This is a genomic window from Nocardia sp. NPDC051833 (assembly GCF_040681225.1).
In the GTDB taxonomy this organism is placed as follows: domain Bacteria; phylum Actinomycetota; class Actinomycetes; order Mycobacteriales; family Mycobacteriaceae; genus Nocardia.
Window position 1 is genome coordinate 686549 of sequence record NZ_JBFAYK010000003.1, and the last position, 57671, is coordinate 744219.

Consider the following 57671-nt stretch of genomic DNA (forward strand, 5'->3'; position numbering starts at 1 on the left):
GACGCGACGATAGCCGCCGCGGGTGACGTCTCAGGCGGGGCCGTAGGTGAGCACCGCGGTCACCACGAACCACAGCACCCACGCGATCGCCACGATCATGCCGATCGCCAGGGTGATCCGCAGGAACGCGCGACCGAAGTCCAGGTCGCCGTCGACCCGCGGGTAGAGCTTCCACGGGCTGTACCAGGGGGCCACCAGGCCGCGCGAGGCCAGTTCGCGCTCGAGCTGGGCCTGCTCCTCGGCGTACTGCTCGGCCTGGGCCTGGGTGGGGCCACCGTGCCACAGCGTCACATCGATCGGGCCGAGGAAACCCTCGTTGAGCAGGTCCTGCGGCGCGGGCAGGAAGGGCAGGATGCCCAGGCCGCGGAAGGCGATGGCGATGTCGTTGGCCGTCCAGAGGTTGTGTTCCTTGGCGGCCAGCATCTCGAAGTACTGCTCGAGCCGGTGCGGATCGTCGGTGACGATCACGTCGAAACTCGGATCGTTCCAGCCCTGGTGCACGTCGATCTGCGCGCCCGGCTGCGGCACGATGACGCCGAGCCCGTGCACGGCCCGCTGCCCGAGCCCGCGTGCGGCGAGATAGTCCTGCAGGGCGAAGGTGTGTTCCCGCGAGCGCTCCAGCGGTGTCGACTTCTCGCCGCCGGTGAACTGGGCGAGCTCGCCGGAGACCATCCACGGACCGTTGAGCGGGATCTCCAGCACCCCGTCCTGCGGCACCGCGAAGGTCTCGGCCTCGATGATCACGCAGCTGGTCGGTGTCCACACCACCGCGTCGAGCTGGTGCAGCCGGTCATTGTGGAACAGGCCGCAGTTGATCGTGGCGACGCCGTGCGGGCTCGACGGGTCCTTCCACGTGCGCAGCCAATCGATGAGTGCGAGCTCGGCATCGGTGCCTGCCGCATTCTGCACGCGCACGAGCATGGAGTCCGCCCTTCTGGGTCGTTGGCGCCGCGGGCCGAGAACCGTTGGCGTACATCGTAGCTCGACAACCGGTGGATGCCCGGCAGGACGCCGGGTGGTGTTCAGCTCGGTTCGGCGGCGATCTTGCCCGCCGCTACGGCGGCGACCAGTTCGGCGTGGTCGGCCTCGGTCCGATCGGCATAACGTACCGCGTAGGCGGCCACGGCCTCCTCGAACGCGTCGTCGTCGGCTTCGAGGTAGCCGGCCAGGGTGCGCGGGTCCAGCGAACGCGAGTGCGCCCGCGCCAGCAGCGCGCCCGCGAGCCTGCCGTAGTCGTCGAGGTCGTCGGCCGAGAGCCCGGCCGGGTCGATGCTGCCCTTGAGATTGCGGAACTGGCGCACCACGAACGGCAGCGGCTCGTCCAGGTCGACGGTGGTCCAGCCGAGCAGGATGTCGGTCTCGGACTGCACGCTGCGCGCGCCCGCCACGATGCGCTCGCCCTCGTGGCGCGGCGCGACCGGCGGCAGGAACGGGGCCAGCGCGGACGGCCTGGCCTGCTTGACCTGTAGCACCAGCGACTCGCCGTCGTTGCCGTGCAGCAGCGCCACATAGCTGTGCAGGCCGACGCTGCCGGTGCCGACGATCCGGAAGGCCACATCCGAGACCGCGAAGCGGGCGAGCAGGGCGCGACGGGACTCGCGGATGGTGCTCGCGTAGCGCTCGAGGCCGTCGATCACGGCGTCGGTGACCGGCGCGTCGACCGGGGTCAGGATCGGCGGGTCGCTGACGAAGCGGTGCTTGCGGATGCCGGTCTCGTGATCGTCGAGGTGCTCGGTCCACTTCGCCACGACCTTGGCGCTGGTGTTCTTGCGGGCCTTCTTGGCGGCCTTCTTGAAGTCGTCGATCAGGTCGTCGGCCTTGGCCGAGCCCAGGATCGACTCGTCGGGCAGCGCGGTCCAGGACTGCATGAACGGCATCTCGGCGAGCTCGCCCGCGGTCTGCCGGTAGAAGCGGGCGGCGTCGCGCGCGGCGCGCACGCAGTCGTCCTCGGCGGCGCCGCTCTCGCGCCCGGCCAGCACCAGGCTGGCGGCCAGCCGCCGCAGGTCCCATTCCCAGGGCCCGAGCACGGTCTCGTCGAAGTCGTTGATATCCATCACGATCTCGCCGCGCTGGGTGCCGTAGAGGCCGAAATTGGCGGCGTGCGCGTCGCCGCAGATCTGGGCGGGCAGCCCGCTGTCGGGGCCGGCGGCCAGGTCGGCCGCCATCAACCCGGCGGCGCCGCGGAAGAAGGTGAACGGCGACGCGGTCATCCGGCCGATCCGCAGCGGGATCAGCCGGTCGATCCGGCCCTCGTTGCTCGCCTCGACGAACTCGAGCACCGTCGGCCGGTTGGGGCTCTCGACGACCCGGTCGGCCGCGTCGAACGGCACGCGCTGCCGGGCGGCGCGGCCGCGCGCACGGGCGTCCTCGGCGGAAACGTAGGAGCGCAGATCTGGACCACTGTCGGACACAACCGCCCAGGCTAGCGGGTCGGGGGACGGTGGGCATCGCGACCGCGTGGCAACCGGACACGCCCGAAGGTTTTCGGCGTGGCCGGATGGCGCGAGCGGGGGTTCGTGCGGTATGCAGGGGCGTGGCAACCGAATCGGGACCGCCGGGCATCAACGACACCGAAACCGGTGGCGTGTTCAGCGACCGCATCCTGACCGTGCCCAATGTGCTGAGCCTGCTCCGGCTGATCGGTATCCCGATATTCCTGTGGTTGATGCTGGTCCGCCATGCCGACGGCTGGGCGTTCACCCTGCTGATCGCCAGCGGTGTCACCGATTTCCTCGACGGCAAACTCGCCCGCCTGCTCGACCAGTCCTCCCGGCTCGGCGCGCTGCTCGATCCACTGGTCGATCGGTTATACCTCGTGACGACGCTCGTGGCGTTCGTCGCACGCGGGCTGATCCCGTGGTGGATCGCCGTGATCCTGATCGGTCGCGATCTGGTACTCACCGTGACCCTGTCGGTATACAAGCGCCGTGACCTGCCCGCGCCCGAGGTGATCTACCTGGGCAAGGCGGCCACCTTCGCGCTGATGTCGGCCCTGCCGTGGCTGCTCACCGGGGAGATGGACTGGGCAGGGGCGGGTTTCGGGTGGGCCTTCGGCTGGGCACTGCTGATCTGGGGCACCGCGCTCTACGTCTGGACCGGGGTGCTCTACGCGGGGCTGGCGGTCGCGGTCGCGCGATCGATACCGCCTGTGCCGCACCGCGGGAGCTAGTCGATACTCTTGCGTGCAACGTTGACGACGAAAGGACGTCCAGTGACCCGGACCCCCGAGGATCTGCGCTACACCGAAGAGCACGAATGGGTGCGGCGGACCGGCCCCACGGCGGTTCGTGTCGGCATCACCGACTACGCCCAGTCACAGCTGGGTGACGTCGTGTTCGTCCAGCTGCCCGACGTCGACAAGGACGTGACCGCCGGCGAGAGCATCGCCGAGGTCGAGTCGACCAAGAGCGTGTCCGACATCTACGCCCCGCTGGGCGGCAAAGTCGTTGCGGTGAACGAGGATCTGGTCTCGGCACCGGAGACGCTGAACACCGATCCGTACGACGAGGGCTGGCTGTTCGAGCTCGCCTTCGACGACGCGGCAACGCTCGATTCCGCACTGGGTGAACTGCTGGATGCGGCGGGTTATCAAGGAGTTATCGGGGGCTGAGCAAGCCTTCACAGTTCTCCCTGCACGGGTACGCCCCGGCAGGGTACGGTCAAAGCCAAGCGGATACGTCGGGGAATCGACGCCGGGATCTTTTTCCTGGCGATGTGATCGCGCCGGTCGTGTCGCCGAATACAGCACCTGCTTGCATGGATAATCAGGTTCGAGGAGGAGAGAAACGGTGAGCGAGAACAGGGACCCGGGTTACGGGGAGACCGCGGCCGAGACGACGTCGGTCTTCCGCGCGGACTTCCTCAACGAGGTCGACGCGTCGCGCTCCGGAGAGCCGACCGGCGAACAGCCGGTGCAGGGCGTCGAGGGCCTGCCGGTCGGCGCGGCTCTCCTGGTGGTCAAGCGCGGCCCGAACGCGGGCTCGCGCTTCCTGCTGGATCAGCCGACCACCTCGGCCGGTCGCCATCCCGACAGTGACATCTTTCTCGACGACGTCACCGTCAGCCGCCGGCACGCGGAGTTCCGTCAGGACGACGACTCGTTCCAGGTCGTCGATGTGGGCAGCCTCAACGGCACCTACGTCAACCGGGAGCCGGTGGACTCCTCGGAGCTGCAGAACGGCGACGAGGTCCAGATCGGCAAGTTCCGGCTGGTCTTCCTGACCGGTCCGCGCGCGCAGGCGAACGAGTCGGCGTCGGGCGCGGGGTCGCGATGACCCCTACGGTGCTGGTGTCCGTGCTGGGCGCAGTGCTGTGACGGGGGCGGCGCAGTGGGCGCGCGGAGGAATGTCGATCGGCTCCGTGCTCGACCTGCTGCGACCAGATTTTCCTGACATCACCATCTCGAAGATCCGGTTCCTCGAATCCGAGGGCCTGATCCGGCCGGAACGAACGCCGTCGGGGTACCGGCGGTTCTCGGTGGCCGACTACGAGCGGCTGCGGTTCGTCCTGACCGCGCAACGCGATCAGTACCTGCCGCTGAAGGTGATCAAGGAGCAGCTCGAAGCGATCGACAGCGGTGCGGCGACCCTGGGCGTGCGTGAAGCGCGTGCCAGGGCGCACTCCCACCACAGTGCCGCGGAGGCCGGGCAGTCGCGGTCCGGCGCCGCGCGCGCGGAGACCGACGGCGAGGCCAGTCCGGCCCCGCCCCGTCGGCTCGGCGTCGTCCCCGGCGAGATCACGCCGGACGAATTGCGCTTCGACGTCGGGGTCCGGCTCACCCGGGCCGATCTGCTCGCCAAGGCGGGCATCGACGACCGTTTCCTCGACGACCTGCTGCGCGCCGGACTCATCGTCCCCGGCGCGGGCGGCTTCTTCGAATCCGACGCGGTGACGCTGGCGCACGCGGCCAAATCGATGGCCGAATTCGGCCTGGAGGCCCGGCATCTGCGCGCGTTCAAGCTGGCCGCCGATCGGGAAGCGGCCCTCGTCGCCCAGATCGCCGCGCCGATCGCCAAGAGCCGTGACGCCGACGCGCGTGCCCGCGCCGAGGAGACCGTCCGCGAACTGGCGGCCCTGTCGCTGAACCTGCACGCGGCGCTGGTGAAGGCGGCCGTGCGGGCCGCGCTCGGCAACTGACACACCCGGCCACCGGATCGGGTATCACCCCGGCAACACGCCGATTTCGGCTCGGGCGTCCGCGTTGCACCGCCCGGAATTCGCCTAGACTCGTGGTTACGGCGAGCTGGGCAGCGGTCCTGCCGGCCGGCGGCGAGTATGGGAGGCAAGAACTCATGAGCGAGATGCGCGTCATCGGCATCCGTGTCGAGCAGCCACAGAACCAGCCCGTGCTGCTGCTGCGGGAAGCGGCGGGCGAGCGCTACCTGCCGATCTGGATCGGGCAGGCCGAGGCGACCGCGATCGTGCTCGAGCAGGAGGGGGTCACGCCGATCCGCCCGCTCACTCACGATTTGATCAAGATTCTGATCACCGAACTCGGGCACACCCTCAAGGAAGTGCGGATCGTCGATCTGCAGGAGGGCACCTTCTACGCCGATCTGGTCTTCGACGGCGACCTGCGGGTCTCGGCCCGGCCCTCGGACTCGGTGGCCATCGCGCTGCGCGTCGGCTGCCCGATCTTCGCCGAGGAGCCGGTCCTGGCCGAGGCCGGGCTGGTGATGCCCGACGAGCGCGAGGACGAGGTGGAGAAGTTCAAGGAGTTCCTCGAGTCCGTCTCGCCCGACGACTTCAAGGCCACGGACAGCTGATTCACATCACGATCTTCTAGACCTGAAGTAGAGGTCGAGGGAATCGCCGCGCGCGGTGCTTGGTGCGACAACAGTGCAGGTCCGACAATGGCAGGAGTAACCTCGAAAGTCGGGCAACATCCGTCGTGACTCCGGTACTCGAGAACGTCGGCAGAGCAAGGAGTGGTCAGTGGAAGAGCAATCGCAGGATGTGGTGCAGCCTGGCTTGTTCCCGGACGACTCGGTTCCGGATGATCTCGTCGGCTACCGGGTGCCGAGCGCGTGTCAGGTCGCGGGCATCACCTACCGGCAACTCGACTACTGGGCCCGCACCGGGCTGGTCGTACCGTCGATCCGTGGCGCCGCCGGGTCGGGCAGTCAGCGGCTGTACTCGTTCAAGGACATCCTGGTCCTCAAGATCGTGAAGCGACTGCTGGACGCGGGCGTCTCTTTACAGAACATCCGGATCGCCGTCGATCACCTGCGCAGCCGCGGCGTGCAGGATCTGGCCGGGATCACGCTGTTCTCCGACGGGACCACGGTGTACGAGTGCACCTCGCCCGAGGAGGTCGTCGATTTACTGCAGGGCGGGCAGGGTGTCTTCGGGATCGCGGTCAGCGGCGCCATGCGGGAACTGACCGGGGCGATCGCCGACTTCCCGGCCGAACGGGCCACCGAGATCACCGATCGACCCGAGGACGAACTGTCCTTCCGCCGCAAGGTGCGGGAGAACCGTAAGACCGGGTAGTGACGAGCACTACACCCCCGGCGTGCCCCAGGTGGCGCGGCCGGGGGTTTGCTGCATCTAGACTTGATGACGCGTCGCCGCCGTGCGGGAGAGTCCCGGAGTCGTGAGAGTCCGGGCGCCGAAGGAGCAGCACCTCCCCGTCAATCTCTCAGGCAACAGGGACCGCACGGTGATTCGACGCCTCTGGAAAGCGGTGGCTGCAGGCTGCCCGCCCACGGGGAAAGGGGCACGGCCGTCCGCGGTCGCGTCACCGAATCTCTCAGGCGCCACGACAGAGGGGGAGGGCTGGTACCCGTCGACCACCTGGTCGACCCGCCCGACCTTGGAGCTGCCGTGACCCGTTCGTTCGCCGACCGCCACATCGGACCCGATTCCGACGAACTCGCCCGGATCCTCGCGACCGTCGGCGTCGAGTCCCTCGACGCGCTCGCGACCACGGCGCTGCCCGCGACCATCCTCGACGAGTCCGGCCTCGGCGCGCTGCCCGCGCCCGCCACCGAGCACGAGGTCCTCGCCGAACTGGCCGCGCTGGCGCACTCCAACACCGTCGCCACCTCGATGATCGGCCTGGGCTACTACGACACGCTGACCCCGCCGGTGCTGGTGCGCAACCTGCTGGAGAACCCGGCCTGGTACACCGCCTACACCCCGTACCAGCCCGAGATCAGCCAGGGCAGGCTCGAGGCGCTGCTCAATTTCCAGACCATGGTGTCGGATCTGACCGGCATGGACGTCGCCAACGCCTCCATGCTCGACGAGGCCACGGCCGCCGCCGAGGCGATGACGCTGCTGCGCCGCGCGGGCAAGTCGAAGTCGAACCGGCTGCTGCTCGACGCCGATCTGTTCCCGCAGACCAAGACCATCATCGGGACCAGGGCCGAGCCGCTGGGCATCGAGCTCGTCGAGGCCGACCTGTCCACCGGCGTGCTGCCCGAGGGCGAGTTCTTCGGCGTCATCGTGCAGACTCCCGGCGCGTCCGGCCGGATCGTCGACTGGACCGCGCTGTGCGCCGCCGCCCACGAGCGCGGTGCGCTGGTCGCCGCGGGCGCCGACCTGCTCGCGCTGACGTTGATCACCCCGCCCGGTGAGCAGGGCGCCGACGTGTGCTTCGGCACCACCCAGCGCTTCGGCGTGCCGATGGGCTTCGGCGGCCCGCACGCCGGCTACCTCGCGGTGCGCACCGCCTTCGCCCGGCAGCTGCCGGGCCGGCTGGTCGGCGTGTCGGTCGACGCCGACGGCGCGCCCGCCTACCGCCTGGCCCTGCAGACGCGCGAGCAGCACATCCGCCGCGAGAAGGCCACCTCCAACATCTGTACCGCGCAGGTCCTGCTGGCCATCGTGGCCGCCATGTACGCCAGCTACCACGGTGCGAACGGGCTGCGCGCCATCGCCCGCCGGGTGCACGCGCACGCGGCGGCCGTGGCGTCGGGCATCGGTGCGGCGCTGGTGCACGACACCTTCTTCGACACCGTCCTGGCGCACGTCCCCGGTGGCGCGGAAGCCGTTGTCGCCAAGGCGAAGTCGCAGGGCATCAACCTGCGCCTGGTCGACGCCGACCATGTCGCGATCGCCTGCGACGAGGCCACCACCGACGCGCACGTGGCCGCCGTCGTCGAATCCTTCGGCACCGCACAGGCTCCCGACGCGAGCGCGGGCGCCGAGCCCGCTGCGATCGAGACCCGCACCTCGGACTACCTGACGCATCCGGCCTTCACCCGTCACCACACCGAGACCGCCATGCTGCGCTACCTGCGTTCGCTGTCGGACAAGGACATCGCGCTGGACCGCAGCATGATTCCGCTCGGTTCCTGCACCATGAAGCTCAACGCGACCGCCGAGATGGAAGCCATCACCTGGCCCGGCTTCGCCCGCTTGCACCCGTTCGCGCCCACCGAGGACGTGCCCGGCATCCTGAAGCTGATCGGCGACCTCGAGCAGTGGCTCGCGGAGATCACCGGCTACGACGCGGTGAGCCTGCAGCCCAACGCCGGCAGCCAGGGCGAGTACGCGGGCCTGCTCGCGATCCGCCGCTACCACCTCGATCGCGGCGACGACCACCGCGACACCTGCCTGATCCCGTCCAGCGCGCACGGCACCAACGCGGCCTCGGCGGCCATGGTCGGCATGCGGGTCGAGGTCGTGAAGTGCCGCGAGAACGGTGACGTCGACCTCGACGACCTGCGCGCCAAGATCGCCGACCACGCCGACCGGCTGGCCTGCATCATGATCACCTACCCGTCCACGCACGGCGTGTACGAGCACGAGGTGGCCGAGCTGTGCGCGCTCGTGCACGACGCGGGCGGTCAGGTCTACGTCGACGGCGCGAACCTCAACGCCCTGGTCGGCCTGGCGCGTCCGGGCCGCTTCGGTGGCGATGTCAGTCACCTGAACCTGCACAAGACCTTCTGCATTCCGCACGGTGGCGGCGGTCCCGGCGTCGGCCCGGTCGCGGTGCGCGCGCATCTGACCCGGTACCTGCCCGGTGACCCGCGCGAGACGGGCTCGCACGCGGTGTCGGCGGCGAACTACGGGTCGGCCTCGATCCTGCCGATCACCTGGGCCTACATCCGGATGATGGGCGCCGACGGCCTGCGCGCGGCGACGCTGACCGCGATCGCCTCGGCCAACTACATCGCCCGCCGTCTCGACGCCTACTTCCCGGTGCTCTACACCGGCGAGAACGGCATGGTCGCGCACGAGTGCATCCTCGACCTGCGCGAGATCACCAAGCAGACCGGCGTCACCGTCGACGACGTGGCCAAGCGCCTGGCCGACTACGGCTTCCACGCGCCCACCATGAGTTTCCCGGTGGCGGGCACCCTGATGGTGGAGCCCACCGAGAGCGAGAACCTCGAGGAACTCGACGAGTTCATCGCGGCCATGATCGCCATCCGCGGCGAGATCGACCAGGTCGGCGCCGGGGTGTGGCCGGTGACCGACAACCCGCTGCGCGGCGCACCGCACACCGCGGCGAGCCTGGTCGGCGAGTGGGACCACCCGTACAGCCGTGAGGTCGCGGTCTACCCGCGCGGCATCGGGCACACCCGCCCCAAGGTGTGGCCCCCGGTTCGTCGCATCGACGGTGCGTTCGGCGACCGCAACCTGGTCTGCTCCTGCCCGCCGCTGGACGCGTACGAGGACTGACGAACTCGACAGAGGGTCCCGCCGAAATCAGTTCGGCGGCGCCCTTTTTCGTCGTCAGCAGCCCGGCTACGGGATCAGGGTGCCTGCTCGCCGGTCAGCAATCCCGCGCGGGCGAGCGCGATCGCCGCATCGGCGGCCTGGTGCGCGTGCGCGGTCGTCACGGGCTCGTGGGTGACGAACAACCGGTGGAACAGCGGCGCCACCGCGAACCGGACGACCTCGGTTCCGGCTACCTCGGGGCCGAGTTCGCCGCGCGCGATCGCGCGGTCGACGATCACCGCGGCCTCGGCGTGCCGTGCCGCGTAGAAGGTCCGCAGGGCCTCGGCCGCCGCGGGATGTTGCAGGCCCGCGGTCACGAAAGCCGTTGCCACCGGACCTGATTCGGGGTCGGTGAACCCGGTGCGCACGAGCTCGGTGAGGGCGCGCAGATCGCCGGTGAGGGTGCCGGTGTCCGGGATGGCCCACGATCGGCCCGCGGCCAGGTCGAGCGCGTCGGCGACCAGTCCCTCGGGGCTGCGCCAGCGCCGGTAGACGGTGGTCTTGTGCACCCCGGCCCGCTGCGCGACGGCGTCGACGGTCAGGCCCTGGTAGCCGTGCTCGGCGAGCTCGGCTGTCGTCGCGTCGAGGACGGCCTCCCGTACTCGGGCGCTGCGCCCACCGGGGCGCCGTTGCGGTTCCAAAATCTACTCCTGTTGCGTTAGTGGTCGAGTATCCGTATGGTTAAAGCTACACAAGTTGCGATTGGAGCGCTGTTTGACCACTCAACTGACCTTGCGGGGCGTGTCGAAGTCCTATGCGGACCGGCCGGTACTCGACGCGGTGACGGCGACGATCCGGCCCGGCGAGCGGATCGGCATCGTCGGGGAGAACGGCTCGGGGAAGTCGACCCTGCTGCGGCTGCTGGCCGGAACCGAGCACGCCGATGCCGGATCGATCACCGTGACCGCCGAGGGCGGGCTCGGCCACCTCGCCCAGACGCTGTCCGGCGACACCGTGGAGGCGGCCGTCGAGCAGGCGCTGGCGGAGCTGCGCGGGCTCGAGCGCGCGATGCAGGCCGCCGCCGAGGCGCAGGACATGGATCGCTACGGGGCCCTGCTCACCCGGTTCGAGGCGCGCGACGGCTACGCGGTCGACGCCAGAGTGGCGGCGTCGCTGCACGGACTCGGGCTGGGTGGGATCGACCGGTCGCGACGGCTGGACAGTCTCTCCGGCGGCGAGCGGGCCCGGCTCGGCCTGGCCTGTCTGCTCGCCGCCTCGCCGGAGGTACTGCTGCTCGACGAGCCGACCAATCACCTCGACGAGAGCGCGCTGACCTGGCTCGAGGAGCGGCTGCGCGGCCATCGCGGCACGGTCGTCCTGGTCTCGCACGACCGGATCTTCCTCGACCGCGTCGTGACCGCGATCCTCGAGGTGACCGACCGCGGCCTGACCCGGTTCGGTGGCGGTTACAGCGGGTTCCTGACCGAGAAGGCGGCCGCGCGGGTGCGCTGGGAGCAGGACTATGCCCAGTGGCGCGCCGAGATCGGCCGGCTGGAGGAGTTCGCGACGACGACCGCCGTGCAGGTCGCGCACGGGCGGGCGATGACCGACAACAACAAGATGGCCTACGACCGCAACGCGGGCCGGGTGCAGAGCTCGGTCGCCTCCCGGGTGCGCCGGACCGCCGAACGCCTGCGCCGCCTGCGCGAGGATCCGGTGCCCCGTCCGCCCGAACCCCTGCGCTTCCGTGGGCGATTCGCGGCGGCCGGATCGGGCACCGAGTTCGCCATCGGTCCCGTGACGCTGGGCGCGCGGGGACGGCTGCTCATCCACGGACCCAACGGCGCGGGCAAGTCGACCCTGCTCGACGCGCTGCACGCGGCGGCGCCCGGTCGGGTCGGCTACCTGCGGCAGGAGGAGCGATTCGAGCCCGACCGCAGCGTCACCGACGCCTACGGGTTCGGCCGGGCCGCGCTCCTTGCGACCGGGCTGTTCGCGCCTGAGCTGCTGGATCGTCCCGTCGGTACCTTGTCGGAGGGCCAGCGACGCAGACTGTCCCTGGCGCGGGTGCTCGCGGGCGACCACGATCTGCTGCTGCTCGACGAACCGACCAACCACCTGTCGCTGACCCTGGTCGACGAGGTGGAACGCGCGCTGCACGACTATCGGGGCGCGGTCGTCGTCGTCTCGCATGACCGGGCGCTGCGCAGGCGATTCCGGGGAATACAGAAGGGAATCGAAGACTTTGGCTGACATCGTACAAGTGATCGACGTACCCGGCGCACCCTATGGGGTGACAGCCGGGCCGGACGGCGCCGTGTGGTTCACGCTGGTCGCGCAGGGCGCCCTCGGCCGTTACGCCGGCGGCGAGGTGGAGATCTTCCCGCTCGACCCGGCCGACGGGCAACCGACCGTGATCGTGACCGGACCGGACGCGGCACTGTGGTTCACCGAGTTCCGGGGCGGACGGCTCGGCCGCCGCACCCTCGACGGCGTCGTCACGAGCATCGCGATGGACGGGCCCTACGGCGTGTGCGCCGGCCCCGACGGGGCGCTGTGGTTCACCGCATTGCAGGCTGGCCGGGTCGGGCGGCTCGGTGCCGACAGCACGGTCGAGCACATCGACGTCGACGGGATGCCGTCGATGATCACCCCGGGAACCGATGGGGCACTGTGGTTCACGGTGAATCAGGGCAACGCGATCGGCCGGATCGACCGCGACCTCACGCTCACCCTGTTCCCGCTGCCCACACCCGCCGCCGCACCGGTCGGCATCGCCGCCGGACCCGACGGCGCGGTGTGGTTCACCGAGATCGGAGCGGGCGCGATCGGGCGCGTCGAGACCGACGGCACCGTCACCGAATTCGCGCTGCCCGACCCGGCCGCGCGCCCGCACGCGATCACCGCAGGCGCCGACGGCGCGCTGTGGTTCACCGAATGGGCGAGCGGCATGCTCGGCCGGATCACCACCGAGGGCGAGCTCGACCACCTGCCGCTCCCGGGGAAGGAACCGCACGGACTCACCGTCGACGCCGGCGGTCACCTCTGGATCGCGATGGAATCCGGTGCGCTGGTGGAGGTCTCACCCGGCTGAGGACCGCAATCGCTCGAGCAGCGCCCGCAACCCGGGCGCGGTCGGTGCCGTCGCGGCATCGATCGCGCCCAGCGGTATCTCGAGCATCCGCAGCGGATAGCCGTCGCCGGTCACCACGCCGGTGTCGGCGAAACCGAAAGCCGCGAGCAGTCGCGCGACGCCGGTTCCGGCGTGCTCGGTCTGCGCGTAGACCCGTGTGGTCGGCCGGGTGGGATCGGCGGCGTGGATGTCGAGCAGGACCTCGGCCAGATGGTCGATGTAGATCTGCGAGATGGTCAGCGGGCTGGCGCCGAGCCTGCCCCGGAACCCGCGCAGCAGCCCGACCGAGAACAGCACCACCGCATCCGACCACTCGCCGGGCCTGCTCAGGTGCAGACCGCGCAGCTGCGCGTCGGTCAGTCCGCCGGTGCGGCAGTAGGCGGCCTCACCGAGCCGGTTCAGCGGCAGGATACAGGAGAATCCGACCGGGACGAAGGTGCCGTCGACCTGGGCCTCGATCAGGCTGTACGCGAGCGGATTGACCTGGTGCACACTGAGATTGCGCTGCCTGATCACATCGAGCGGGGTGGCGAAGCCGGACCGGGCGAAGGCTTCCCGGTTGATCTGGCACAGCGTGTCCAGGTCGCGGTCGTCGAGATGGCGGACCCGGTAGTCGAGCTGCGGGGTCGCGTCGGTGTCGCCGGTCATCCGTCTCCCATAGTGCGAGGTGAGGTCGGGCAGCAGCCCGCTGTCGTCGATGATCCCGGCCAGCACGTCGATCGGTTCCCGGCCCGCGAGTCTGCCGACCGCCAGGGACAACCCGCGCAGCCCGGCCGCGATCACGACGGTGAACAGGACGAAGCCGAGCCAATCACTGTTGGTCACCACCGGCAGCGCGTCGATGCCCCGCTTCACGGGGTCGGCGATCTCGAGCGAACTGAACACGCCGGCGGTGGCCGTACTGGCGGTGAGGATGTAGTGGTTCGGCTTGCGCGCGGCCAGGATGACGGCGCGGTCGACGCGTTCGCGCCAGTGCCGGAACGCGACTCGCGCACCGTGGTTCGTCGCCATCACTCGTCTCCCCGCCGCGGATCGGACCGAACGCAGTGGGTTGCGAGTACCCGGCGGTGCGGTGGTTCACACCACCGATTCCGGCCGCGCGGGCGAATGACGTTGTCCGCGCGGCCGTTCGGGGAGTCAGGGTGTGGTCAGGGCCTTCACCACGGCGGTGCCGAAGCCGAGATCGTTGCTCGTCGGCAGCCGGGTATAGGTGCCGCCGGTCTGCTGCGCGAGGGTCTGCAGGGTCTGGGTACCCTGGCCGCCGACCACCACGACGTCGATCCGGACGGGCTTGCCCGCGGTCGTCGCGGCGGTGATCTCGCTGACCAGCGCGGGCCCGGTCAGCGTCGAGTCGTCGTCGGGACCGTCGGTGATGATCAGGATCGAGTTGGTCCGGCCGGGGGAGTAGGCGGTGACGGCGGCGCGGTAGGCGGCGAGCAGGCTCGGGTAGGCCTGATCGCTGGTGGTCTGGGTCGCCTTGGTGCTGGTGACCGCCGTTCCGACGGCATTGCGCTGCGCGTCGGTGAGCAGGCCGGTGGGGACCTGGACCTTGTAGGGCGTGGTGCCGTCGAGGTTCTTGCCGAAGGTCCACAGCCCGAGGCCGAAGTCCGGCGGCATCACGGTCAGCGTCGAGGCGAGTGCCGCGCTCGCGTTCGCGAGCCGGGTGGTCGATCCCTCGGCGGTGCCCATCGACGACGACACGTCGAGCAGCACCGTCGCGTTCACGCCGAGCACCGGGTTCGCCAGGGTGGACTGCACCTTCTGCAGTGCCGCCTTGTCCGGGTTCGGCGGGGCGGAGCCGATGGCCGGGCCGAACCCGTCGGTGGCCAGCGCGCCCGCCTGCTCCGGGGCTCGCAGGAAGTCGATGAACCGGGAGGCGATGAGGTTCTGGGTCTTGTCGACCCAGGGGCCCGACAGCAGCGCGGCGGGATAGTCCGCGAGCGGCGCGGTCCCGACCGGCCGGAACGCGGTCAGGCCGCCGGTGCCCAGCTGCTGGGCGGTCGCGGCGACGGCGTGCACCTCGTCGGCGGTGGGGTCGGTGGTGATCGCGGCCATCGCGGTCATCAGGTCGGCGGGCGTCTGCGCGCCCGCGGCCAGCCCGGAGATCGCGGCCACGACCTGCCCGGACCCGGCGGCCTGTTCGGTCAGCGGCTCGGTGCCCGAGACCGCGGCTCCGATCGAGGCGGCCGCCGCGGTGGTGGCGTCGCCTGTGGGCAGTGCCATCCGCAGGCCGCCCCAGCCGGCCAGGCCGACCTCGTCGAGCGAGCCCTGCTGCAGGCGCGGCAGGTCGGACCAGGCGACCTGATGCTGTTCGAGGGCGCTGCGCAGCGCGTCGGGCACGGCGAGCACGATCGGGCTGGTGGCGATGGAGGCGGGCGTCCCCTCGATCAGGCCGGGCACCCGGACCAGTTCGATCGACCGGGTCGAATCGGCGATCCACAGGCCGGGCTTCGGGCCCAGCGCCGGATCCCACTTCCCTGGATCGGCCAGACCCGCGACCAGCGCGGCCGACGGCCGGGCCGACACCTCCACCCGGGCGCAGTGGTCGCGCACGCGCGGCTTGGTCGCGTTGTAGCGCTCGGCGGCGGCGCGCACCGGGCCCGCGATCGCCGGATCGACGGTCACGTCCAGCGACGCCGGTCCCTCGACACATTCGGCGGCCGCCGCGACATCGGTGCTCGTGGCGCGGTCGCTGAGCTGGAACCACGCGAAGACGGCCACGATCACCAGAACGAGTACCGATGCCGCGATAACCGGACCTTTGCTGATGGTTCGAGATCTGGTCCCGCTGCGATGAGTACCCACGTGGCAAGTTTAAGGACTCGTGACCCGGCCGCCGCACGGTGGACACCTGTGCGCATCGGTGCAGGTCACGGCGTAGGGCCGGGTGTCACGACGGACACCCGGCCCCGGCCGGTCACTCGCGGATCACGCGCCCGCGGTCGTATTCACGGCCGCCCCAGACCCCCGACTGACCGGTCTGCGCCGCGTACTCGGTGCACCCCGCGAGCAACGGGCAACCGGCGCAGATCCGGCGGGCGTAGTCGAAGTCCTGCGACGGGTACGGGAACCAGGCCTCGTGGTTCGGGTCGCCGCGGCAGGCCGCCCGGTGCCACTGTCCGGAATCGGACAGCGTCAGCAGTTCGGTCAGGGCGAGGTCGGTGGTGGTCACGGCGCGTACTCCTTCCAGATCCGGCGCTGGGTGCGGGCCAGCGGGTCGGGAGCCTTGGGCTCCCACAGCAGCCGCATCCCCGCTTCCTCCGGGGTGCGGTCGGCCTTGCTCGTATTGCAGGGGCCGCAGCAGGCGATCAGGTTGCCCCAGGTGTTCGGTCCGCCCCTGCTGCGCGGGCGGATGTGGTCGACGGTCTGCGCCCAGTCGTCGCAGTAGCCGCAGCGGTGCCGGTCGCGGCGCAGGACACCGGCCAGCGTGGCGCGGCTGTCCTCACCGACCGGGGCGACGTGGCCCAGGTAGACGTAGCGGAGCAGCCGTATCGTCTCCGGCAGCCCGATGACCAGGTGCTGGGACCGGATCGGGAACCGTGGCGCCCGCTCGATGACGGTCTCCGCGGCACCGCTGATCAGCAGTGTCACGGCCCGGTCGGCGGTGATCTCGTCGAGGGCTTCGTAGCTGGCGTTGAGGACGAGCACCCTGGTGCGTATCCAGGTGTCGGACGTGGGCGCCATCGGGTCGACGGCATGACGGATCGTCATGGGAATCACCATGTTTCGAGAGAAGTGCGAACGACGGTCGGAGTCGAGTGGGATTACCGCGTCAGTGCGCGAACCGGAGACGGGCCATGGCATCGGGGCCCGCGCTCGACGCGCTGTGGGCCGAACCGGCGCGGCGATAGGTCTTCTCGGACTGTCGCAGTGGCGCAAGGGTTTTCATGGCCGTCTCCTCCTCTCGGGGTATCTCGTCGGTGTCGCCTTGTTGCGAATGACCGGCGTGGAATTCATGGTGGCATACGGCGCGCCGGATGTCGGCTGATTTATTTCCGGTAACGCTCCGATACCGACGGAAACCGCGAACCGGCAGGTCGCGATACATTTTCGGGGTGAGGTGCCCGTCGGGCGCACCGAACGCGAGGAGTGGTGCTCATGCGGACAGCGCTGATTCCGGCCGCCGTGGCCTGCGCGGTGGTCCTGCTCCTTCCCGGCTGCGACAGCGATTCCGGCGGCACGAGCGCGCCCGCCGATCGGCCGAGTCCGACCCTGCCCGCGCCCGGCCCGGCGTCGTCGGTCCGGACGAGCGCGGCGGGGCCCGCGACGCTGGTGCCCCCGGCCGCCCTGCCCGCCCCGTCCCGGGGCCCGGCGGTGACCTCGGCGCCGGCGGCCACCGGCGGTCCGACCAGTCCGCCCGGCGTCGCGCTGCCCGATACCGCGCCCGCGTGCGCCGACGGCCAGGTGCTCGTCGGCGGCGGGCCGGTCACCGCGGCGGCCGGGCACCAGGGGCTGACCTTGCGCTTCTGGCTGGTCGGGGCCAGCGGGCCCTGTTCGCTGACCGGCTATCCGGGCGTCGACGCGATCGGGGACACCACCGCGAACGCGACCCGCACCCTGCGCGGCTACCTGGGCGGACTGCCGCCCGATCGGAGCGAGCCGGCGACCGTGGTCCTCACCCAGGACCACGGTGCGCAAGCCGTCGTGGAGGGCACCACCACCGACGCCTCGGGCAACGCCTGCCCGGCGTACACCGGGTTGCGAGTCACCCCGCCCGACACCACCGACACCGTCCCGGTGTCCGAGACGCTGTCGGTATGCGATCTCGCGGTCCATCCGGTCACGCCGATGAGCTGATCGGCGGCGCCGGGACGATCATGTCTGCGGGCACGGAACCCGCTGCACCGGAACGGATTCCGCTCGCTCGCCGAGACGGAGCTGGGTCAGTCCCCAGACGGCGAAGCCGCACAGGGCATAGCCCGCGCCGAACCCGCACGCGGCCCACCATCCCCACGCGGTGTACGCCCAGGCGGTGGTGACCGCGCCCAGCGCGGAGCCGGCGGAATAGAACGTCATGTAGGCGCCGAGGACACTGCCGGTGCGGTCCGGGTGCGCGGTGGTCAGCAGGTGCTGACTGGAGACGTGCACGGCTTGGACGGCGAAGTCGAGCACGACGATGCCGGCCACGAGCGGGAGCAGGGTCGGCCCCATCGGGGCGATGAGCAGCCAGGACCCGGCCAGGATCAGCAGTGACCACCCAGTGATCGCCTGCGCGTGACCGGCATCGGCCCACCTGCCCGCCCGGGTCGCACCGAGCGCACCCGCGAGACCGACGACGCCGAACAGCCCGATCTCGGTGGTACCGAGCGACCACGGCGCGGCACCGAGGGGCAGGGCGAGGCCGCTCCAGAGCGTGCCGAAGGACGCGAAGAGGAAGAAGGCGATCAGGCCCCGGCTCCGGAGCAGGCGATCGGTGACCACGAGACGTCCCATCGACCCCAGGATCTGCGCGTAGCGCGCGCCGGGCGTCCGGGTGTCCGGGCGCAGAACCGCCCGGGTGACGACGGCGAGCGTCGCGCACGACGCGGCCAGCAGGACGAAGACCGCGCGCCAGCCCAGCGTGTCGCCGAAGACGCCCGCGACGACACGGACACCCAGAATGCCGACGACCACCCCCGACGTGACGGCGCCGATGACGCGCCCGCGTTCGCCGGGTTCGGACACCGCGGCCGCGTAGGCGACCGTCACCTGCACGACGACCGCGAACACCCCGGCGACGGCGAGCCCCGCCATCGCGATGACACCGTTCGGCGCGGCGGCCGTGATCGCCGCTCCGACGCCGGTGAGCGCCAGCAGCCCGCCGATCAGCCCCCGCCGGTTCACCAGATCCCCCAGCGGCACCAGCAGGATCAGCCCGGCGAAGTAGCCGATCTGCCCGGCCGCGACCAGCAACCCCACCGACTCGGCCGGCAACCCCAGCTGCGCGCCCGCCGCGCCCAGCACCGGCTGGATCGCGTAGATCGTCGCCACCGCCACGGCGCACACCGCGGCCAGGAGCAAGCGCTGTGGGCGCGCGATTCCGGTGACCATCACTCTCCAATCGGTAGCAAAATGCAACCAATTCACGATAGGGAATAATGGTTTCGAAACGCAACCCAATGCGGAAGGTGACCGATGACACCGACGTCCGGCCGCGATCGCGAATGGACCGACCCCACCTGCCCGGTCGCGCGCACCGTCGACCTGGTGGGGGACCGCTGGAGCCTGCTCATCGTCCGCGACGCCATGGACGGCCCCGGCTCGTTCACCGAGTTCCGGCAGCGCCTCGGGATCGCCCGCAACATCCTCGCCGACCGGCTGCGCAGGCTCGTCGACGACGGCATCCTCACCACCAGTGCCACCCCGAGCGGCAAGCGGCACGTCTACGAACTCACCGCCGCCGGGCGGGACCTGTTCACCACGATCGTCGCGCTGCGGCAGTGGGGTGAACGGCACGCCTTCGCCGACGGTGAACGGCACTCGACCCTCGTCGACCGGGACGATGAGGTGATCGCCGAGCTGCGGCCCCGCAGCGGGTCCGGCGCGCCGGTCACCGCCGAGACCACCCGCGTGCGGCGCGTGGACTGAGCACGCGACCGCCGCGGTGTCCTCGCGATCAGAGGTTGCCGACCTCGCGTTCGAGCCTGCGGGCCACGAGGTCGCGGGCCTCCTCGCGGAGCGTGGGCCGGAAACCGGTGGGGTACACCGGATCCGCGGGCGCGTACTGCTTCAGGACTTCCTTCGCGAGGGTGATCTTGTGCACCTCGGTCGGCCCGTCGGCGATGGCCATCACCTCGGCGTAGGTGGTCATGTCGAGGAACGGGAGGTCGGTGCTGACCCCGAGGGCGCCGTGCAGATGCAGTGCGCGGCGGGCGATGTCGTTCATGACCGTCGGCATGGCCACCTTGATGGCGGCGATGTCCTTGCGGACCGCGCGATAGTCCTGGGCCTGGTCGATGCGCCAGGCCGTCCGCAGCACGAGCAGGCGGAACTGCTCCATCTGGATCCAGCTGTCGGCGATGCGCTCCTGGGTCATCTGGAAGCCGCCGAGCACCCCCTTGCGGGCCGGGCGCGAGACCGCTCGCTCGCACATCATGTCGAATGCCTTGCGGACCAGCGCGACCGTGCGCATCGCGTGGTGCACGCGGCCACCGCCGAGCCGGGTCTGGGCGACGACGAAACCGGCGCCCTCCGCGCCCAGCAGGTGATCGGCTGGCACCCGGACGTCGGTGAACCGCAGGTGCCCTTCGTGTTCGCTGAAGCCGGGCACGGTGAAATTGCGCACCAGTTCGAGGCCGGGGGCGTCGGCCGGGACGATGAACATCGACAGTCGCAGATGCGGTTCGGCGTCGGGATCGGTCACCACCATCACGATGTGGAAGGTGGCGAACTCGGCGGCGGAGTTGAACCACTTCTCGCCGTTGATGACCCACTCGTCACCGTCGCGGACCGCGGTGGTGTGGAACGCGGTGGGATCCGAGCCGCCGGTGGGTTCGGTCATCACGTAGCAGGAGCCGATCTCGCCGTCTAGCAGCGGCTGGAGGTACTTCGCCTTCTGCTCTGCGGTGCCGAAGTGTGCCAGGATCTCGGCGTTGCCGGAATCCGGTGCCTGACAACCGAACACGAGCGGCGCCCACATCGACGTGCCGAGTACCTCGTTGAGCAGGGCCAGCGCGAGCTGACCGTACCCGGGACCACCCAGTTCGGGGCCGAGGTGGCAGGCCCACAGTCCCTGGTCCTTGACCTGCTGCTGCAGCGGCCGCATCAGCGCGCGGATCTCGGGGTTGGTCCGGTCGTAGGGGTTGGGGTAGAGCAGATCCAGGGGCTCGACCTCGGTGCGGACGAACTCCGCGACCCAGTCGAGCTTGCGCTGGTACTCCGGGTCGGTCTCGAAATCCCACGCCATGATCAGCCTTTCGGATCGGTGTCCGTGGCGCTGAGCCCGGACAGGACGGTGTCGGTGAGGATGTCGGCGATCTCGGCGGGGGAGTGCGCACCGCGTTCGCGATACCAGAAGCCGAGCGAGTTCAGCATGCCGAGCAGGCCGTTGGTGACGACGTGATCGGCGGTGCGCAGCCGCCCCGCGGCGTGTCCCGCGTCGATCACCTCCTGCCAGCGGCGCTGGAGGCGATCGCGCAGCCGCTGCAGCTCGACGGCGCGTTCGCCGGTGAGCGCGTCGGCGTCGCGCAGGTGCACCGCGACCGCCCGGCGATGGGTGACGATCAGCTCCACGTGACTGCGGATGAACAGGCGCAACGTCTCGACCGGGTCGGTGCTCGTGTCGGCGAGGCGCTCGGCGTCGGCGAGCAGCAGGCGGGTGTAGTCGGCGAGGATCTCCCACAGCAGCTCTTCCTTGGAGCCGATGTGGTAGTACAGCGCGCCGCGCTGGACATCGGCCCTGGCACCGATCTCGGCGACGCCGGTGCCGTGGAAGCCGCGCTCGGCGAACAGGTCCAGCGCGGCGGCCCGGATGCGGTCGCGGGTGTCGGCCGCGCCACGATCGGTGGCCGGTGGGCGGCCACGGCGGCGGACCGGGGCGACGGGTTCGCCGGATCGCGCGCCGTCCACCGTGCCTCCACTCCACCGGGCGACCTGGGGCGAGCCGCCGAGAAATGTTCCGGTCAGTACATTAATTCTCCGGGTGCCTACAATCAAGGGGTGGGCCGCCACGCCCACGCGTCGACCTCGGCGTCTCGGCGTGGCGGAATGGACGGCGGTTCCACGGCGTTCGAACCCACACGAGGTGTCACCACTACCCGCGGGTAACATGACATCGACTTTTCCCACCCGGCTTTCTCAAAAGTGAGGCAGTAGATGACAGAGCGGATTCAGGTCGGCGGGCTCCAGGTGGCCAGCGTTCTCCACGATTTCATCGAGAACGAGGCGCTCCCCGGTACCGGCGTAGATTCCGCCGCGTTCTGGGCCGGAGCCGAGCAGGTCATCAACGACCTCGCCCCGCGCAACCGCGCCCTGCTGGCCGAACGCGACGAGATCCAGGGCAAGCTCGACGCCTGGCACCAGGAGAGCCCGGGCGCCGGCTACGACAAGGGCGCCTACAAGCAGTTCCTGACCGAGATCGGTTACCTGCGCCCCGAGCCCGCCCCGTTCCAGATCGGCACCGGCAACGTCGACGCCGAGATCGCCACCACCGCGGGCCCGCAGCTCGTGGTGCCGGTGATGAACGCGCGCTTCGCGATCAACGCCGCCAACGCGCGGTGGGGCTCGCTCTACGACGCGCTCTACGGCACCGACGCCATCTCCGAGGCCAACGGCGCCGAGAAGGGCACCGGCTACAACCGCGTGCGCGGCGACAAGGTCATCGAGTGGGGCCGTAACTTCCTCGACGACGCCGTCACCCTGATCACCGGCTCGCACATCGGTTCGTCGTACTACAAGATCGTCGACGGCGAGCTCGAGATCGGCCTGGAAGACGGCACCGACATCGGCCTGGCCGACCCGTCGCAGCTCGTCGGCTACCTGGGCGACCCCGAGGCCCCGACCTCGGTGCTGCTCAAGCACAACGGCCTGCACATCGAGATCCAGATCGACGCGAACTCGCCGATCGGCTCGACCGACACCGCCGGTGTCAAGGACATCGTGCTCGAGTCCGCGCTCACCACGATCATGGACTTCGAGGACTCGGTCGCCGCGGTCGACGCCGAGGACAAGGTCGTCTGTTACCGCAACTGGCTCGGCCTGAACAAGGGCGACCTGGCCGAAGAGGTCACCAAGAACGGCAAGACCTTCACCCGCACCATGAACCCCGACCGCGTCTACACCGCGCTCGACGGCTCGGAGCTGGTGCTGCACGGCCGTTCGCTGCTGTTCGTGCGCAACGTGGGCCACCTGATGACCTCCGACGCGATCATCGACGCCCAGGGCAACGAGGTCCCCGAGGGCATCATGGACGGCCTGATCACCTCGCTGATCGCCGTGCACTCGCTCAACGGCACCGCGACGCTGGCCAACACCCGCACCGGCTCGGTCTACATCGTGAAGCCGAAGATGCACGGCCCCGACGAGGCCGCGTTCACCAACGAGCTGTTCGGCCGGATCGAGGACATCCTCGGCCTGACCCGCAACACCCTCAAGGTCGGCATCATGGACGAGGAGCGCCGCACCACGGTCAACCTCGCCGCGTCGATCGAGGCCGCCAAGGAGCGCGTGGTGTTCATCAACACCGGCTTCCTGGACCGCACCGGCGACGAGATCCACACCTCCATGGAGGCCGGGCCGATGGTCCGCAAGGCCGAGATGAAGGCCCAGACCTGGATCGCCTCCTACGAGGACTGGAACGTCGACACCGGCCTGGCCAAGGGCCTGCCCGGCAAGGCCCAGATCGGCAAGGGCATGTGGGCCATGCCCGACCTGATGGCCGGCATGCTCGAGCAGAAGATCGTGCACCCGAAGTCGGGCGCCAACACCGCGTGGGTGCCCTCGCCGACCGCCGCCACCCTGCACGCCACCCACTACCACCTGGTGGACGTGTTCAAGCGGCAGTCCGAGATCGCCAAGGGTGGCCCGCGCGCCACCGTCGACCAGATCCTGGAGATCCCGCTGGCCCAGTCCACCGACTGGTCCGACGAGGAGAAGCGCCAGGAGCTGGACAACAACTCCCAGGGCATCCTGGGCTACGTCGTCCGCTGGATCGACCACGGTGTCGGCTGCTCCAAGGTGCCCGACATCAACGACATCGGCCTGATGGAAGACCGTGCCACCCTGCGCATCTCGAGCCAGCTGGTCGCCAACTGGCTGCGCCACGGCGTCGTCTCCGAGGCCGACGTGATCGCCAGCCTCGAGCGCATGGCCCCCGTCGTCGACCGCCAGAACGCCGGCGACAAGGCATACACCCCGATGGCCCCGAACTTCGACGCCAGCATCGCCTTCCAGGCCGCCAAGGAACTGGTCCTCGAGGGCACCAAGCAGCCCAACGGCTACACCGAGCCGATCCTGCACCGCCGTCGTCGCGAGTTCAAGGCTGCGCAGAAGTAGGGTGTCAAGTGTGTGAAAAGTAGCTCATAGCAGTACTTTTCGCTTGCGGCCCCGCGTCGGAGAAATCCGGCGCGGGGCCGCTGTGTTCACCGGGGATCACCCTGGATACCGGCTCATCACCCTCAAAACGGTCACAAAAACGGTCACAGAACGAACGCGCCCAACGTCGTCCTCATAGGTGGTCTACCAGCGGATTCGCATCCCTCCTTTGGAGGTGACCTTGCGGCGATGCAGTGTGGTCTTGTGGCCGCCTGGCGCTTCTGCAGACCGCTACTCGGACCTGCCGATACTCGGGGTGAGTGCATTAGACCCTCGACTGGAGTCGTACTTCGTACAGATCGGAGTCGGACGTGAACTTCAGATGGCGGCACCCGCAGGCGCTCGCCAACAACCGCACGTTGTTGCTACGACGGACCCATCATTCGGTAGCGCCGCAGCGGCCACGATCGCTGCAGACAACGGAACATTCGTGATCCTGCATCACGATGGCTCGATCACTGTCGGAAACGACAGCCGTGATATTGAGAAGACCTTCAACGCTGGCCGCTGGGAGATCCTCGAATCGGGTCGGCAGAATGCGTTGGGCGATACCACCGCCGACTCGTAGTGTCTATCGAGATAGCGGTCGGCTGCGCCTGGCCTTCGCCGAGTTCGTGCAGGTCAAGAAGTCCTATCAGGAGGTTGGCGCCGCCAGCGCCGATAAGTGGAGCATCGAGCTCGACCAGCTCAACATCCTGCTCACAACCAGCCCGACTACGGCCTACTGGCCCATCGGCGCCGACGGTGAGATCTACACCGTCCCCGCGAAACTGATCTACGGGCTCGCATCAGGCGCGAAAGCCCTCAACCAGGCCGCATTCACCCTGCACTACGGCGACATTCGCCATGCCGCGATCGGTCTGGCCGGATACGTCACTTACCTCGCTGTCGGAACTTGGACCGGCAACTCGACGCCGGAAGGCGTCGAGGAAGCCCGGGGTCGACGAGATCTGCGCCTCGCAGACCCGGGTACCTATGGATGACCTTGCGCCACCTCCACTGGACCGCCCGGCCGCCACTGGGGGGCAACCGCCGAAATCGGGCGGATATGGGGCAAGCCCATGTCCGTTGTTACTTCGGCGGCTGCTACCGGAACCCCGGGAGCCTGCGGCGTCGGCCGAGCCGGCCTGAGCGGCCTTGGATCACGTTTTGTCGGTGGCCCGGTGTACGGTCGGGGCAACTGCGAAGGTCGCGGGTTCGAGTCCCGTCACCTCCACGCATGCGGGTGTAGCTTCGACCGGCTGGCCCGCGTCCCAGCCTCCGATGGCGAGGCACTGGACCGAGAGCTGGAACGAAACTGCCATAAGTTGATCGACTATGTCGAGGCGATTCACCAGCGCCGGGCTCCGTGGGAGCTGAGCGCCTACCTGGTGCGCGGGGCCCTAGCCCACAGCCGGGGCGGGTCGAGACGTCTGTTCGGTTGAGGAATCTGGCCTGGCTGGGAGGAGTGCCTCGGTGCGTGACGATCACAGCGCTTCGTCTTCGAGTGCCGACGCCGCGGCTATCGAATAGTGTTGCGGCATGAGCACTCTCACAGCTGTCGCGAGCGTCGTGATAGCAGCCCTGGTTCTGTGGCTCAACATCGGGAGCCGTCGAGATTCGCAGTTTCGGCGCGTGGACGAGTTGCTGACCGCGTTCCAGTCCGGGTCGCTGTCGGAGGCGCGGCACCTCATGGGGACTTTCCGGCACTCCGAACAATTTCCGGAAGGCTGGGACCTCGGTCCTGATGGCTCCGCAGACCCTGCCAAACCCCACACGAAGGCGTTGTTCGATGTCCTGTGGTTCTTCAAGCGGGTTGATGCGACGCTGGAAAGTCTGCCCGCCACTGGGCGCCTGTTCGGGCGTCACGGCCCGCGGCGCTTGTTGCTGCGATCGCTGACAGCTGATGTCGGGACCTGGACTGAGTACCTCGGAGTTTTCGAGCACAAGGGTGTGATCGCCGATAGGGATGAGATCACTGCTGCGCCGAACGTATTCCGCTCGAAGCAGGGCTTGGAGGCCGTCGACAGGGAGCGCCGGAAGGAATTCGGTGCAGCCGTTCAGTCCTCGTAATACACCTGCATGCTCTGTTCCCGCGCGCCCGGTTGCCGCTGTTCGGCGGTAGGTTCGCCGACGGTCAAAATCGCCGGGGTACTGCGCCTCGAACGTAGCTACTGCCCGATCCTGGGTCGGCTGTGGTCAGATGGTCGATCGGGTGTCGTGAAGTTTTCGATCGTTCGCTGACGCGTTCGTGTTGCAGGGAAAGCTACTCACCGGCATTCTTGAGCGCGGTGGTCTTGCCGGAATCGGCCCCGCACCCGTGAGGATAGCCCGGCCAGTAGGTCCCCAACCGTGGTCGGTCATGCCCTAACGCCCGACCAAGCACGCGCAGCCGGCGACTTTGAAGGCGTGCACTGCCAAGCACACCGCGGCACATGGCGCAACCGCCGAAACAGGCCGCCTGCTCACAACGCTTGACCGGCAACAGGTTGGGCGGATTCGAATGCAGCCCAGAGCGGATGCGAATTCCAGTGGTTCGAGGAGATTAGTGGTACGCCACTTCCAGTCGCGCGGCAGGTATGGCTGCATATGGTCTGGGGTCACGTAGGGGGCGCGGCGAGCTCGCGCACTTGATCGACGTCCCAGTAGGGTGCGCGTTCCTCCCCCGTCGACAGACAACTTGTATGTGACAACGACCTGTCGTCACGGGGCGATGCAACTTGCAATTCGGACATGGCCAGCACCCCCCACTATCGAATGCTTCCCCTGAGTGGTGAGCCGATCGTGTCGAGCGCTGCTACCGTCTCCCGGTGGGTGAAATGTACCGGTCGGTCGGGTTGATGGCGTGGAAGGCGGTGCGCGCGCTCGCCATGAGCATGACCGTTGTGTCGGGTGTCAGTGGTTGTGCTGCTGTTCAGCCGGCGTCCCGTACTGCCGGCGCTGCGTTGGGCTTGGACGCGTATTACACACAATCCGTTGGCTGGGCACCCTGCGAGGAAGGGAAGACCGGCGAGTGGTTCGCCGAAACGTTGGCTGGCGTGGAATGCGGGCAGGTGAGGGCACCACTGGACTACCGAAACGTGCAACCAGATGGGTCCTCTGGCGCCCAGACCGTACTGCTCGCGGTGGCCCGTCGGCCCGCCGCCGAAGAAAAGACCGGCACGCTGCTCGCGATCAGCGGCGGACCCGGCCAGACCGGACTGGATTTGATCGAGGCCGCCTACCCGCCAGAAGTGCTCGCCCACTTCGACATCGTCGCCTACGACCCCCGAGGGGTAGGCCGGTCCACGCCACTGATTCAATGCGCCGGCGGATTGGACCCCGACCTCGACCTCAATGCAGACGACACCGAGGCACTCGAGGCAGCCGAGCGCACCGAGGTCGCCGCCTGCGTGACCGACACCGGGCTCGACGTGTTGCGCCATACAGGTTCCGACGAGGCGACCAACGATGTCGACCTCCTGCGCGCAGTGTTGGGAGAGGAGCGGATCAACTTGCTCGCCTACTCGTACGGCACCCAGATCGCGGCGATGTGCGCACTGCGCTTTCCGGCCAACTACCGCGCCGCGATCCTGGACGGCGTCGTCGACATCGCAGAACGGCCGAACGACATGCGCCTGGGGCAGGAACGCGGCTACCAAGCCACATTCACCCGAGTAGCCTCGTTCTGCGTCGGCGAGTATCGGCGCGACGGCGCCGAATGCCCGCTGGGTACGGATCCGGCAGCCGCGGAGGAGATCTTCCAGCAGTTGCTGCGCGACGCCGACGCGCGCCCCGTACCTGTCCGCGGGGGCTCGCCGGTGAAAGCAACCGACGTTCTCGACGCAAGCTACACCGGGTTGTTGTGGCCGTCGGCCTGGAAGCCGTATCTGGCCGCGCTGCAGGCACTGCGGCACGGCGACGGCACTGCGGTGCGCCGCTTGGCCGATTTCCAGGACAGCGAAGGCACCAACGCGCTCACCGCAATCACCTGTACCGACACCGCCGGCCCCGACCACCGATCGCACAGCCAGACAGCACGACGCCGCAGCTAGATACGACGCAGCCACCTATGACAACTACGAACCTCGGCCAACCGAGTTTCCGCTGGAGGACTGCGACCTATGGCCGTTCGAAGGCAAAGTCGTTCCCGGCAAGCTCCTCCCGGTGGTACTGGCAAGGGCGGGCTCCGCGGCACGGCTTCTGTTCGTCGGCACCCGCCACGACCCGACAACCCCGCTCGGGAACGCCGAACGGATGGCCAAGCACATGACCAGTCCATTGCTCATTCGTGAAGGCGACGGTCACGCCGTCGTCTTCGGTGACGAGAACGACTGCATCGACACCGAAGTTGGTCGCTACCTGAATGATCCGGACTCCGCGCGGGACAAGACGTGTGCGTGAGCGGCCCGACAGTGATTGGTTGGCAGGTCCCGCTCGGTTGAAGAAAGCGCACCGGGCCGAACGCACCGCAATGCCGATTCCCACACACGGTATGCCGTCTCCGCGAGACCAATGACAGCAGCCGGGTATGAGCTTCCTCGAGTGTGCTGACAGCCAGGTTGTCCTGGCAGTATGTGACTGATGAGCAAGCACAGCAGCCGGACCCGCCGCGGCCTATCCGCTCGCGGGCCATCGGGGATCTTCGCCGCAGACGTCCAGGTGTTTCGGTTCTATCCGGACGGAACAGCTCTCGATGTGCTGATCAAACCCGCACCCACGTCGGCGGATGGCCCCGAAATCGAGACATGGCTTCGCAGGGAATCCCCGGTCGATGGGGTTCACGTCACGCAGTACACGCGCAGCGCCGGTAATCGCCTCGCCTTCACCTCGACCAGCCACCTGTACAACTGCATAGTTGAGGTGGACGGCATATGGAGTGGCCGGCGCATGACACTGAATCTTCGTGAGGGCGGCAGGTTTCAAAGCGCAGTTCGGTTCGAGCGGATCGGATGACAGGCTGATTCACCGGGAACGCACGCTCATGCCGCGAACACGACGTTCGGAACCGCGCCGCGGGCTCGGCCGGTGAGTGCACGCATATGCCGGATGGTGTGCGCCCTTGCTGTATGGCACGTCGTGCTGCTCGAACCATCCTGCGGGTGAGAGCAACCGGGCGTGCTTCAGTTCGTGTTCCGGCAGCGCACCCCGGCACGCTGGACCAGCCGCTCGCTGCCGACGAACGAGTACAGGTAGTTGGCCTCGTTGATCCGGCTGTCGTGGTCGAAGGCTTGTTCGGCAAGTCTCAGTACTGTCGCGCCGATCGCAGAGACGAAGTACTCGGGCCATAAGACTGTGCGGACGGCCAGTACTGGTGAGCGATCAACGTCCGCCAGGCCGACCAGAACCGGTAGGTGCCGGCGAATTTGGACCGTCGGCGTTCCGGGACTCCTGCCTGGCGGGGTGTCCTCGTGCGGATTGAAGGACAGGCATTTCCAAGAGCTTTCGCCGAATCGATAGAGCAGGGTTCCGTTGTGCCGGGTGTCGAGCCAGGCGAATTGTGCTTCCGCAGTTTCGAACTCGGCGACTTGCTCGGCTGTCGGAGAGGTCTGGTCGACGAGCAACAAGCATCCCTCGGTGGTCAGGATCAGTTCTGGCCCCGGCCAGCGCTGTGTCCCCGAGTCGTAGTAGCCGCCGACGTGCAGTCGCAAAGGGTCCGCCATGCAGATCATCCTGTCGTGCCCGCGGCAACCCTGCACGCCTTGATTCCCGCCGGGGCCCTCGACAACGCACTGATTCGCCGCTTCCAGCGTTGTCCGAATCGTGCTTAGTTGTCCGTTGCCGCGACCATCGTCGGGCGACGTAGGGTACCGAGCAGCGAATTCAGGCTGCTCTGAACTACCGATGCACGAGAAGTCCTGGGGCGACATCGACCTATGACCGTGGTGGTGTGATCGCCGATAGGCTTGGCATCGCGCATGTTCTGGTAAGGAGGTCGACCCATTGCTGCGGATGGGTCGACCACAGGTTGTGGGCGACGCCGGGTAGCTCCTCGAATCTGCCGGCGGGTAGCAGTGCGGCGAGTTGCCGCAGTGGCCAGGACGGGCGGATGTCGTGCTGCGGGCCGATGAATGTCATAGCGACAGTGGAATCTGCCAGGCGGCGGAGCAGGTCGGGTTCGTGGATCCAGTCGACGAATGACGCGGTCAGGGCAGCATGAACGGCTGATTCCCAGGTGATCCTGAGGTCGGCCTCCAGATGCCGCGAGGACGTGTATGCCTCGGACCAGGTGCGGTCTTTGTGTAGCCCGTGTCCGGCGACGCCGACCACGAATCTGACACGGCTGGGATGATCCAACGCATAGCGCACCGCCAGATCCGAACCCCAGGAATGGCCGAGCACCACCCAGCTGTCGACCCCTCCGGCTCGCCGCACCGCCTCGATGTCGGCGACTGCCCGAGCGAGGTCGTGCGGGCCGCCTTGGGAGCGTCCGACACCTCTGGGCTCCGGGTACCACGCCCGCATCCCGCGCGGCGCCAGAGCGTCTTCTTCGAGATAGTGGACGCAGCCCGGGCCGCCGGACAGAACCACGACGTCCGGACCATATCCGGTTACACCGACATGCAACAAAGTCCCGTCGTCGGCAGCGACTGTCATCGATTGCATTTTGTCCCCTCGTGCGCAGCCCGGCGCGTCTTCGAACTAGGAGAATTCGACCACGCTGACGGCCGGTGCCCGGCACCGGAACTCGACGGCCGCCTTCGGCGTCGACGCGCTGTTTGCATGCTGGGACGGTCTGCTGGTCCTCCATGAGGTCGACGGCCTGGTGCTCGCGGAGGGTCAGGTTGCGATTTACCTCGTCGGGACCAAGCGCACCTCGAAGGTGAGTACGGCGGCGTCGCTGGGCTCGAGATCGAGAACGGTTTCACTCACAACCTGTTCCGTGGAGACCACGTGGTGTGGGTGGTTCGGCGTGCACGGCAGCGCCGCGCATCGCGTCACGTATCCGCCCGCGCCGACAGGTATGGCGCGATACCTGCCGGGAGGGATTGAGGACAGCGGGCCGCCGCTGATGACGTCTCCGATGCTGAACGTTCCGGGAGCGAAGAACACTTCACTTACTATCGGCGTCCTGGACGTCGGAGCCACAGAAGTGGCAGGCGTCGGCGCGGCGATCGTGATGGTTCGGTGTGTGGTAGCGGACACATGTGCAGGGTGGTCGTCGTTCAACTCGTCCAGCGCGGTAAGGAGGATCGCGAATGTGCCGAGCCCGACGACGAATAGCGCGAGCAGCGTCCAGCGAGTTCGATTCGTCACCTTCTGGATCGCCACCGTGGCCCCCTCCGCCGTTGTTGTTCCATCGCCGACTGATCGCCAGAGTTCGCCGATGCGTTAGCGCAGTGGCTGGGCTGAGTCTCGCGTGACCTCCGTCTCTGCGCGGCGCGTTTGAAGCTGTCAGCCGCCTATTGGTACAGGCCGGCGACCAGGGCAGGCTCGGGCACTTCTTTGGCTTGGGGGGAGATTCACTGTTGGAGGGTGGATTTCCCGAACAGGACTACCTGGCGGGATTGTGCGGGCTCGGCACGGGGAAGGCCCGGTCGACGAGCGCCGCGCGCAGCGCGTCGCGTTGACTCGCGAAGAACGACCGCGACACCGGTGCCTTCGGTAGGACCAGGTCGAAACCATGGAATGCGCCCGTGACGATCTCGACGGTGCACGGGACGCCGGCGTCGGCCAGGTGTTTCGCGTACGCCGTGGACTCGTCGTGGAACAAGTCGGCGGTGCCCACGCCGATCCAGGCGGGCGCGGTTCCGGAAAGGTCGGTGCGGCGTGCCGGTACGGCGATCTCCGGATCGGTGTCGCCGAGATAGGCGGCCCAGCCGAAGTGGTTGCTGCGCCGATCCCACAACCGCCATCGGGTGTCGTCCAGGTCGGACCGGGCCGAGGTCCGGTCGTCGAGCATCGGGTAGACCAGCAGCTGGAAGACGGGTGCGACCTCGCCGCGGTCTCGGGCGAGTAGCGCGAGGGCCGCGGCGAGGCCGCCGCCCGCGCTGGCGCCGCCGATCGCGACCCGTCGCGCGTCGATGTCGGAGCGCCGCGCGAGCCAGGTCATCGCGTCGTAGCAGTCCTCGAGGCCTGCGGGATACGGATGCTCGGGGGCGAGCCGGTAGTCCACCGCGGCGACGACTATTCCCAAAGACTCGGCGAGACCACGGCACACCGCGTCATCCTGTTCCGGCACGCCGAAGACGTACCCTCCGCCGTGAATCCACAGCAGAGCGGGCAGCGGACCGGCCACCGGGTGGCGCGGGTGGTGCAGCCGGACCCGGACCCCGGCATCGGTGGTCGCTTCGGTGGCATGGGGAGAGGAGCGCAGCCGCAGAAGGCCGACGAGCCCGCGCAACAACGGCAGCGACCTGCGGGAAACGGCGCGGCTCGGCGCGACCGCCGCCATCGAACGCAGATCCGGATGGAAATCGTGCAGCGAGAACCTGGCCCGGAGTCGTTTCCATCGGGCGGTGGAGGTGTGGCGATCCACGGTCGGTCTCCCCCTGTCGCTGACGACAACTATGCAATATAGAACGTGTTCCAGCTTACGGTCGAAGCGCAATCCGGGTCGCCGTTCGGCCGGCGCGGTCGCGATGACCACCCACCGGTGCTCCACAGGGTAGGGAGCACCGGCCCGATGCACTACACCGGATCGGGCGTGGCCTGCGCGGACCGCAGCGTGGGTGCGGGGTTGGCGATCGGGAGGCCGAGGAACCGCCGCGCGTTGTCGCCCATGAAATCGTAGGTCCGCTGCACGTCCATGTCCTCGGCGTACTTCCAGTAGCCGAGGGGCTCGGCGAGACCTTCTGGGTGCGGGTAGTCCGACCCGAAGAGCACCTTGTCCCACCCGACCGTGTCGACCACGTCGGCGACGCAGCCCTCCCAGAAGGGGCTCACCCAGATGTTGCGCCGGAACACCTCGTGCGGGTGCTCGGGGAAGTTCTGCGGCATCTTCTTGTAGAGGTCCTCGAAGTCGTGGAACAGCGGCTGGATCCACGAGCTGCCGTTCTCGACGCTGGCGATCCGGAGATTCGGGAAGCGGGTCAGGGTTCCGTGGCAGATGAGGCTGGTGATCATGTCGGCGATCTCGCGATGCCCCAGGGTCATCCACCGGAACGAGCTCTGCGCCATGAAGTTCGCCGTGTGCGGCGGTTCCCAGCGGGCGATGTAGCTGTCGAGTGGCGGGTAGCTCGCGTGCAGGACGACGGGCAGACCGGCGGACTCCACCTCGCGCCAGAAGGGGTCGAACTCCGGCAGGGCGGGCGAACGCCAGCCGTGTAGCCCGTTGACCGGTCCCGGCTTGATCAGCACGGCCTTGGCGCCGTGGTCGAGGACATAGGCGAGTTCCCGCTGTGCCGCATCGACTTCGGACAGGTTGATGATCGGCGTCGAGAACACGCGGTTCTCGTAGTTGTAGGTCCAGTGTTCGGCCATCCACTGGTTGAGGGCGTGGATGATCGCCAGCGTCAGCGCGGGATCGTCGGCGGCCGAATGCTCGACCAGGCTGGCCAAGGTGGGGTAGTTCAGCGCTTCGACCACACCCTGGCGATCGAGCTCGGCGATCCGGTCCGCTGGGTTCCGGGTTCCCGAGGGCGCGTCGATCGCGGGGCCCTGCATCTCGCGCAGGGTGAGTCCCTCGGTGTTCTCCCCGGCGAAGAACTTCTCGTGCGCGCCGGGGGCGGCCACCCGCTCGAAGGTCGGGTTCGGGATGAAGTCGGTGACCTGGTTGTTGATCACGATCCGGGTCTGGCGGCCGATCTGGGCGAACTGCACCGCTCGCTCGTACCGCTCCGGCAGGTACCTCGTCAGCGCGTCGGGGTTCTCGTACATGTGCTGGTCGGCATCGAAAATCGGTGCGGCACGGAATTGTTCGTCGGTGCTGCTCACAGTCGCCCTCCTCGGGAGCTGGGTTGTCGCTCCGGGCCGCCCTGCGCGCGAGGCGAAGGCGGGACGGCCCGGTGGCCCTGGATCACCCCACGGGTAATTGTCTTATTTACGGTAAACCATACAGTAACGGTCAAGGATGGGGTCGGGGAGCCGTGCCGGCGGGGAATCGCAGCAGCGACTCCTGGGCGAAGGAGGCGATCAGGGTGCCGTCCTCGCCGAAGACGTCGCCCTGGCCGTAGCAACGGCCGCGTCCGACGAGCGCCGGACGATGGCGCAGCAGCAGCCAGCCATCGGTGGGCATCGGGTGATGGAACCACAGCGTGTGCGAGGTGGTGGCGGAGGTGAAGTCCCGGCCGTTGCCGTGGTGGTCGATGCCGGGAAACGATCGCAGCGCGGTCGCGATCACGTGGAGGTCGCTCGCATAGGCCAGGAGCGCCGCGCGGACGCCGGAGTCGTTGCCGGGCAAGCGCATCCACAGGTCGAAGTCGGCGCCGGCATCGCCGTCGTCGGGTGTCGAGGTCGCTCGCGTGTCCCAGGGCAGGAGCTCGATCTCGACGCGGTGCTCGGGCCCGGGCGCCGACAGGGCCGGGTGGTCCGGCTGATACGCGGGGCCGTCTTCGTCGCTGTGCAGGGAGATCGCGCAGGTGGCGATCGTTCGGTCGCCCTGCCACGCGGAGACGGTCAGCGCGCCGAACGAGCGCCCGAGGTGGACGGGGTCGATGAGATAGGTGACCGGGTCCTCGGTGCGCCCTTCCCTGGTGAACAGGGCGTGCAGGGATTTGATCGACCGGTCCGGCGCGTGGACATGTGCCGCGCGCACGAACTGGGCGAGGAGCTGGCCGCCGAACAGGCGCCGGTGCGGCAGTTGCTGATTGGCTCCGGTGAGCATCCGCGACGCTGCGCCCGGCGGCGAGGGTGCGGTGTGGCCCGCGCGTGGATCGGGTTCGCGCAGATCCAGGCAGGTCATGAGGTCGTGCAGCACGTCGGTCACGAGCTGATGATACGTTCTACTGGAATAATTACAGTAGCTGATTCGACAGAGCATCGTGGAGGGTCGGATGACAGGGAATCTCGACTCGAAAAGGCTCGGCGCCGGCCGGGTCTGGGCGCTGCTCGTGGCCTGCCTCGCGGTCGGGCTCGTGATCGCGGGCATGGTCGCGCTCTACGGAGCCCTGCCGAGCATCGCCACCGCGACCGGCGCCTCGCAGCAGCAATTGACCTGGATCACCGATTCCTACACCCTCGCACTGGCCTGCCTGGTGCTGCCGGGTGGCGCCCTCGGCGATCGGTACGGGCGCCGCCGGATGATGGTGGCGGGCTTGATCGTCCTGGCCGCCGGTTCGCTGATCCCGCTGGTGGTGTCGGGCCCGGTCTGGCTCATCGCCGCGCGTGCGGTCACCGGTGCCGGGGCAGCGCTGGTCATGCCGTCGACCCTGTCGTTGCTGACCGCGGAGTTTCCCGCGTCGCGCCGTGGGCTGGCGGTCGGAATCTGGGCGGCGGCGGTGGCCTGCGGTGGCGCGATCGGACTGCTGGGTGCGGGCGCCCTGCTGATGTGGTGGTCGTGGACGGCCATTCTCGTGGCGATGGCCGGTGCCGGCCTGATTCTGGCCGTGGCCGCGTGCACGGTGGCCGAATCCGTCGAGGAGTCGCGACTCCGGTTCGACACGGCCGGTGCGGTGGTCGGGGCGGTGGCTATCGGCTCGGTGGTGTTCGCGGCGTCGGAGGTGCCGTTGGTCGGGTGGAGCGATCCCCTCGTGCTCGTTCTCCTCGCGGTCGGTCTCGGCGCGACTGCGTTGTTCGTCGCGGTGGAATTGCGGGCCGACGCGCCGATGCTGGATGTGCGGCTCTTCGCCGACCGGCGGTTCGGTTCCGGAGCGTTCACCATCACGGCCCAGTTCCTCGTGGTGTTCGGCGTTTTCATGCTGGTCGTGCAGTACCTGCAGCTGGTGCTCGGGTACGGCCCGCTGGGTGCGGCACTGGCGGTGGCGCCGATCATGGTTCCCCTCATGCTGGTCTCGCCGGTCGCCCCCTGGCTGTCGGAGCGCGTCGGGTTGCGCGCCATGATGGCGTCGGGACTGGCCGTCACCGCGGTGGGCATGTTCGGTCTGGCCCGGCTGTCGGTAGGCAGCGGGTACGTCGAATTGCTGTGGGCGTTGGTCGTGATCGGCTTCGGTATCGCGCTGTCCGCGACACCGGCCACGGCGGCCATCGTCGGCGCGGTGCCGACGCACAAACACGGCGTCGCCGCGGCTGTCAACGATGCGACCCGTGAGGTGGGCGCGGCGATCGGGATCGCGGTCGTCGGGAGCCTGCTCGCGGCCGGGTACCGAGAGCGGATCGGCCCGGTGGTGGCGGCACTGCCGCCGGAGTTGCGCGCGCCGGTGGCGGCCTCGCCTGCCGCGGCGCTGGAGGCGGCCGGGGTCTTCGGGCCCGCGGCGCGTCCGCTCGTCGAGCAGATCGAGGAGGCGTTCGTCCACGGGTCGGGCGCGGCGGCCACGGTGCTGGGGACCGGGGTGCTCGCCGCGGCAGTGGTCACCGTCTTCTGGGCGCCCGGCCGGGTGCGCTCCGCCGCCACCGATTCCGGGGTGGACGAGCAGGTGTCCGAGTCTGCCCCGGATGCTACGCCGGTCGTGGTGACCGGGAAAAAGGCACTAGACTGAATTAGTTACTGTAATATCGACAGTAACTAGTTCGCGCGAGAGGATGGTGCTCGATGGTCGAGCGCAACGGCGCCGGAACCGGATCGCCCCGGTTGCCCGGTATGGATGGCGACGAGCCCGTTCTCGGCGATCTGATCGGCACCACGACCCACGACCTGCTGGACTATTTCGAGAAGTGCCCGTCGTGCGGATACGCGGCGCAGGCGTCGGTCACCACGCGCGCCTTCTCCCGGGGTGTCGTGGAGCGCAGGCTCTTTCGCACTTGTGGCCTGCCCTGCGGTTGGCACGTCTCGACAGCCGAGATCGTCGACGCGGTGCCGCTGACGCGCTGCCGTGGGGTGGGCCGGCGAGCGGTGGTTACGTCGCAGCCCGGGTGAGGAACGTCCGGCGGACCACGTCGGCCGAGCCGGCAGCGAGCCCGCCGCGCAGCGGTTCATGGAGCAGCACGAGGTCGGCGGGAGCGCCCGGCTGGACGCGCCGGGGCGGGCCGCCGGGATCGTCCAGCGGCGCGAGGTAGGCATCGAGTGCCTGTGTGGGGGAGAGACATTCCTCCGGACCGAGGACCTCGCCCGTTTCCGGGCGGCGGTGGACGGCGGCCGCGATGACGGCCCAGGGATCCATCGGACCGTACGGCGCGTCACTCGACAGCGCGACACCCACACCGGCGTCGAGCAGGGTGCGACAGCGGTAGAGATCGGCCAGGTCGCCGTCGGCGAGGTGGTCGCGGTAGTAGCTGCCGCGCTGAGCGAGAAATCCGGGCTGGGTGACCACGCGCACGCCCCGGCCCGCGAGGGCGTCGATGATGTCGGCAGGCACGATAGCCGCGTGCTCGATGCGGTCTCCGGGAAACGACCCTGCGACGTCCAGCGTGGCCATCAGCAGGACCAGCGCCTCGCGGGTCACGCAGTGGACCGCGACAGCGCGGCGGTCCGCGTGTGCGGCGCGGACGCGCGCGACGAGGTCGTCGAACAGCGGGAGTCCGGAATCGGCCAGCACGATCTTGTAGGGTCCGGCGCCGACGCGATCGGTGTACTCCCACACGCGGCCGAGTGGGGCACCCAGCAGCGAAACCCGTTGGGGTAGAGCGCCGTCGGCCACGGCGGAGACCAGCGCCGCGTGTGATCGATCGGACAGGTCCGGCGTGGCGTCGGTGACCCCGGTGATCCCGAATCCCGTGAGGGTCGCGCCCACCCCGTCGAGCCGCGGCGGCCCGGTGTGCGGCAGCCGGGTGCGCAGCCACGGGTCCGCCCGCCAGATCCGGCCGGTCGGAAGCCCGTCGGTGCCGCATTCGACGCCCGGATGCGCGGGGCCGCTGATTCCCGCGGTGGTGAGGGCGGCGGTGTTCAGGATCCACATCGCGCCGCTGCGATGCTGAATGCGGACAGGGCGCGCAGAATACAGCGCGTCCAGTGCCGCTGCGTCGAGATCGCCCGCGACGGTGTCGACGTAGCCGGTGCCGCGCACCCAGCCGTGTTCGTCACCGGGCGCGGCTGCCAACGCCGTCGCTAGGGCGGCGCGGTCCCGGACCGTGGGTGGTCCGCACGCCGTGGAGGTCGCGTCGGCGGCAATCGCGTGCAGGTGGAGGTGATGGTCGTGCAGACCGGGGATCAGCGCACCACCGTGTGCGTCGATCACCTCCGCGGCATCTCGGGCGGACAGGTTCCGGCCGAGCTGATCCACGCGTCCGTCGCGGAGCCGCACATCCAGATCGGGGACGCCGTCGACCTCGGCGTGCCGGATCACGATGACGGTCACGGGACCGGAATCCGGAGGGAGCCGAGCACTCCGGCGGTGTCGGCGCCGGATTCCGGTGCGGGACCGGCCGGTGCCCGGGGAGTGGGGTCGGCCACCGGCACCGGGCCCTCCTCGGTGTCGGCGATCCACTGCTCGCCGTCGCGCCGGAGGTGTGCGGCCGGTTCGTCGGTCAGGGTCGCCGTGACGACGTCGGTCATCGAGAGGTCCCAGAGCACGCCGGATCCGTCGGCAGGCGCCGAGGCCGCGAGCGCGGCGGCGGTGATGCCGGTCAGCGGGTCCGCGATCGCGTCACCGACGAACACCGGTGTGTTCGTGCCGATGTCGTGGGCGAGCAGACCGGCGGTCGCGGCGATGTCGTCGCCGAAACCCACCCGGTGCGAGGATCGGCCCGCCGCCGTGATCGAGATCCAGCAAGTCCCGCGGGCGACCGCGCGGGTGGCGTCGAGACCGAATCCGGCCAGCGCCCTGGGTCGGGAGGACTCGATGACGATGTCGGCCGCGTCGACGAGCGCGGCGAGCGCGCGTCTGCCACCCGGTTCCCCGGGATCGAGCACCACGGACTCGTGGCCGTGGTGCAGCAGCGCGTAGAACTCGGGATTGCCCCGCCGCGCGCCGTCCGGGCGGTGAGGCGTTTCGACCTTGACGACGCGGGCACCGGCCAGCCCGAGCAGATGCGCGCAGAGCGGACCCGCCCACAGTGCGCTGAAATCCACGACGAGGAGTCCGGCGACCGGGCGAGCTGTCATCCCGGGCCATGGCGTTGCAGCGGGCGGGCGAAGGTCGGAGGTAACCGGGAGCCCCGGGACTGTGCGGTCGGCGCGGGTGCGGACGGGACCTGCCGCGAGACCGAGCAGTTCGGCGCGATCGCCCAGCTCGGTGCCGGGATGCTCGCGGGCCCAGCGCGTCAGCGCGGGCCAGGGATCCGCGCCGTCGAGATTCACGCCGACGAGCGCGCCGATGAGGTCGGCGTCGCCGGGCCGGGCACACGACACCGCGGCCCAGCCGTCGGCGGTGCGCAGCAGTCGGCAATGGCGGCCCGCCGAGACCGCGCCACCGCGGCGCAGCCCGGTGAGCGCGGCGCGTTCGCCGAGCAGGCGCGCGCCGTCGAGCCCGATCGATGTCCCGGTAGCGGAAGCGAGGACGGAGATCAGCTCCCGAGCGTGCGTCGCTGCCCGCCCGGGCGGCATCAGCACGGGCCCGTCGGGCCGTCCGGTCAGCGCGACCACACCACTGTCGGACCAGTCCACCACCGGTGAACCGGACTGGGACGAGCGGGTGAAAGGCACAGCTCGATACTAGGGCGAAGGACACGACAGCCGACGTGCCACGATGGGCCGGTGAGCCGATATGTGAGCGACCCGGCGCCGGTGGACTTCGAACTCGATCTCGACGCGGACGGAACGCCGGTACAGCCACTGCTGGTCCTGCCGCTGGACGACTGGGCCGACGCGTCGCCCGCCCGGATCGCCGACACGGCGGCCCTGCTATCGGGTTCGCTGTGCCTCACCGTCGGCGTCCTGCGCGGTGCGGCCCCGCCCGCGGTGTCCCCGCTCCTGGACGCGCTGACCCTGACCTTGAGCGACGGTCCGGAGACATCCCGCCAGGTCGTGACCCATCCCGATCCCGACGCGGCCGTACGGCAGCTCGAGGAAGCGACGCGACACAATCCGCGGGCGAGCGTGGCGTTGGGCAGGCTCCTGCGCCAGACCGGCGTCGCGGACACCACTGTCGCGCTGAGCAGCGAGGCAGCGGTGTACTCGATGCTGCTGGCGGGCACCGAGTTCCGGACCTGGCTACGTGGCCGGGGCGGTCCGCGTCCGGTGACCTTCCCCGACCGCCCACTGGTGCGATTCGACCGCTCCGGCGCGGAGCTCGCGCTCGTTCTCGATCATGCCGAACGTCGCAACGCCCTGAGCGCGCGCCTGCGCGAGGAACTCCTCGAGGTGCTGCGCTTGGCCGAACTCGACCCCGCGATCGAGCGGGTGCGGATAGCCGGGGCGGGTCCGGTGTTCTGTAGTGGCGGCGATCTCGACGAGTTCGGCACCGCCACCGACGTCGTCGCCGCCTACGAGGTCCGGCTCGAGCGCGCGCCGTGGCGCATCATCGACCGGCTGCGCGATCGGACCGTCGTGCACGTCCAGGGTGCGTGCATCGGCGCGGGCATCGAGATGGCGGCCTTCGCCGGACGGCTCGTCGCCGCGCCGGGCACCCGGTTCCGGTTGCCCGAGATCGCGATGGGACTGGTCCCCGGCGCCGGGGGCACGGTGAGCATCCCCCGGCGGATCGGGCGTTGGCGTGCGGCCTGGATGATGCTCACCGGCGACCCCATCGATACCGCGACGGCGTCGCGGTGGAACCTGATCGACGACATCGGCACGGACTCGAGAGCCCAGCCCTGACCGATCCGCCTCACCTGATTCCGCTGGTTCGGGACGGCGAGGTCACCGGCCGTCCACGAGCGCGGTCAGCACACGGAAACTGTCGTGCGCTTCGACCGCCGCGACCGCGCGGCGGACACCTTCCCTGGACACCTCCAGCGGCTGCATCCGCGCACCGGCCTCGGCAGTGCACACCGCGGCCAGGAACCAGTCGGTGGTCGCTGCCCGATACAGCGTCCACCACCGCGCACCGTCGACCGCGATTCCCGCGGCGGCGAGCCGGTCGACATACCGCTGGACCAGTGCTCGCTCGATCGTGCGCAGCAAGGCCGGATCCACAGACGCAGTCAGGAAATACGCGACATCGCGGATTCCCGCACCGGCGGACGCGATCTGCCAATCGAGGAACCCCGGCCCGTCGTCCTCGAAGAACAGGTTGCCCAGGTGTGGGTCGCCGTGCAGCAGGGTCTGTGGCAGGCTCGCCCACAAGGTATCCATCTCGGCGCTGCGGAGATAGAAGATCCGGCAAGCCCGCGCGACCGCTTCAGGGATCATGTCGGCGGTGTGTCCCTTGATGTTTCGCAGCAGGAGCCTGCGGATCATCGTCCCCAGGTGCGTCTCGAACGCCGGGCGGTGGGCGAGGGGAGCGAGGTCACCCGCGAAGCGGTCGCTGTTCCAGAACACCGAGTGCAGGTCGGCCATCGCGTCGACGACTGCTTCGGCCTCGGCTCGGCTCACCGTGTCGACGACGGTCCGGAACCGTGCGGTCGCGGTGAGATCCTCGAGCACCAGCGCGAAACGCGACCGCCGTGGATCCGACTCCGCCGCATGGCATCGCGGGATCCGCACCGGTGGGTCCTCGCCCAGCGCCCGATAGGCGAGGACCTCCTTCTCTGCCAGCCCGAACAGATCGAGCAGGACATGCTGCGGATAGTCGCTCGGCGGCAGCTTCACGAACAGGCGGTCGGGAATGCTGTCGTCGTCGGCATCGACACCGATGCGGGCCCTGGCCGCGGTGCCGGAATGGCTGTCGAGGACGGTGATCGCCCGGATCGACCCCACGGGTTTGCCGAGCGCGGTGGCCAGCCACGCCGGTGTGATGTCGGTGAGCTGCGAGGGCACCCGCGAAGCACCGGGGGACCTGCGATTGCGGGCCGTGCGCACCGCCCGGCGCGTGCCCTCGACGAGGACACGCGCCGGATGCGGTATCTGCGGACTCACCGACCGGCCCGCTCGGCCTGTTGCCGGGCGATGCGCTCGTCGTGGTGTCGCACCAGTTCGCGGAAGCCGATGCGTTCCCACCCGGGTTTGGGCTGCACGCCCCACTCGTCGCGGGCGGTGGTCTGCCCGGCGCCCTCGGCCTGGCCGCCCAGCGGCGGCGCGTTGAACGCCGCAGGATATTCGCAGGTCAACGTGTCGTCGGAATAGCGGACCTTGATCATCTCGTCACAGATCTCGTGCAGCGACAAGGTCGGCCACCCGTACCAGAGAGCCAGCGCGGGCACCGTGAACGCGCCCTCGATGACGAGGGCGAACAGACACACGAAGATGCCGCGTTTGAGGAACTTGTGCATGCGGGCGAACGTCGGGGTGGTGCCGAGCGGAAGATCCTGTCCGGCACCGGATTCTGAGTCGGTCATGAGTTGCTCCTGATAGCGGGGGCCGGTTCAGTCGGAGAAGATCTCGCGATTCACGGAGTGCAGGTAGGGGATCGCCAGGAACGGCGTGATGTAGAAGATGTCGTAGAGCCACCAGCCGATGACCGGCAGCACGACACTGTCGAACCGGATGTCGGCGTAGACGGTCATGTTCACGATGTAGCCGACCCAGATGACCACGCCGAACCAGCAGGTCACCGTCAGCCACTGGTGTCCCCACCGTTTCATCTGCAGGAACGCGATCGCGGCGGCGACGCGCATCGGGAACACGACGAGGATGCACGCGATCTCCCAGCCCTTCTCGCCCGGCGCGCCCGATCCGCCGATCCAGAGTTCGTTGTAGTGCCACCAGTAGCCGCCGTCGAAGAAGTTGCCCCAGGCGGTGAAGAACACGCGGGTGATCAGGGTGTGGCTGGCGCCGATGTCGAGGGCCCAGCCGACCGTGTTGAGGAAGGCGTCCAGGATGACGAGATAGCCGATCAGGGTGACGATCACGGGCCGCACGGAGAGCCCCGATCGCTGGGCCCTGCGCTGGAGCAAGACCCCGCGCAGGAACAGTGGCAGGCCGAAGATCCCGAGGACATAGGTGCCCATCAGCGCGGTGCCCGCGGTGAGCCAGCGATCGGCGCGCCGCTGCGCGAGCCTGCTGTCCTCGTGGTGCTGGTCGAAGGTGACGGTTGCGGTCATGGCGGTCCCTACCAGTCGCTGTTCATGTACATCTGCATCTGGATCAGGAACATCGTCAGCAGGAAGCCGTAGATGGCGATCTGGAAGACGATCAGCGCACGTTTGCGCCGGCGATCTTGTTCGTTCACGGGAACTCTCTTCTTCTAAGGTCCACGCGGGCAAGGGGTTACCGCGCGGTGCGGCGGAATGCGCCGGTGCTTCGTCAGAAGGTGCCGATGTTGTTCATGACCCAGTACCAGAAGGCGATGATCAGCAGCATCGCTCCCCAGGTCAGGATCAGTCGGACGATGTCGAGCAGCATGCTGGGCTCTCTCTGTCTGTCGGTGCGGCCGGTGCGTCCTCATCGGGGCTCCAGGCTGCGCAGTGTGGTGGTGAGGTAGCTGTCGAGTACGGACTGCCGCAGGGCTTTCGTGCCCGTGGTCGAGGTCAGCAGGCCGTAGAGGCCGAGCAGGAAGAACATCGCGCTGTGGTGCGACTCGACGGCGTTCTGTACCTCGCCCCGCTCTCCGGCGCGGGTGATCTCCTCGGTCAGCACGATGATCAGCGGATGCTCACGCCAGCTCTCGTCGACCGGCCGCGTCGGCGAGAAGTGCATGGCGAGAAGATCTCTGAACAGCAGGCTGCCCAGCTGTCGCTCCAGCTCGGTGACCAGCCGGATGGTCCTGACTAAGGTGTCGCGCAGATCGGGGGATCGGCGCCGGAATCGTTCCAGCGCACGGGCGATGCGGAACTCTTCTCGCTGCTCGAGTTCGAGCAGCACATGCTCCTTGGTGGGGAAGTGGAAGTAGAAGGTGCCGCGTGCGACACCGGCGGACTCGGCGATGGCGTTGATGTCGGCATCGGCCACGCCGGTCTGCTTCAGTTCGGCGATGGCCGCGTCGAACACCCGCTGCCGTGTGTGCAGCCGCCGGGCCTGTCGGCCCTGGTGCTGCTCCGGGGTTGTACTCATGGCTGGGTTCTAACCCTTGCCCTCGACCGCTGTCAACGTGTGGAGCGGTGTGCTGATGTTGACAGATGTCAGTGAAAAATGTCAACGAACTCGTACGTAAACCGCTGTGGCCAGCGGTATCTCGAGTGTCGAAGGGTGCCGGCGAGTGCGGCCCGTCAGGAATCGGGGTGACGGTGTCCCGGGGTGTATCCCCGCAGCGTGCAGCCGTCGCCGGGGAAATGCCGGAGAACTCTTCACGATCCTTACTGGATGCTTTACAGTAACGGCGAATAGGAGGCCGGTGAGCCTGTCTGTCGGCCACGATATCGAGGTCGCGCCCCGGGGATCTCCTTGATACGAAGCGGGTGCGGTATGGATCTGGGGTTGCGCGACGCGGCCACGGTCGTGGTCGGCGGTAGCCGGGGTATGGGGCTGGCGACCGCGCGATGTCTGGCGCAGGAGGGCGCGCGGGTCGCGGTGGTCGGACGCTCCGCCGCCGATGTCGAGGCGGCCGCCGACGAGCTCGTCCGCTCGGGGAGTGCGGACGCGGTCGGTCTCGTCGCCGACGTACGCGATGTCGAGCAGGTGGCGGCGGTGTTCGGGCAGCTGGGTGAGCGCTGGGACGGCGAGCTCAACGCGCTGATCAACACGGTCGGGCCGGATGTGCGCGGCACCGTGGAAGAGCTGACCGGCGAGCAGTGGCGCGAGGCCCTCGATCACGGAGTCCTGCCCGTGGTGCACTGCGTCAACGCGGCGCTGCCGCTGCTGCGCCGGGCGTCGTGGGGGAGGATTGTGAACTTCTCCGCGCACTCGACGCAGCGTCAATCCGTGTCGCTGGCGGCCTACACGGCCGCCAAAGCCATGGTCACCAGCGTGTCGAAGAATCTGTCGCTGCTGCTCGCGCCGGAGGAGATCCTGGTCAATGTCGTCTCGCCCGGCACCTTCGTGACGCCGGCCCTGCTCGGCTGGGCTCGTTCGGTCGGCATCGAGAGTGCGGACCCCTACCGGCTGATGGCGGCCATCGGTGAGCACTACGGGCATCCCGCGCAACTGCCGCGGGCCGGCCTGCCCGACGAGATCGGTCCGGTCGTCGCCTTTCTCGCCTCCCGGCGCAACTCCTACATGACCGGCGCCAACATCAATGTCGACGGCGGTTCGGACTTCGTCTGAAATGCTGTTGTAGATCCAACTGTAAGTGATACAGTATCGTCCTGTAGATCCTGGTGCGGCCCGGCTGGACGCGCAGCGGAGATCGTCGGCGCGCCAGTAACCGTGCCGAAGTACACATCGATGGGCCGACGTTGACCGACGGCGGCCGACCTGCTGATCGAATTACTCGCTTTTCCCGGGTGATTCGGCGTGTCCCCACGATTCGTCAGGAATGCCGGATGTCGAAAAAATCCAATTCTGTCGGCGCACTCGGTGATTCCGGGCGAACGCGATACGGAAACACTGAGCAGCCCTACTCGATGCCGGCCAGCCGGGCAGTCGGCTCCTGGTTCCGTGGATACCTCGACCGGCACCCCGGCGTCGCGCTCGGCACCGTCGGTGGACAATTCGTCCTCGGGGTGCGCACCGTGCAGTTCCTGATCACCGATATCCTCACCGGCCGGTTCGCGGTCCGCGAAGCCGTGGATCAGGCCGCCTTCATGGCATCGGCCGCGGTGCTGCCGACCATCTTCGTCGCCCTGCCCATCGGTGTCACCCTGTCCATCCAGTTCGGATTGCTGGCAGGTCAGGTGGGTGCGACCTCGCTGGCAGGCGCCGCCAGCGGCCTGGCCGTCATCCGGCAAGGCGCCCCGATGGTGGCCGCGTTGCTGATGGCGGCGGCGGTCGGTTCCGCGATCTGCGCGGACCTCGGCTCCCGCAAGATCCGCGAGGAACTCGACGCCATGGAGATCATGGGTGTCTCGGTCATCCGGCGCATGGTCGTCCCGCGGTTCGCCGCCGCTGTCCTCATCGGCGTCTCACTCACGGGCGTGGTCTGTTTCGTCGGTTTCGTGGCCGGCTACGTCTTCAATGTCTTCGCGCAGGACGGCGCGCCGGGTAGTTTCGTGGCCACCTTCGCGTCGTTCGCCACCGTCGGCGACCTCGTCCTGACTTTGATCAAAGCCGTGGTGTACGGCGCGATCGTCGCGATCGTCGCCTGTCACAAGGGACTCACGACCGAGGGTGGGTCGGCGGGCGTCGCGAATTCGGTGAATTCCACGGTGGTTTCGTCGATCCTGCTGTTGATGATCGTGAATGTTCTGTTCACGCAGATATTCATGATGCTGTTCCCGCGGCAGGGGTTGTAATGGCGTCGACCTACTACCCGCCCGGAATACGGATGGCGGCCGTGCTCCTGAAGGAAATCGGCATCGTGTTCATGCGGCTCGGCCACATGCTCACCTTCTTCGTCCGGGCCGTGCTCGCCATTCCGGTGATGCTGCGCAACTATCGTGCGGAATTCTTGCGGACCCTGTCGGATATCGCGTGGGGGAACGGCTCGATCGTCGTCGGCGGCGGTACCGCGGGCGTGATCATCGTGCTCGGCGCCGCGGGTGGCGCGATCGTGGGGCTCGAGGGATACAACGCCTTGCACCTGCTGGGGATGGAACCGGCGATCGGGCTGGTCGCCTCGACCGCCTCGACCAGGGAACTGGCCCCGATCATGGCCTCGCTGGCCTTCGCCGCGCAGGCCGGGTGCCGATTCACCGCGCAGCTGGGGGCGATGGGGATCTCCGAGGAGATCGATGCGATGGAGTCCATGGCCATCCGGTCGATTCCCTACCTGGTGAGCACCAAACTGCTGGCCTCGGTCGTGGCGATCGTGCCGCTGTACCTGGTCTGTCTGGCGATGAACTACCTGGCGGTCGAATTCGTGGTCGGCGCGGCGGGTGGGCTGTCGCTCGGCACCTACCACCACTACTTCCAGCTCGTGCTCAGCGGACCCGACATCGTCTATTCGCTGGGCAAGGCCATCGTGTTCGTCCTGCTGACCACCACGATCCAGTGCTACTACGGCTACTACGCCGCCGGCGGCCCGCAGGGTGTCGGCATCGCGGCAGGCCGGGCAATGCGCGCCGCGATCTCGGTGATGATCGTCGTCAATCTGCTGCTGACCGTGGCCCTGTGGGGTATCGGCACCAGCGCCCGGCTGGGAGGGTGAACTACCGGTGATGTTCGACAAGGACGGGCGTGGACCCTCCCTGTTCTGGCTGTTGGTCCGGGGCGTCGTGCTCGCCGCTCTCGTGGCGGGCGGGGTCACCGCGGTCGTGCTGAAATCGTCGGGAACGTTCGACGAGAAGACCGAAGTCGTCGCGGTGCTCCAGCACGTCGGCGACGGCCTGCCACCGCGCTCCGACGTCAAGTTTCGTGGCGTCCTCATCGGGACCGTCGCCCAGGTGTCACCCGGATCCGAGGGGCGCCCAAGCCGGGCGCTGCTGGAACTCGATCCCGCGCGGATCGACGATGTCCCGAGTACCGTCACCGCGCGGGTGGTCCCGGGCAATGTCTTCGCGGTCTCCTCGGTCCAGCTGGTCGACAACGGGCCGGGCAGGCCGCTGCGGGCCGGTGACGCGATCGAGCAGGACGACAGCCTGTCGACCGTGCAATTGCAGACGGCGCTGACCAAACTGCGCGCCATCGTCGCCGCCTCCGCCCGGATCGGCACGAGTGACACCGTCGGCGTGCTGGCGGCGGTGGCCAACGCCACCGACCGGCGCGGTGGCGACCTGGTCGCGGCGGGCGCTGCGCTCGAACGGATCACCGCCGGGCTGTCCGCGCAGATCGCACCGCCGGGGGAACCATCGACGATCGCGGCGCTCACCGCTTCGGTGCAGGGCCTGGCCGCCGCCGCCCCCGATCTGCTGGACGCGCTGCATCATTCGGTGATCCCGATGCAGACGGTGGCGGCCCAGGACGCCGCGCTGCGCGATGTCCTCACTGCGGGTGCCGCGACCTTGTCGACGGTCGGCGGTGGGCTCGGCGCCCACGTCGACGAGATGGTCACCGCGACCGATCAGCTGACGCCGGTCCTGGACGTCTTCGCCGCGGGCAGTTCACATTTCGGCCCGATCGCGGGACGGATCAAGAAGCTGTCCGACGTGTGGTTCGCCGAGTTCTGGAACGAGCGGACCCAGACCGGGACCGGAAAGTTCCAGATCCGGCTGAGCGCCGACACGCCCTACACCCGTGCCGACTGCCCGCGCTACGGCGACCTGGCCGGTCCCAGCTGCTCGACCGCACCGGAATCGGCCACCGCGCAGCCACTACCCGCCTCGCTGGACCCGCGTTCCCTACCGAAACCGGTGCTCGCCCCGGAACTACAGGACCTGATCGGCCGCGTGCTCGGCGGTGACGCCAATGCCGCCGAACAGGTTCTCGCCCAACTGCTCACCACCGGAATCCCCGGAACAGGAGGTGTCCCGCGATGAAGTCCCGTCGCTCGGTCGTCGGACTCGGCATGTTTCTCGTCGTCGCGTTCGCGCTCATCTGGATGACATTCGTGACGCTGCACCGCGGCGTCGACGGCACGACCAGGTCGTACTCGGCGATCTTCACCGATGCCACCGGCCTGCGTTCCGGTGACGATGTCCGCATGGCGGGTGTGCGGGTCGGCCGGGTCGACGCCGTCGAACTCGACGGCACCCTGGCCCGGGTGCGCTTCCGGGTCGCGGTCGAGCAGCACCTGTACGCCGACACCACCGCCGCGATCACCTACCAGAACGTGATCGGCCAGCGCTATCTCGGCCTGTCCCGCCCGGCGGCCGGGCCCGCCGCCGAATTGTCCGGCGGCGCACAGATTCCGGTGGAGCGCACCGAGCCCTCGTTCGACCTGTCCGGCCTGCTCAACGGATTCGAGCCGTTGTTCAGCGGCCTGGACCCGCAGCAGGTGGACAACGTCACCGCCGCGCTGGTGCGGGCCCTGCAGGGCGACGCGGGATCGTTGACCACGCTCATCGCCCAGATGTCCACGCTCGCCCAGTCACTCGCGGGTCCCGATCAGGTGTTGGGCTCGGTGATCGTCAACCTCGACCAGGTCGTAGCCCACCTCGACACCCGCCGCGCGGAGTTCGGCACCCTGCTGAGCCGGACCCGCGCCATCGTCGACGGGCTGGCCCGCCACCGCGCCGAGCTGATGACGACCCTGACCGAGGCGTCCGGGGTCGCCGACCGGATGGCGACCGTCGTCGCCCAGGACCGGCCCGCCCTGGAACGGCTGCTGACCCGGGAGCCGGGCTTCACCCGGCACTTCGAGCAGAACAAGGATCAGTTCGCCTACCTGGGCTTCAACCTCCCGGTGCTGCTGAAGGGAATCGCCCGGGTGAGCCAGGAGGGCGCGAACATGAATGTCTACCTGTGCAATCTCGGCTTCACCGCTGTCCCCGCGCTGTCGGATCTCGTGCCCGCGATCGTCCGCTACGCGACCCCGTCCGGCACCGTCCAGCAATCGCCGATGTGTAGGTGAACCACTCATGACGATCCCACCCGGGCTCCGGCGCCTCGTCGCGGTCGGCCGCCCACTCGAAGAACAACGTCCCCGGGTACTCGGGGTCATCGCGCTCACCGTGCTCGCCGGGGTGCTGCTGGCCGCGCTCGGGGTATCCGCCCTCGGCGTCGGTGAGCGCAGCTACGAAGCCGAGTTCGCCCAGTCGGCCGGCCTGCGCGTCGGTGACGGTGTGACCGTGGCCGGAGTTCCGGTCGGCGAGGTCACCGGCCAGCGCCTGGCAGGCGACCGGGTCGTGGTCCGGATGCGCGTCGACGACCAGGTCACCCTGGGCACCGAGACCTCCGCCGCGATCAAGCTGACCACTCTGCTCGGTGCCCGCTACGTCGAGCTGCGCCCCGCCGGCCCCGGCGAGCTGACCGATCGCCGAATAGGGCTGTCGCGCACCGCTGTTCCCTACGATCTGCAGCAATCGCTGGAGAACGCCACCACCACTTTCGAACAGATCGACGCCGAGCAGGTCGGCCGGTCGCTGGAACTGCTCGCCACCCAGCTCGACGGCGTCCCGGCCGTGCTGCCGGGGGTGCTCGGCGACATCCGGACCCTGGCGGGCATTCTCGCGAGCCGGCGCGGGGAGCTCGGTTCGCTGCTGGCCGGGGTGCGCAACCTCACCGCGACGGTGACCGCGCAGCAGTCCGACCTCACCGCGATCGCGACCTCGGGCCGGGACCTGCTGACCGATATCGCCGCGCGCCGGCAGGTGATCGAACTGCTGATGACGGCGACGACCCGGCTGGTCGAACAGGTGCGCGCGATCGTCGTCGACGACCGGCCCCGCGTCGACGAGCTGATCGTCGGGCTGAACGGGCTGCTCGGCTCGCTCGCCCGGCACGACGACCTGCTGCGCAACACCCTCGAGATCCTGCCGGTGTCGGTGCGCAACCTCGCCAACGCGGCGGGCAACGGGAATTCGGTCGACTTCAACGCTCCCGCGGGCGTCCTCGTCGACTCCTGGATGTGCGCGCTGAGCGGACAGGCCGCGCAGCAGAGCCTGCCGAAATACTTCGGGGAGTGCCGATGATGTCGCCGACCATCGTGCTGCGCGCGCTGGCGCTGTTCGCGATCTGTGTCCTCGCCGGGTGCGCGGGCGGACCGCTGCGCACCGAGCCCGACGACATCACCGTGGTGGCGCGATTCGACGACGCCGCGGGTCTATATGTCGGCAACGCGGTCGCCGTGCTGGGGATGCCGATCGGCGAGGTCACCGCGATCACGCCCGCCGGGGCCTACGTCGAGGTGCGCATGCGGGTCGACGGTGCGACCCCGATCCCGGCCGACGCGACCGCGGTGACCGTGTCCACCTCGGTGCTGACCGACCGGCACGTGGAGTTCACCCCGGTCTACCGCGGCGGACCGGTCCTGCGTGACGGCGCCGTGCTCGCACCGGACCACACCAGGACGCCGGTCGGCATCGACCGGCTGCTCTCGATGGCCGACCGGATGTCCGGCGGGCTGTCCGGTGCCGAGCCGGGAGACGGCCCGATCGCCCGGCTGCTCGCGGTCGCGTCCTCGGCGACCGCGGGCAACGGCGATCAATTGCGGGCCACCATGGACGAGCTGTCGCGTGCCCTGCGCCTCGGCGACGACGCGGGCGCCCAGACCCGCGACACGGTCACCCAGATCGTGAACGAGCTGGCGGCGCTGGTCGCGGCCGCGTCCCGTGGTGACCAGACCATCCGTGAATTCGGCGCGGCGTCGGTCCAGCTCGGTGACATGCTGGCCCAGCTCGACATCGGGGCGGGCACCACCGGGGCTCAGATCGTCGCGGTCATGCGCCAAGCCGACGAACTGCTCGTCGACAACCGGGCGGCGCTGAACTCGGCGGTCACCGATTCGGCGACGGTCATCAAAGCCCTGGCCGACTACCGCGATCAGCTCGCCGAGTTCCTCGACGTCACCCCGATGCTGATGGCCAACGGCTACAACACGGTCGATCAGCAGACCGGCGGCGCGCGCATCCACGCGCTGACCGACAGCGTGGTGTTCGACGGGCAGATGGTCAAGGAGGTCTGCAACATCCTCGGCCTCCGCCAACTGGGCTGCAGCACCGGGACCTTGCAGGACTTCGGCCCCGACTTCGGGGTCACCGACATGCTGGAAGCGATGAGCAGGTTGCCTCGATGAGTAGAAATTCCGTTCTGGGGACCGCAGCCGGTGCCGCGGCGTTGCTCGTGCTGACCACCGGATGCGGTGTGGGACTGGGGGATCTGCCGCTGTCCGCGCGCGGCTCCGGAGCGCCGGGCTATACGATCACCGCGAGTTTCACCAATGCGCTGAATCTGCCCGACAAGGCCAAGGTGCGGCTGGCCGGTGCAGATGTCGGCGAGGTGCGCGAGATGACGGTCGCCGACTACCGGGCCGTGGTGCACTTGACCATCCGGGCCGATGTCGCGTTGCCGGTCGGCACCCGCGCCCAGTTGCGCACCGCGACACCGCTCGGCGATGTCTACGTGGCCCTGGACGCCCCGGCCGATTCCGGGCTCGCGACGGCGACCATGCGGGACGGCGACACCATCGACGTCGGGCAGACCTCGGCGGCGGCGACCGTCGAGGAACTGCTGACGACGGCGTCCCTGCTGGTCAACGGCGGCGCGATCCGCAATATGACCACCGTGGTCAACGGGTTCGGCCGGGCCGTGGGCGATCGCGGTGACCGGCTCGGCGACCTGATCGAGCAATCGCGGGCCCTGGTGACCGCGCTGTCGGCCAGATCCGACGACATCCGCCGCGCCCTCACCGAAACCGACCGGCTGGTGGGCGAACTCGCCAGGGATCGCCAGGTGATCGATGACTTCGTCGCCGCGGCGGGCCCGACCTCGACCGTCGTCGACGCGAACGCGCCCCAGATGCTCGACATGGTCCGCCGGATCGACGGTGTCACCGCCGAGCTGGCGAAGTTCCCGGTGCTGCGCGGTGGCGAGATCGGCGGCCTCATCGGCAATCTCGACCGGATCTCGGCGGGCCTCAACGACGCCATCCTCGACCCGTCGACCAGCCTGGTCGCGATGAACAAGCTGCTGCCCTCGATCATCAAACTGAGCAGCGGCACCTCCGCCCACGGAAACGTGGACCTGCAGGACTTCGCGATCGGCGCGCTGGCCGATCCCAGGCACGAAGCCGATCCCGGCAGCCGGATCCCCGACGCGAGCGACTGGCAGGCGATGGTCGGGTCCCTGACCTACACGCTGCTGCGGCTGCGCGAACGCGTGCTGGGACCCGGCCGGTGAGCCTGCGTCGCGCGATGGTCGCCACCGCGGACCTGCCCGCGCGCCTGCTGGTCGGCCTGGTCCGCGGTGGGACACGGTACCGGCACGCGGTGTCGGCGATCGCACTCGCCACGACCGCGGTGGTCGGTTCCACCTATCTGGTCTTCGGTGCCCTCGGCGTCGACCCGACCGCGGCGACGATCACGGTCCGGGTGCATCTCACCGAATCCGGTGGACTGCTCCCCGGGCAGGACGTCACGTTGCGTGGCGTGCCGATCGGCGAGGTCGCGGCGGTCGACTTCGCTCCCGGCGGGGTGGTGGCGCTGGCCCGCATCGACGCCGGCGTCAGGGTGCCCGACGACGGCACGGTCGAGGTGACGAGCCTGTCGACCGCCGGTGAGCAGTTCCTCGACTTCCGACCGCGGCGATCTGCCGGGCCGTATCTGGACGACGGCACGGTGATCACCCAGGACCGCACGGCGGTGCCGACACCGCTGTGGCGCATGCTGGGCACGCTGGACAGCACCCTGGCGCAGGTCGATCCCGCCCGCCTCACCGCCGTGCTCGACGAACTGGGCTCCGGCCCCGGCGGCCCACAGAAACTGGCCGATGTGCTCGACGGCGGCATCTTCCTGGTGTCGACACTGGACACCGTGCTGCCACAGACGGTGTCGCTGATCCGCGACAGCCGCACGGTGCTGTCGACGGTGGGCTCGGGATCGGTCGCCCTCGACCGATTCGCCGCCGATCTGGCCGCCTCGGCGCGCGGCGTCGAGGCGAAGACCGGCGGATACACCGAGCTCCTGCACACCACGCCGGGCACACTCGCCGCGCTGGACACGATGGTGGCGGACAATTCCACGGCGGTGGTTTCGCTGCTGACGAACCTGTCGACCGTTGCGTCGATGACCACGACGCGCGTCCCGGCTCTCCAGGAGTTCTTCTTCCCGACCCAACGCGCAGGCTCCACGCTCGACGCGCTGGTGACCGTGATCCACGACGGCGGCTTCTGGGGCCTGGTGAGCCTGTATCCACGGCGCACCTGCACCTACGATCTGCCCCGCCAGGCGCCATCGCTCAACAACTACGTCGAGCCCTACCTCTACACCTATTGCGCCGACACCGATCCGTCGCTGCTGGTCCGCGGCGCGCACAACGCGCCGCGTCCGCCGGGCGAACGGGTCCCCGGCCCGCCGCCGCCCGGCGAGCCGGCCGACCGGACCGCCACCGTGACGCCCACCGGACCCTTCTCCCTGCCGATTCCGTTGCCACTGGCCGATTCCGGCCAGGAGATACCCGCACCCCCCAAGTGAAGACAGCTCCCTCAGTACGTTGCGTAGAAGCGAGGACCCGTGATGACCGAGAAGACCGACACCACCGCCGACGCGATCACCGAATCCGATCCCGGCACCGAGAAGCCCGCCGACACCACCACCGCGGCTGCCGAATCTCCCACGGCCGCTCCGCAGCCCGAGGCGGTGCTGCCGACGAAATGGCAGATCCGGCGCATGATCGCCCTGCTGATCTGGCGAAAGATCCGTATCCCCCTGCTGATCGCCGTCGCCGTTATCGCGGTCGTGCTCGCGGCGGTCTTCGGATGGAAACTGAAGCAGGACAGCGACACCGAGTCCGCGGCCGCGGCCGGCCTCGCCGCGGCGCGCGCCTACGCCGTCACCCTGACCAGTGTCGATTCCGGCAACCTGGACCACGATTTCACCGCGGTACTCGACGGGTCCACCGGCGAGTTCAAGGACATGTACACCCGCTCCAGCGGCCAGTTGCGTCAGCTGCTCGTCGAGAACAAGGCGGCAGGCAAGGGCACCGTGCTGGACGCGGCGGTCAAATCCGCGCAGCCGGACAAGGTCGAGGTGCTGCTGTTCATCGATCAGACGGTGAGCAACGCGGCCGCGGCCGATCCCCGGATCGACCGCAGCCGCGTACAGATGACCATGGAACTGGTGGACGGCCGGTGGCTCGCGAGCCGAGTGACCATCCCCTGATCGGCAGGTTTCTGGTTCGAGTCCAGGTGGGGGAGCGTAACCATCAGGTCAGGCACGGTCACCGTGCCTGACTTGTCATAGTTTGCGGGCCGCGACCGAAATACGCCAAGAATTCCGATCCGAACTTGCTGGCCGCTGCAACCGGTTCGCCTGTGGGTATGGCGCATCGGTCTGCGCTATGGTTCGTCGGTTGAACGTCGCAGGTTCGTGCCCTCGGCAGGACACACAAAACATGGGCAACCGGAAAACACCTGGTCATCGCGGATTCCTATTCGATCTGACGATGCTGGTCGGCCGGTCGGGATGGTTTCTGTTCCCCTTCTTTGAAGTGCCCACGCGGCAGGGCGTGTCGAAGTTGGGATCGGTGACGGTCTGCGGTTTCGCGCGGGTCCGCTGAGGATCGAAGCCGACTACCAACCGGAGGCCGCTCGTCAGTGATCAAGGGATACTCGAACCGCTGAGTGGGGGTCAGGGGTTCGAGTCCCCTTAGCTCCACAGAAATAACAGGTCAGGCCCGGTCTAAGACCGGGCCTGACCTGTTTTGTTGTGTCTGGCCCCGCGTTCACCCCCCGTTTTGGTATTCGATCCTGTTTGCGGGTGCTGTCATCCCGGTCCCGTTGTGTCCGCCGAGACCGGACTGTCGTGGGGTTGCGCACTTGTCTTGCCTGACCCGGGCGGTGATCGTGTGGTGGTGCTCGAACGGGTTGTTATTGCCAGACGAGCAGGGTGTGGGTGACGGGGGTTATGGGGGTGGGGGTGGTGGTGCCGGTGATGAGGAGGGCGTGCGCGCCGGGTGGGAGTGCCGGGAAGGTGATCTGGGCTTGGTTGTTGCGGATGCGGGGTTGTTGGGTGGGGTGGGTGTGGGTGCCGTTCTCGGCGATGAGTTGGGCTTTGATGGCGGGGGTGCGGTGGTCGCCGGGTTCGATGTCGATGGTGGCGGTAAGTGGTTCGCCGGTGGTGAGGAGTTCGGGGGCGGTGACGCGGATGGGGATGGTTCCGGTTGCGCGTCGGCGGACGGGGGCGGTGAGGATGGATTCGATTTCGTCGAGGACAGCGGGGTGGTTCTGGAGTGCGCCGTGGTTTTCCACGACACGGCGGACGCGGTTGGTGTCGGGGTGCAGGTCGTGTCGAAGGGCACCGGTGAGGGGAACGGTGGCGTCGCCGTAGTCGTTGTCGCCATCGATGGTGTCGAGGGCTTCGAGGTGTCCGTTGTCGAGTCGCAGGGTGGTGGCGGTAGTTTGGCGGACACCGATGATGGCGTGGGTGGTGTCGAGGCTGGCCGGCCTCTGGGTTTCGACGGTGGTGAGTTCGTTGTGGAAGGCCAGACCGTCGGCGAGCATGGTCGAATTGAGGTCGGGGAGGGTGATTTCGTCGAGGCGGTACAGGGTGCCTGTGTGTTCGATGCAGGCGTAGTCGGGCAGGAGTTGGTGGATGGAGGGCAAGCTCCGGGCGAAGTTGGTGACGTCGATGCCGAAGGGGCCGATGTTTTTGCGGACGCCGTTGACGAGTTGGTCGACGGCTCTGGCGGCGCCGCGGTAGGGAGTGCCGATGGTGATGAGGGCTTTGGTGTGGTCGGCGCCGTTGTGGTGTTCGATGTAGTGGCGGGCGATGAGTCCGCCCATGGAGTGGCAGACGAATACGGCGCGGGCGTCGGCGCGGGTGGGGTGGCTGTCGCGCCAGGCGCCGAGTTCGTCGGTGACGATGCGGGCGAGGCGGGTGGCGTTGTAGCGGTTGGAGAGCCGCCAGTCGTAGGGGAAGGCAACGACTTTCCCGATCCCACCGTTCTCGACCATCCGATGGAGGTGGTCGAGGAGGCGGGTGTAGCCGTGGATGGGGGTCCACAGGCCGGGGATTACGTGCAGGTCGGGCATCAGCTTGCCGGGGGTGACTCCATCTCCGGGGTGGTCGTCGCCGATCCCGTCGGGGAGTTGGAGTTGTTTGATACTGCGTCCGAGAGTGGCAATAGCGCGCAGGACGGCTCCGGCGGAGGGTTCCCACACGGGTTTGCCGTGGTGGGTGAGGGTGGAGCCCATGATGCCAGGCAGTACCACGATGAGGTCAGTCTTGGACATCGGTGGGTTCCGTGGCCAGGAGAGGGATCAGGGACACGAGCGTGGGGTGAACGGTCGAGAGTTCTGCGAGCAGCGTGATCCAGTGGGTACGGCGGTGTCCGGCCAGTCCGATCGCGTGCTGCAGGAGTTCGCGGGCGTCTGTGTTGTCGGGGACGTCGTTGATCGTGACAGCGCACGCGAGATAGACGATCGCATCTGCGGCTTCCTCGGCGGTCTCGGCGCACAGGTACGCCAATTGGCCTACCGGTCCGAGGAGTTCGGTGGCATTGCCGGAGCGGGCGGTGGCCGCCAGCAGCACGGGGAACAGGGTGGGATCGGCGAGGGCGTCGAAGCTGCCACTCAGGGTCGCGGCACCGGCATTGTGGGCGGCGAGGGAGATCAACGCTGCTGCGCGAATTGGTCGTGGATCGTCGGGGTCGGCATCGATGGGGTCGGTCAAATGCTGGCGGACCGCGTCGTGGAGCAGTCGGTCGCGGTGTTCGGTCAGCAGTTCGCGTTGCTGTGGGGGTTCTGCGGTGAGGAATTGCTGGAGGGTGAGGCTACGGAACAGGGGTTCGTAGGCAGCGGGGATGCCCTGATCTCGTGCGGCGGCCCGCAGACGGGTGTAGCGCTCGGCGTCACCGCTGTCCAGAAGTGCTTCCTCGACCGCGACATCACAATCGTCGGTGAGCAGCTCAGGATGGCCGAGAAGATAGGTGTACTCGTCGTTGTAGGTGCTGGTTGCGATCCATGCGCGGGCCACGTCGAGCAGTGCCGGGTCGACGACCAGCCACGCTGGAAGCGCGGCACCGGTGGCGGCGCTCCATTGCCGGTCCCATGCCTCAGGATCGGCACGGCGATGTGCCCTCGCGCAATCGTGGATGGCAGCAACTGACACCGAATCCGACGTTCCCTCGCTCTTAGCTCGGATCAGCCAGGCCACCGCGCGCAGATCTCCCTCTGGCACCGCGCTTGCACGTGACCATAAGAGATGGACCCGGCCGGGTGTCGTCTGGGAGTTGATCACTTCCTCCCATACAGCATCCGCTTGACAATCAGGATTCGCTTCCGACAACCGAAGAGTGAGATTGTTCAGGGCCGCGGCGAGGCCGGGTTGGTAGGCGGGGTTGTCGCAGGCGAGGGCGCGGTAGAGGGTGACGGCTTCTTCGGTGGGTGCGACGGCGTCGGTGCGGCGGCCGACCGCGCCGTAGCAGGTGCCGAGGTTGTTCAGGGCCATGGCGAGGTCGGGTTGGTAGGCGGGGTTG

General features: G+C 68.7%; 55 protein-coding genes and 1 riboswitch (1 of these 56 cut by a window edge). Of the genes, 31 read left to right on the forward strand and 24 right to left on the reverse strand.

Annotated features, from left to right (window positions below; all coding sequences use genetic code 11):
• Positions 1–30 precede the first annotated feature (30 nt).
• Both AB0L91_RS27810 and AB0L91_RS27815 read right to left on the reverse strand, forming a co-directional pair.
• The gene (locus AB0L91_RS27810; protein ID WP_355278486.1) at positions 31–909 is read right to left on the reverse strand and encodes a nuclease-related domain-containing protein; all 879 of its coding nucleotides are present in this window, start codon (positions 907–909) and stop codon (positions 31–33) included.
• A 113-nt stretch (positions 910–1022) separates the two neighbouring features.
• Positions 1023–2411 carry a DUF2252 domain-containing protein gene (locus AB0L91_RS27815; RefSeq protein ID WP_365015095.1) on the reverse strand — a complete coding sequence of 463 codons (1389 nt, stop codon included), beginning with the start codon at positions 2409–2411 and terminating at the stop codon, positions 1023–1025.
• A 122-nt stretch (positions 2412–2533) separates the two neighbouring features.
• Between AB0L91_RS27815 and AB0L91_RS27820 the strand changes: the two genes are divergently transcribed.
• The 7 genes from AB0L91_RS27820 (at position 2534) to gcvP (ending at position 9636) form a co-directional block, all read left to right on the forward strand.
• On the forward strand, positions 2534–3169 hold the full coding sequence (locus tag AB0L91_RS27820; RefSeq protein ID WP_355278481.1) for a CDP-alcohol phosphatidyltransferase family protein: 636 nt from the start codon (positions 2534–2536) through the stop codon (positions 3167–3169).
• Between the two features lie 42 nt (positions 3170–3211).
• A complete protein-coding gene (gene gcvH, locus AB0L91_RS27825; protein WP_355278478.1) occupies positions 3212–3610 on the forward strand; it encodes a glycine cleavage system protein GcvH in 399 nt (132 codons plus the stop codon).
• Between the two features lie 178 nt (positions 3611–3788).
• On the forward strand, positions 3789–4274 hold the full coding sequence (locus AB0L91_RS27830; RefSeq protein ID WP_110041099.1) for an FHA domain-containing protein: 486 nt from the start codon (positions 3789–3791) through the stop codon (positions 4272–4274).
• A gap of 70 nt (positions 4275–4344) precedes the next feature.
• Positions 4345–5136 (forward strand): MerR family transcriptional regulator, encoded by a 792-nt coding sequence (locus tag AB0L91_RS27835; protein WP_355278475.1) that lies wholly within the window; start codon positions 4345–4347, stop codon positions 5134–5136.
• A 155-nt stretch (positions 5137–5291) separates the two neighbouring features.
• Positions 5292–5765 (forward strand): bifunctional nuclease family protein, encoded by a 474-nt coding sequence (locus AB0L91_RS27840; protein WP_019046780.1) that lies wholly within the window; start codon positions 5292–5294, stop codon positions 5763–5765.
• A gap of 169 nt (positions 5766–5934) precedes the next feature.
• The gene (locus AB0L91_RS27845) at positions 5935–6492 is read left to right on the forward strand and encodes a MerR family transcriptional regulator (protein ID WP_355278472.1); all 558 of its coding nucleotides are present in this window, start codon (positions 5935–5937) and stop codon (positions 6490–6492) included.
• A 75-nt stretch (positions 6493–6567) separates the two neighbouring features.
• Positions 6568–6667, forward strand: a riboswitch (glycine riboswitch).
• Between the two features lie 158 nt (positions 6668–6825).
• Positions 6826–9636, forward strand: a complete 2811-nt coding sequence (gene gcvP, locus AB0L91_RS27850; RefSeq protein ID WP_365015100.1) for an aminomethyl-transferring glycine dehydrogenase — start codon at positions 6826–6828, stop codon at positions 9634–9636.
• A gap of 74 nt (positions 9637–9710) precedes the next feature.
• Here gcvP and AB0L91_RS27855 read toward each other — a convergent pair whose 3' ends face one another.
• Entirely contained in the window at positions 9711–10316 is a 606-nt protein-coding gene (locus AB0L91_RS27855; RefSeq protein ID WP_365015103.1) for a TetR/AcrR family transcriptional regulator, read from the reverse strand.
• A gap of 73 nt (positions 10317–10389) precedes the next feature.
• On the opposite strand from AB0L91_RS27855, the gene AB0L91_RS27860 reads away from it, so the two are divergent.
• Entirely contained in the window at positions 10390–11868 is a 1479-nt protein-coding gene (locus AB0L91_RS27860) for an ABC-F family ATP-binding cassette domain-containing protein (protein WP_365015106.1), read from the forward strand.
• A gap of 40 nt (positions 11869–11908) precedes the next feature.
• Entirely contained in the window at positions 11909–12709 is an 801-nt protein-coding gene (locus AB0L91_RS27865) for a virginiamycin B lyase (protein WP_365015109.1), read from the forward strand.
• Here the strand turns inward: AB0L91_RS27865 and AB0L91_RS27870 are convergent.
• The 4 genes from AB0L91_RS27870 to AB0L91_RS27885 form a co-directional block, all read right to left on the reverse strand.
• Positions 12698–13759, reverse strand: a complete 1062-nt coding sequence (locus AB0L91_RS27870; protein WP_365015112.1) for a hypothetical protein — start codon at positions 13757–13759, stop codon at positions 12698–12700. The two genes, AB0L91_RS27865 and AB0L91_RS27870, sit on opposite strands and share 12 nt — an antisense overlap.
• 126 nt (positions 13760–13885) lie before the next feature.
• On the reverse strand, positions 13886–15475 hold the full coding sequence (locus AB0L91_RS27875; protein WP_365015115.1) for a VWA domain-containing protein: 1590 nt from the start codon (positions 15473–15475) through the stop codon (positions 13886–13888).
• Positions 15476–15665: 190 nt separating this feature from the next.
• Positions 15666–15920 carry a WhiB family transcriptional regulator gene (locus AB0L91_RS27880; protein WP_189034276.1) on the reverse strand — a complete coding sequence of 85 codons (255 nt, stop codon included), beginning with the start codon at positions 15918–15920 and terminating at the stop codon, positions 15666–15668.
• Positions 15917–16459, reverse strand: coding sequence for an HNH endonuclease (locus AB0L91_RS27885; RefSeq protein WP_355278453.1), 543 nt, complete (start codon positions 16457–16459; stop codon positions 15917–15919). The genes AB0L91_RS27880 and AB0L91_RS27885 overlap by 4 nt, the downstream gene beginning before the upstream one ends.
• A 387-nt stretch (positions 16460–16846) precedes the next feature.
• On the opposite strand from AB0L91_RS27885, the gene AB0L91_RS27890 reads away from it, so the two are divergent.
• A complete protein-coding gene (locus AB0L91_RS27890) occupies positions 16847–17545 on the forward strand; it encodes a DUF4232 domain-containing protein (protein WP_365015120.1) in 699 nt (232 codons plus the stop codon).
• Positions 17546–17563: 18 nt separating this feature from the next.
• Here the strand turns inward: AB0L91_RS27890 and AB0L91_RS27895 are convergent, their stop codons facing one another.
• A complete protein-coding gene (locus AB0L91_RS27895; protein ID WP_365015123.1) occupies positions 17564–18778 on the reverse strand; it encodes an MFS transporter in 1215 nt (404 codons plus the stop codon).
• A gap of 84 nt (positions 18779–18862) precedes the next feature.
• On the opposite strand from AB0L91_RS27895, the gene AB0L91_RS27900 reads away from it, so the two are divergent.
• The gene (locus AB0L91_RS27900) at positions 18863–19315 is read left to right on the forward strand and encodes a helix-turn-helix domain-containing protein (protein WP_365015126.1); all 453 of its coding nucleotides are present in this window, start codon (positions 18863–18865) and stop codon (positions 19313–19315) included.
• Between the two features lie 28 nt (positions 19316–19343).
• On the opposite strand, the gene AB0L91_RS27905 is transcribed toward AB0L91_RS27900, so the two are convergent.
• A complete protein-coding gene (locus tag AB0L91_RS27905) occupies positions 19344–20633 on the reverse strand; it encodes an acyl-CoA dehydrogenase family protein (RefSeq protein WP_365015129.1) in 1290 nt (429 codons plus the stop codon).
• Between the two features lie 2 nt (positions 20634–20635).
• Entirely contained in the window at positions 20636–21295 is a 660-nt protein-coding gene (locus AB0L91_RS27910) for a TetR/AcrR family transcriptional regulator (RefSeq protein WP_365015131.1), read from the reverse strand.
• A 246-nt stretch (positions 21296–21541) separates the two neighbouring features.
• Here AB0L91_RS27910 and AB0L91_RS27915 point away from each other — a divergent pair, with 246 nt between their 5' ends.
• The 7 genes from AB0L91_RS27915 to AB0L91_RS27945 all read left to right on the forward strand — a co-directional run bounded on the left by AB0L91_RS27915 (position 21542) and on the right by AB0L91_RS27945 (position 28672).
• Complete coding sequence (locus AB0L91_RS27915) at positions 21542–23719, forward strand: malate synthase G (RefSeq protein ID WP_365015133.1); 2178 nt, start codon at positions 21542–21544, stop codon at positions 23717–23719.
• Between the two features lie 469 nt (positions 23720–24188).
• Complete coding sequence (locus AB0L91_RS27920; protein ID WP_365015136.1) at positions 24189–24326, forward strand: hypothetical protein; 138 nt, start codon at positions 24189–24191, stop codon at positions 24324–24326.
• A 46-nt stretch (positions 24327–24372) separates the two neighbouring features.
• A complete protein-coding gene (locus tag AB0L91_RS27925; protein ID WP_365015138.1) occupies positions 24373–24741 on the forward strand; it encodes a hypothetical protein in 369 nt (122 codons plus the stop codon).
• A gap of 538 nt (positions 24742–25279) precedes the next feature.
• The gene (locus AB0L91_RS27930) at positions 25280–25810 is read left to right on the forward strand and encodes a hypothetical protein (protein WP_365015141.1); all 531 of its coding nucleotides are present in this window, start codon (positions 25280–25282) and stop codon (positions 25808–25810) included.
• A 746-nt stretch (positions 25811–26556) separates the two neighbouring features.
• Positions 26557–27771, forward strand: coding sequence for an alpha/beta fold hydrolase (locus AB0L91_RS27935; protein WP_365015304.1), 1215 nt, complete (start codon positions 26557–26559; stop codon positions 27769–27771).
• 52 nt (positions 27772–27823) lie between these two features.
• Positions 27824–28120, forward strand: coding sequence for an alpha/beta hydrolase (locus tag AB0L91_RS27940; protein WP_365015305.1), 297 nt, complete (start codon positions 27824–27826; stop codon positions 28118–28120).
• Positions 28121–28300: 180 nt separating this feature from the next.
• Positions 28301–28672: a hypothetical protein gene (locus tag AB0L91_RS27945; protein WP_365015143.1), complete on the forward strand. Its 372-nt coding sequence runs from the start codon at positions 28301–28303 to the stop codon at positions 28670–28672.
• A 167-nt stretch (positions 28673–28839) separates the two neighbouring features.
• On the opposite strand, the gene AB0L91_RS27950 is transcribed toward AB0L91_RS27945, so the two are convergent.
• The 6 genes from AB0L91_RS27950 to AB0L91_RS27975 all read right to left on the reverse strand — a co-directional run bounded on the left by AB0L91_RS27950 (position 28840) and on the right by AB0L91_RS27975 (position 34583).
• Positions 28840–29379 carry a hypothetical protein gene (locus AB0L91_RS27950; protein WP_365015146.1) on the reverse strand — a complete coding sequence of 180 codons (540 nt, stop codon included), beginning with the start codon at positions 29377–29379 and terminating at the stop codon, positions 28840–28842.
• A 211-nt stretch (positions 29380–29590) separates the two neighbouring features.
• Positions 29591–30313, reverse strand: a complete 723-nt coding sequence (locus tag AB0L91_RS27955; RefSeq protein ID WP_365015149.1) for an alpha/beta hydrolase — start codon at positions 30311–30313, stop codon at positions 29591–29593.
• 195 nt (positions 30314–30508) lie between these two features.
• Positions 30509–30988 (reverse strand): hypothetical protein, encoded by a 480-nt coding sequence (locus AB0L91_RS27960; protein ID WP_365015152.1) that lies wholly within the window; start codon positions 30986–30988, stop codon positions 30509–30511.
• A 223-nt stretch (positions 30989–31211) separates the two neighbouring features.
• Positions 31212–32111 (reverse strand): alpha/beta hydrolase, encoded by a 900-nt coding sequence (locus tag AB0L91_RS27965; RefSeq protein WP_365015306.1) that lies wholly within the window; start codon positions 32109–32111, stop codon positions 31212–31214.
• Positions 32112–32347: 236 nt separating this feature from the next.
• Positions 32348–33535, reverse strand: coding sequence for an amidohydrolase family protein (locus tag AB0L91_RS27970; RefSeq protein ID WP_365015308.1), 1188 nt, complete (start codon positions 33533–33535; stop codon positions 32348–32350).
• 187 nt (positions 33536–33722) lie between these two features.
• The gene (locus tag AB0L91_RS27975; protein WP_365015154.1) at positions 33723–34583 is read right to left on the reverse strand and encodes an acyl-CoA thioesterase domain-containing protein; all 861 of its coding nucleotides are present in this window, start codon (positions 34581–34583) and stop codon (positions 33723–33725) included.
• Between the two features lie 67 nt (positions 34584–34650).
• On the opposite strand from AB0L91_RS27975, the gene AB0L91_RS27980 reads away from it, so the two are divergent.
• Together AB0L91_RS27980 and AB0L91_RS27985 are read left to right on the forward strand one after the other, a co-directional pair.
• Positions 34651–36252 (forward strand): MFS transporter, encoded by a 1602-nt coding sequence (locus tag AB0L91_RS27980; protein WP_365015157.1) that lies wholly within the window; start codon positions 34651–34653, stop codon positions 36250–36252.
• 53 nt (positions 36253–36305) lie between these two features.
• Positions 36306–36629: a hypothetical protein gene (locus AB0L91_RS27985; RefSeq protein ID WP_365015160.1), complete on the forward strand. Its 324-nt coding sequence runs from the start codon at positions 36306–36308 to the stop codon at positions 36627–36629.
• Here the strand turns inward: AB0L91_RS27985 and AB0L91_RS27990 are convergent.
• Together AB0L91_RS27990 and AB0L91_RS27995 are read right to left on the reverse strand one after the other, a co-directional pair.
• Complete coding sequence (locus AB0L91_RS27990; protein ID WP_365015163.1) at positions 36610–38007, reverse strand: amidohydrolase family protein; 1398 nt, start codon at positions 38005–38007, stop codon at positions 36610–36612. The two genes, AB0L91_RS27985 and AB0L91_RS27990, sit on opposite strands and share 20 nt — an antisense overlap.
• Entirely contained in the window at positions 38004–39257 is a 1254-nt protein-coding gene (locus AB0L91_RS27995; protein ID WP_365015310.1) for a CoA transferase, read from the reverse strand. The genes AB0L91_RS27990 and AB0L91_RS27995 overlap by 4 nt, the downstream gene beginning before the upstream one ends.
• 87 nt (positions 39258–39344) lie before the next feature.
• On the opposite strand from AB0L91_RS27995, the gene AB0L91_RS28000 reads away from it, so the two are divergent.
• Entirely contained in the window at positions 39345–40406 is a 1062-nt protein-coding gene (locus tag AB0L91_RS28000) for an enoyl-CoA hydratase/isomerase family protein (RefSeq protein ID WP_365015167.1), read from the forward strand.
• Between the two features lie 42 nt (positions 40407–40448).
• Here the strand turns inward: AB0L91_RS28000 and AB0L91_RS28005 are convergent, their stop codons facing one another.
• From AB0L91_RS28005 to AB0L91_RS28020, 4 genes are all read right to left on the reverse strand, one after another.
• Positions 40449–41606: an aminoglycoside phosphotransferase family protein gene (locus tag AB0L91_RS28005; RefSeq protein ID WP_365015170.1), complete on the reverse strand. Its 1158-nt coding sequence runs from the start codon at positions 41604–41606 to the stop codon at positions 40449–40451.
• Positions 41603–42025, reverse strand: coding sequence for a hypothetical protein (locus AB0L91_RS28010; RefSeq protein ID WP_365015173.1), 423 nt, complete (start codon positions 42023–42025; stop codon positions 41603–41605). Before AB0L91_RS28010 ends, AB0L91_RS28005 begins: the two co-directional genes overlap by 4 nt.
• A 27-nt stretch (positions 42026–42052) precedes the next feature.
• Entirely contained in the window at positions 42053–42730 is a 678-nt protein-coding gene (locus tag AB0L91_RS28015) for a hypothetical protein (protein ID WP_365015175.1), read from the reverse strand.
• A 340-nt stretch (positions 42731–43070) separates the two neighbouring features.
• Positions 43071–43679: a TetR family transcriptional regulator gene (locus AB0L91_RS28020; protein WP_365015177.1), complete on the reverse strand. Its 609-nt coding sequence runs from the start codon at positions 43677–43679 to the stop codon at positions 43071–43073.
• A gap of 351 nt (positions 43680–44030) precedes the next feature.
• Between AB0L91_RS28020 and AB0L91_RS28025 the strand changes: the two genes are divergently transcribed.
• The 10 genes from AB0L91_RS28025 (at position 44031) to AB0L91_RS28070 (ending at position 54355) form a co-directional block, all read left to right on the forward strand.
• A complete protein-coding gene (locus AB0L91_RS28025) occupies positions 44031–44828 on the forward strand; it encodes an SDR family oxidoreductase (RefSeq protein WP_365015180.1) in 798 nt (265 codons plus the stop codon).
• A 299-nt stretch (positions 44829–45127) separates the two neighbouring features.
• Positions 45128–45955, forward strand: coding sequence for an ABC transporter permease (locus tag AB0L91_RS28030; RefSeq protein ID WP_357350630.1), 828 nt, complete (start codon positions 45128–45130; stop codon positions 45953–45955).
• A 32-nt stretch (positions 45956–45987) separates the two neighbouring features.
• Positions 45988–46809 carry an ABC transporter permease gene (locus tag AB0L91_RS28035; protein ID WP_355278407.1) on the forward strand — a complete coding sequence of 274 codons (822 nt, stop codon included), beginning with the start codon at positions 45988–45990 and terminating at the stop codon, positions 46807–46809.
• A gap of 10 nt (positions 46810–46819) precedes the next feature.
• A complete protein-coding gene (locus tag AB0L91_RS28040) occupies positions 46820–48076 on the forward strand; it encodes an MCE family protein (RefSeq protein WP_365015312.1) in 1257 nt (418 codons plus the stop codon).
• Complete coding sequence (locus AB0L91_RS28045; RefSeq protein ID WP_357350628.1) at positions 48073–49110, forward strand: MlaD family protein; 1038 nt, start codon at positions 48073–48075, stop codon at positions 49108–49110. The genes AB0L91_RS28040 and AB0L91_RS28045 overlap by 4 nt, the downstream gene beginning before the upstream one ends.
• A gap of 7 nt (positions 49111–49117) precedes the next feature.
• Complete coding sequence (locus AB0L91_RS28050; protein ID WP_365015186.1) at positions 49118–50170, forward strand: MCE family protein; 1053 nt, start codon at positions 49118–49120, stop codon at positions 50168–50170.
• Positions 50167–51273 (forward strand): MCE family protein, encoded by a 1107-nt coding sequence (locus tag AB0L91_RS28055; RefSeq protein ID WP_357350625.1) that lies wholly within the window; start codon positions 50167–50169, stop codon positions 51271–51273. The genes AB0L91_RS28050 and AB0L91_RS28055 overlap by 4 nt, the downstream gene beginning before the upstream one ends.
• Positions 51270–52376 (forward strand): MlaD family protein, encoded by a 1107-nt coding sequence (locus tag AB0L91_RS28060; protein ID WP_365015191.1) that lies wholly within the window; start codon positions 51270–51272, stop codon positions 52374–52376. The genes AB0L91_RS28055 and AB0L91_RS28060 overlap by 4 nt, the downstream gene beginning before the upstream one ends.
• On the forward strand, positions 52373–53668 hold the full coding sequence (locus tag AB0L91_RS28065; RefSeq protein WP_365015194.1) for an MlaD family protein: 1296 nt from the start codon (positions 52373–52375) through the stop codon (positions 53666–53668). Before AB0L91_RS28060 ends, AB0L91_RS28065 begins: the two co-directional genes overlap by 4 nt.
• A gap of 42 nt (positions 53669–53710) precedes the next feature.
• Positions 53711–54355, forward strand: a complete 645-nt coding sequence (locus AB0L91_RS28070; protein WP_365015197.1) for a hypothetical protein — start codon at positions 53711–53713, stop codon at positions 54353–54355.
• A 707-nt stretch (positions 54356–55062) separates the two neighbouring features.
• On the opposite strand, the gene AB0L91_RS28075 is transcribed toward AB0L91_RS28070, so the two are convergent.
• Positions 55063–56427, reverse strand: coding sequence for a hypothetical protein (locus tag AB0L91_RS28075; RefSeq protein WP_365015200.1), 1365 nt, complete (start codon positions 56425–56427; stop codon positions 55063–55065).
• On the reverse strand, positions 56414–57671 hold the end of the coding sequence (locus AB0L91_RS28080; protein ID WP_365015203.1) for a tetratricopeptide repeat protein. 3134 nt of this gene lie beyond the right edge of the window; 1258 of the gene's 4392 nt are visible here — the last part of the coding sequence; its start codon lies beyond the right edge, outside the window; the stop codon is at positions 56414–56416. Before AB0L91_RS28080 ends, AB0L91_RS28075 begins: the two co-directional genes overlap by 14 nt.

Excerpts from the sequence above, each read along its gene's own strand:
- AB0L91_RS28040 (WP_365015312.1), top strand. The coding sequence starts at position 46,820 with ATGTTCGACAAGGACGGGCGTGGACCCTCCCTGTTCTGGCTGTTGGTC.
- AB0L91_RS27955 (WP_365015149.1), bottom strand. The coding sequence starts at position 30,313 with ATGACAGTCGCTGCCGACGACGGGACTTTGTTGCATGTCGGTGTAACC.
- AB0L91_RS28075 (WP_365015200.1), bottom strand. The coding sequence starts at position 56,427 with ATGTCCAAGACTGACCTCATCGTGGTACTGCCTGGCATCATGGGCTCC.
- AB0L91_RS28010 (WP_365015173.1), bottom strand. The coding sequence starts at position 42,025 with ATGACCGACTCAGAATCCGGTGCCGGACAGGATCTTCCGCTCGGCACC.
- AB0L91_RS28070 (WP_365015197.1), top strand. The coding sequence starts at position 53,711 with ATGACCGAGAAGACCGACACCACCGCCGACGCGATCACCGAATCCGAT.
- AB0L91_RS27870 (WP_365015112.1), bottom strand. The coding sequence starts at position 13,759 with ATGGCGACGAACCACGGTGCGCGAGTCGCGTTCCGGCACTGGCGCGAA.
- AB0L91_RS27885 (WP_355278453.1), bottom strand. The coding sequence starts at position 16,459 with ATGACGATCCGTCATGCCGTCGACCCGATGGCGCCCACGTCCGACACC.
- AB0L91_RS27930 (WP_365015141.1), top strand. The coding sequence starts at position 25,280 with ATGAGCACTCTCACAGCTGTCGCGAGCGTCGTGATAGCAGCCCTGGTT.
- AB0L91_RS27895 (WP_365015123.1), bottom strand. The coding sequence starts at position 18,778 with ATGGTCACCGGAATCGCGCGCCCACAGCGCTTGCTCCTGGCCGCGGTG.
- AB0L91_RS28050 (WP_365015186.1), top strand. The coding sequence starts at position 49,118 with ATGACGATCCCACCCGGGCTCCGGCGCCTCGTCGCGGTCGGCCGCCCA.
- AB0L91_RS27905 (WP_365015129.1), bottom strand. The coding sequence starts at position 20,633 with ATGGCGTGGGATTTCGAGACCGACCCGGAGTACCAGCGCAAGCTCGAC.
- AB0L91_RS27915 (WP_365015133.1), top strand. The coding sequence starts at position 21,542 with ATGACAGAGCGGATTCAGGTCGGCGGGCTCCAGGTGGCCAGCGTTCTC.
- AB0L91_RS28055 (WP_357350625.1), top strand. The coding sequence starts at position 50,167 with ATGATGTCGCCGACCATCGTGCTGCGCGCGCTGGCGCTGTTCGCGATC.
- AB0L91_RS27980 (WP_365015157.1), top strand. The coding sequence starts at position 34,651 with ATGACAGGGAATCTCGACTCGAAAAGGCTCGGCGCCGGCCGGGTCTGG.
- AB0L91_RS27945 (WP_365015143.1), top strand. The coding sequence starts at position 28,301 with ATGAGCAAGCACAGCAGCCGGACCCGCCGCGGCCTATCCGCTCGCGGG.
- AB0L91_RS28015 (WP_365015175.1), bottom strand. The coding sequence starts at position 42,730 with ATGACCGCAACCGTCACCTTCGACCAGCACCACGAGGACAGCAGGCTC.
- AB0L91_RS27965 (WP_365015306.1), bottom strand. The coding sequence starts at position 32,111 with ATGGCGGCGGTCGCGCCGAGCCGCGCCGTTTCCCGCAGGTCGCTGCCG.
- AB0L91_RS27950 (WP_365015146.1), bottom strand. The coding sequence starts at position 29,379 with ATGGCGGACCCTTTGCGACTGCACGTCGGCGGCTACTACGACTCGGGG.
- AB0L91_RS28020 (WP_365015177.1), bottom strand. The coding sequence starts at position 43,679 with ATGAGTACAACCCCGGAGCAGCACCAGGGCCGACAGGCCCGGCGGCTG.
- AB0L91_RS28030 (WP_357350630.1), top strand. The coding sequence starts at position 45,128 with ATGCCGGCCAGCCGGGCAGTCGGCTCCTGGTTCCGTGGATACCTCGAC.
- AB0L91_RS28025 (WP_365015180.1), top strand. The coding sequence starts at position 44,031 with ATGGATCTGGGGTTGCGCGACGCGGCCACGGTCGTGGTCGGCGGTAGC.
- AB0L91_RS27935 (WP_365015304.1), top strand. The coding sequence starts at position 26,557 with ATGTACCGGTCGGTCGGGTTGATGGCGTGGAAGGCGGTGCGCGCGCTC.
- AB0L91_RS27840 (WP_019046780.1), top strand. The coding sequence starts at position 5,292 with ATGAGCGAGATGCGCGTCATCGGCATCCGTGTCGAGCAGCCACAGAAC.
- AB0L91_RS27985 (WP_365015160.1), top strand. The coding sequence starts at position 36,306 with ATGGTCGAGCGCAACGGCGCCGGAACCGGATCGCCCCGGTTGCCCGGT.
- AB0L91_RS27835 (WP_355278475.1), top strand. The coding sequence starts at position 4,345 with ATGTCGATCGGCTCCGTGCTCGACCTGCTGCGACCAGATTTTCCTGAC.
- AB0L91_RS28045 (WP_357350628.1), top strand. The coding sequence starts at position 48,073 with ATGAAGTCCCGTCGCTCGGTCGTCGGACTCGGCATGTTTCTCGTCGTC.
- AB0L91_RS27900 (WP_365015126.1), top strand. The coding sequence starts at position 18,863 with ATGACACCGACGTCCGGCCGCGATCGCGAATGGACCGACCCCACCTGC.
- AB0L91_RS27970 (WP_365015308.1), bottom strand. The coding sequence starts at position 33,535 with ATGTACGAGAACCCCGACGCGCTGACGAGGTACCTGCCGGAGCGGTAC.
- AB0L91_RS28060 (WP_365015191.1), top strand. The coding sequence starts at position 51,270 with ATGAGTAGAAATTCCGTTCTGGGGACCGCAGCCGGTGCCGCGGCGTTG.
- AB0L91_RS28035 (WP_355278407.1), top strand. The coding sequence starts at position 45,988 with ATGGCGGCCGTGCTCCTGAAGGAAATCGGCATCGTGTTCATGCGGCTC.
- AB0L91_RS27890 (WP_365015120.1), top strand. The coding sequence starts at position 16,847 with ATGCGGACAGCGCTGATTCCGGCCGCCGTGGCCTGCGCGGTGGTCCTG.